General features: G+C 41.5%; 54 protein-coding genes and 2 pseudogenes (1 of these 56 only partly in view). 45 read left to right on the top strand and 11 right to left on the bottom strand.

The window, feature by feature from the left end:
• On the top strand, window positions 1-106 hold a 106-nt coding region (locus tag DXB54_RS12395; RefSeq protein ID WP_442872134.1), incomplete at its 5' end, for a hypothetical protein.
• A 3-nt stretch (window positions 107-109) separates the two neighbouring features.
• Window positions 110-754: a TetR/AcrR family transcriptional regulator gene (locus DXB54_RS07205; RefSeq protein WP_118694732.1), complete on the top strand. Its 645-nt coding sequence runs from the start codon at window positions 110-112 to the stop codon at window positions 752-754.
• 50 nt (window positions 755-804) lie between these two features.
• Here the strand turns inward: DXB54_RS07205 and DXB54_RS07210 are convergent, their stop codons facing one another.
• Together DXB54_RS07210 and DXB54_RS07215 are read right to left on the bottom strand one after the other, a co-directional pair.
• A complete protein-coding gene (locus DXB54_RS07210) occupies window positions 805-1,431 on the bottom strand; it encodes a response regulator transcription factor (RefSeq protein ID WP_118694733.1) in 627 nt (208 codons plus the stop codon).
• Between the two features lie 24 nt (window positions 1,432-1,455).
• A complete protein-coding gene (locus DXB54_RS07215) occupies window positions 1,456-2,610 on the bottom strand; it encodes a sensor histidine kinase (RefSeq protein WP_118694734.1) in 1,155 nt (384 codons plus the stop codon).
• A 321-nt stretch (window positions 2,611-2,931) separates the two neighbouring features.
• Between DXB54_RS07215 and DXB54_RS07220 the strand changes: the two genes are divergently transcribed.
• The 3 genes from DXB54_RS07220 (at window position 2,932) to DXB54_RS07230 (ending at window position 6,203) form a co-directional block, all read left to right on the top strand.
• A complete protein-coding gene (locus tag DXB54_RS07220) occupies window positions 2,932-3,870 on the top strand; it encodes an ABC transporter ATP-binding protein (RefSeq protein WP_118694735.1) in 939 nt (312 codons plus the stop codon).
• Window positions 3,871-3,937: 67 nt separating this feature from the next.
• On the top strand, window positions 3,938-5,071 hold the full coding sequence (locus DXB54_RS07225) for an ABC transporter permease (protein WP_118694736.1): 1,134 nt from the start codon (window positions 3,938-3,940) through the stop codon (window positions 5,069-5,071).
• Window positions 5,058-6,203: an ABC transporter permease gene (locus tag DXB54_RS07230; RefSeq protein ID WP_118694737.1), complete on the top strand. Its 1,146-nt coding sequence runs from the start codon at window positions 5,058-5,060 to the stop codon at window positions 6,201-6,203. Before DXB54_RS07225 ends, DXB54_RS07230 begins: the two co-directional genes overlap by 14 nt.
• Window positions 6,204-6,281: 78 nt before the next feature.
• On the opposite strand, the gene DXB54_RS07235 is transcribed toward DXB54_RS07230, so the two are convergent.
• Window positions 6,282-7,511 (bottom strand): argininosuccinate synthase, encoded by a 1,230-nt coding sequence (locus tag DXB54_RS07235; protein WP_118694738.1) that lies wholly within the window; start codon window positions 7,509-7,511, stop codon window positions 6,282-6,284.
• Window positions 7,512-8,023: 512 nt separating this feature from the next.
• On the opposite strand from DXB54_RS07235, the gene argC reads away from it, so the two are divergent.
• The 12 genes from argC (at window position 8,024) to holA (ending at window position 22,553) form a co-directional block, all read left to right on the top strand.
• Window positions 8,024-9,064 carry an N-acetyl-gamma-glutamyl-phosphate reductase gene (gene argC, locus DXB54_RS07240; RefSeq protein ID WP_118694739.1) on the top strand — a complete coding sequence of 347 codons (1,041 nt, stop codon included), beginning with the start codon at window positions 8,024-8,026 and terminating at the stop codon, window positions 9,062-9,064.
• A gap of 23 nt (window positions 9,065-9,087) precedes the next feature.
• The gene (argJ, locus tag DXB54_RS07245; RefSeq protein WP_118694740.1) at window positions 9,088-10,317 is read left to right on the top strand and encodes a bifunctional glutamate N-acetyltransferase/amino-acid acetyltransferase ArgJ; all 1,230 of its coding nucleotides are present in this window, start codon (window positions 9,088-9,090) and stop codon (window positions 10,315-10,317) included.
• A 35-nt stretch (window positions 10,318-10,352) separates the two neighbouring features.
• A complete protein-coding gene (gene argB, locus DXB54_RS07250; protein WP_021938258.1) occupies window positions 10,353-11,243 on the top strand; it encodes an acetylglutamate kinase in 891 nt (296 codons plus the stop codon).
• A 307-nt stretch (window positions 11,244-11,550) separates the two neighbouring features.
• The gene (locus DXB54_RS07255; RefSeq protein ID WP_118694741.1) at window positions 11,551-12,345 is read left to right on the top strand and encodes a helix-hairpin-helix domain-containing protein; all 795 of its coding nucleotides are present in this window, start codon (window positions 11,551-11,553) and stop codon (window positions 12,343-12,345) included.
• Between the two features lie 114 nt (window positions 12,346-12,459).
• The gene (locus DXB54_RS07260) at window positions 12,460-13,146 is read left to right on the top strand and encodes a response regulator transcription factor (RefSeq protein WP_021938256.1); all 687 of its coding nucleotides are present in this window, start codon (window positions 12,460-12,462) and stop codon (window positions 13,144-13,146) included.
• A gap of 18 nt (window positions 13,147-13,164) precedes the next feature.
• Window positions 13,165-14,655: a sensor histidine kinase gene (locus DXB54_RS07265; RefSeq protein ID WP_243104776.1), complete on the top strand. Its 1,491-nt coding sequence runs from the start codon at window positions 13,165-13,167 to the stop codon at window positions 14,653-14,655.
• Window positions 14,656-14,657: 2 nt separating this feature from the next.
• A complete protein-coding gene (locus tag DXB54_RS07270) occupies window positions 14,658-15,656 on the top strand; it encodes a GerMN domain-containing protein (RefSeq protein WP_118694742.1) in 999 nt (332 codons plus the stop codon).
• A gap of 109 nt (window positions 15,657-15,765) precedes the next feature.
• On the top strand, window positions 15,766-18,276 hold the full coding sequence (locus tag DXB54_RS07275; protein ID WP_118694743.1) for a DNA internalization-related competence protein ComEC/Rec2: 2,511 nt from the start codon (window positions 15,766-15,768) through the stop codon (window positions 18,274-18,276).
• Window positions 18,277-18,408: 132 nt separating this feature from the next.
• Complete coding sequence (locus DXB54_RS07280) at window positions 18,409-18,888, top strand: CinA family protein (protein WP_118694744.1); 480 nt, start codon at window positions 18,409-18,411, stop codon at window positions 18,886-18,888.
• A 169-nt stretch (window positions 18,889-19,057) separates the two neighbouring features.
• Window positions 19,058-19,801 carry a prolipoprotein diacylglyceryl transferase gene (lgt, locus tag DXB54_RS07285; RefSeq protein WP_118694745.1) on the top strand — a complete coding sequence of 248 codons (744 nt, stop codon included), beginning with the start codon at window positions 19,058-19,060 and terminating at the stop codon, window positions 19,799-19,801.
• Window positions 19,802-19,804: 3 nt separating this feature from the next.
• The gene (locus tag DXB54_RS07290; RefSeq protein ID WP_118694746.1) at window positions 19,805-21,373 is read left to right on the top strand and encodes a GGDEF domain-containing phosphodiesterase; all 1,569 of its coding nucleotides are present in this window, start codon (window positions 19,805-19,807) and stop codon (window positions 21,371-21,373) included.
• 148 nt (window positions 21,374-21,521) lie between these two features.
• Window positions 21,522-22,553, top strand: coding sequence for a DNA polymerase III subunit delta (holA, locus tag DXB54_RS07295; RefSeq protein ID WP_118694747.1), 1,032 nt, complete (start codon window positions 21,522-21,524; stop codon window positions 22,551-22,553).
• 196 nt (window positions 22,554-22,749) lie between these two features.
• On the opposite strand, the gene rpsT is transcribed toward holA, so the two are convergent.
• On the bottom strand, window positions 22,750-23,013 hold the full coding sequence (gene rpsT, locus DXB54_RS07300) for a 30S ribosomal protein S20 (RefSeq protein WP_021938248.1): 264 nt from the start codon (window positions 23,011-23,013) through the stop codon (window positions 22,750-22,752).
• A 316-nt stretch (window positions 23,014-23,329) separates the two neighbouring features.
• Between rpsT and DXB54_RS07305 the strand changes: the two genes are divergently transcribed.
• The 3 genes from DXB54_RS07305 to DXB54_RS07315 all read left to right on the top strand — a co-directional run bounded on the left by DXB54_RS07305 (window position 23,330) and on the right by DXB54_RS07315 (window position 26,952).
• Window positions 23,330-23,980 (top strand): hypothetical protein, encoded by a 651-nt coding sequence (locus DXB54_RS07305; protein ID WP_118694748.1) that lies wholly within the window; start codon window positions 23,330-23,332, stop codon window positions 23,978-23,980.
• A gap of 21 nt (window positions 23,981-24,001) precedes the next feature.
• Window positions 24,002-26,467 (top strand): 1,4-alpha-glucan branching protein GlgB, encoded by a 2,466-nt coding sequence (gene glgB / locus DXB54_RS07310; RefSeq protein WP_243104777.1) that lies wholly within the window; start codon window positions 24,002-24,004, stop codon window positions 26,465-26,467.
• 284 nt (window positions 26,468-26,751) lie between these two features.
• The gene (locus DXB54_RS07315) at window positions 26,752-26,952 is read left to right on the top strand and encodes a cold-shock protein (RefSeq protein ID WP_021938245.1); all 201 of its coding nucleotides are present in this window, start codon (window positions 26,752-26,754) and stop codon (window positions 26,950-26,952) included.
• 213 nt (window positions 26,953-27,165) lie between these two features.
• Here DXB54_RS07315 and DXB54_RS07320 read toward each other — a convergent pair whose 3' ends face one another.
• Genes DXB54_RS07320 through DXB54_RS07335 form a run of 4 tightly spaced genes read right to left on the bottom strand, consistent with a single transcriptional unit; the run spans window position 27,166 to window position 30,175 of the window.
• The gene (locus DXB54_RS07320) at window positions 27,166-28,101 is read right to left on the bottom strand and encodes a thiamine pyrophosphate-dependent enzyme (protein WP_021938244.1); all 936 of its coding nucleotides are present in this window, start codon (window positions 28,099-28,101) and stop codon (window positions 27,166-27,168) included.
• Window positions 28,102-28,114: 13 nt separating this feature from the next.
• Complete coding sequence (gene porA / locus DXB54_RS07325) at window positions 28,115-29,296, bottom strand: pyruvate ferredoxin oxidoreductase (protein ID WP_118694749.1); 1,182 nt, start codon at window positions 29,294-29,296, stop codon at window positions 28,115-28,117.
• Window position 29,297: 1 nt separating this feature from the next.
• Window positions 29,298-29,600: a 4Fe-4S binding protein gene (locus tag DXB54_RS07330; RefSeq protein WP_021938242.1), complete on the bottom strand. Its 303-nt coding sequence runs from the start codon at window positions 29,598-29,600 to the stop codon at window positions 29,298-29,300.
• Window positions 29,600-30,175, bottom strand: a complete 576-nt coding sequence (locus DXB54_RS07335) for a 2-oxoacid:acceptor oxidoreductase family protein (RefSeq protein ID WP_021938241.1) — start codon at window positions 30,173-30,175, stop codon at window positions 29,600-29,602. Before DXB54_RS07335 ends, DXB54_RS07330 begins: the two co-directional genes overlap by 1 nt.
• Before the next feature lie 349 nt (window positions 30,176-30,524).
• Here DXB54_RS07335 and DXB54_RS07340 point away from each other — a divergent pair, with 349 nt between their 5' ends.
• From DXB54_RS07340 to DXB54_RS07350, 3 genes are all read left to right on the top strand, one after another.
• Window positions 30,525-31,790, top strand: coding sequence for a transglutaminase domain-containing protein (locus DXB54_RS07340; RefSeq protein WP_118694750.1), 1,266 nt, complete (start codon window positions 30,525-30,527; stop codon window positions 31,788-31,790).
• Between the two features lie 148 nt (window positions 31,791-31,938).
• On the top strand, window positions 31,939-34,224 hold the full coding sequence (locus DXB54_RS07345) for a hydratase (RefSeq protein ID WP_021938239.1): 2,286 nt from the start codon (window positions 31,939-31,941) through the stop codon (window positions 34,222-34,224).
• 284 nt (window positions 34,225-34,508) lie between these two features.
• A complete protein-coding gene (locus DXB54_RS07350; RefSeq protein WP_118694751.1) occupies window positions 34,509-36,164 on the top strand; it encodes a hypothetical protein in 1,656 nt (551 codons plus the stop codon).
• Between the two features lie 208 nt (window positions 36,165-36,372).
• On the opposite strand, the gene DXB54_RS07355 is transcribed toward DXB54_RS07350, so the two are convergent.
• Complete coding sequence (locus tag DXB54_RS07355) at window positions 36,373-37,308, bottom strand: SPFH domain-containing protein (RefSeq protein ID WP_021938237.1); 936 nt, start codon at window positions 37,306-37,308, stop codon at window positions 36,373-36,375.
• A gap of 62 nt (window positions 37,309-37,370) precedes the next feature.
• Window positions 37,371-37,808, bottom strand: a complete 438-nt coding sequence (locus DXB54_RS07360) for an NfeD family protein (RefSeq protein ID WP_021938236.1) — start codon at window positions 37,806-37,808, stop codon at window positions 37,371-37,373.
• A 372-nt stretch (window positions 37,809-38,180) separates the two neighbouring features.
• Here DXB54_RS07360 and DXB54_RS07365 point away from each other — a divergent pair, with 372 nt between their 5' ends.
• Window positions 38,181-39,608 (top strand): AI-2E family transporter, encoded by a 1,428-nt coding sequence (locus DXB54_RS07365; RefSeq protein WP_118694752.1) that lies wholly within the window; start codon window positions 38,181-38,183, stop codon window positions 39,606-39,608.
• A gap of 157 nt (window positions 39,609-39,765) precedes the next feature.
• On the opposite strand, the gene DXB54_RS07370 is transcribed toward DXB54_RS07365, so the two are convergent.
• Window positions 39,766-39,951, bottom strand: coding sequence for a DUF4250 domain-containing protein (locus DXB54_RS07370; RefSeq protein ID WP_021938234.1), 186 nt, complete (start codon window positions 39,949-39,951; stop codon window positions 39,766-39,768).
• 256 nt (window positions 39,952-40,207) lie between these two features.
• Between DXB54_RS07370 and DXB54_RS07375 the strand changes: the two genes are divergently transcribed.
• From DXB54_RS07375 to DXB54_RS07480, 21 genes and pseudogenes are all read left to right on the top strand, one after another.
• Window positions 40,208-41,854: a putative polysaccharide biosynthesis protein gene (locus DXB54_RS07375; RefSeq protein WP_118694753.1), complete on the top strand. Its 1,647-nt coding sequence runs from the start codon at window positions 40,208-40,210 to the stop codon at window positions 41,852-41,854.
• 235 nt (window positions 41,855-42,089) lie between these two features.
• A complete protein-coding gene (locus tag DXB54_RS07380; RefSeq protein ID WP_118694754.1) occupies window positions 42,090-43,766 on the top strand; it encodes a serine/threonine protein kinase in 1,677 nt (558 codons plus the stop codon).
• Window positions 43,767-43,787: 21 nt separating this feature from the next.
• On the top strand, window positions 43,788-45,566 hold the full coding sequence (locus DXB54_RS07385; protein WP_118694755.1) for a hypothetical protein: 1,779 nt from the start codon (window positions 43,788-43,790) through the stop codon (window positions 45,564-45,566).
• Between the two features lie 214 nt (window positions 45,567-45,780).
• A complete protein-coding gene (locus DXB54_RS07390) occupies window positions 45,781-46,110 on the top strand; it encodes a hypothetical protein (RefSeq protein WP_021938230.1) in 330 nt (109 codons plus the stop codon).
• Between the two features lie 19 nt (window positions 46,111-46,129).
• On the top strand, window positions 46,130-47,128 hold the full coding sequence (locus tag DXB54_RS07395; RefSeq protein WP_118694756.1) for a hypothetical protein: 999 nt from the start codon (window positions 46,130-46,132) through the stop codon (window positions 47,126-47,128).
• Window positions 47,129-47,140: 12 nt separating this feature from the next.
• Window positions 47,141-47,716, top strand: coding sequence for an FHA domain-containing protein (locus DXB54_RS07400; protein ID WP_118694757.1), 576 nt, complete (start codon window positions 47,141-47,143; stop codon window positions 47,714-47,716).
• Between the two features lie 370 nt (window positions 47,717-48,086).
• Window positions 48,087-48,401, top strand: a complete 315-nt coding sequence (locus tag DXB54_RS07410; protein ID WP_243104778.1) for a hypothetical protein — start codon at window positions 48,087-48,089, stop codon at window positions 48,399-48,401.
• A gap of 12 nt (window positions 48,402-48,413) precedes the next feature.
• Complete coding sequence (locus tag DXB54_RS07415; RefSeq protein WP_118694758.1) at window positions 48,414-48,674, top strand: uroporphyrin-III methyltransferase; 261 nt, start codon at window positions 48,414-48,416, stop codon at window positions 48,672-48,674.
• 26 nt (window positions 48,675-48,700) lie between these two features.
• Window positions 48,701-49,180, top strand: coding sequence for a hypothetical protein (locus DXB54_RS07420; RefSeq protein WP_243104779.1), 480 nt, complete (start codon window positions 48,701-48,703; stop codon window positions 49,178-49,180).
• 30 nt (window positions 49,181-49,210) lie between these two features.
• On the top strand, window positions 49,211-49,555 hold the full coding sequence (locus tag DXB54_RS07425; RefSeq protein WP_118694759.1) for an HIRAN domain-containing protein: 345 nt from the start codon (window positions 49,211-49,213) through the stop codon (window positions 49,553-49,555).
• Between the two features lie 124 nt (window positions 49,556-49,679).
• Window positions 49,680-50,273 carry a class I SAM-dependent methyltransferase gene (locus tag DXB54_RS07430; protein ID WP_118694760.1) on the top strand — a complete coding sequence of 198 codons (594 nt, stop codon included), beginning with the start codon at window positions 49,680-49,682 and terminating at the stop codon, window positions 50,271-50,273.
• A pseudogene (locus DXB54_RS12335) lies at window positions 50,243-51,251 on the top strand (DEAD/DEAH box helicase family protein); the annotation flags it as partial. The gene DXB54_RS07430 and the pseudogene DXB54_RS12335, both read left to right, overlap by 31 nt.
• 277 nt (window positions 51,252-51,528) lie before the next feature.
• Complete coding sequence (locus tag DXB54_RS07440) at window positions 51,529-51,840, top strand: SymE family type I addiction module toxin (protein WP_158578206.1); 312 nt, start codon at window positions 51,529-51,531, stop codon at window positions 51,838-51,840.
• Window positions 51,841-51,989: 149 nt separating this feature from the next.
• Window positions 51,990-52,775 carry a ParA family protein gene (locus DXB54_RS07445; RefSeq protein ID WP_118694762.1) on the top strand — a complete coding sequence of 262 codons (786 nt, stop codon included), beginning with the start codon at window positions 51,990-51,992 and terminating at the stop codon, window positions 52,773-52,775.
• On the top strand, window positions 52,765-53,115 hold the full coding sequence (locus DXB54_RS07450) for a ParB N-terminal domain-containing protein (protein WP_118694763.1): 351 nt from the start codon (window positions 52,765-52,767) through the stop codon (window positions 53,113-53,115). Before DXB54_RS07445 ends, DXB54_RS07450 begins: the two co-directional genes overlap by 11 nt.
• Window positions 53,116-53,126: 11 nt before the next feature.
• Window positions 53,127-53,621, top strand: coding sequence for a Hachiman antiphage defense system protein HamA (locus DXB54_RS07455; RefSeq protein ID WP_118694764.1), 495 nt, complete (start codon window positions 53,127-53,129; stop codon window positions 53,619-53,621).
• A 113-nt stretch (window positions 53,622-53,734) separates the two neighbouring features.
• Window positions 53,735-54,019, top strand: coding sequence for a DUF4368 domain-containing protein (locus tag DXB54_RS07460; protein WP_158578207.1), 285 nt, complete (start codon window positions 53,735-53,737; stop codon window positions 54,017-54,019).
• Between the two features lie 123 nt (window positions 54,020-54,142).
• Window positions 54,143-54,367 carry a helix-turn-helix domain-containing protein gene (locus tag DXB54_RS07465; protein WP_118694766.1) on the top strand — a complete coding sequence of 75 codons (225 nt, stop codon included), beginning with the start codon at window positions 54,143-54,145 and terminating at the stop codon, window positions 54,365-54,367.
• 2 nt (window positions 54,368-54,369) lie between these two features.
• Window positions 54,370-55,893: a HEPN domain-containing protein gene (locus tag DXB54_RS07470; protein ID WP_118694767.1), complete on the top strand. Its 1,524-nt coding sequence runs from the start codon at window positions 54,370-54,372 to the stop codon at window positions 55,891-55,893.
• Window positions 55,894-55,955: 62 nt separating this feature from the next.
• Window positions 55,956-57,429, top strand: a pseudogene (locus DXB54_RS12400) (DEAD/DEAH box helicase); the annotation flags it as partial.
• A 32-nt stretch (window positions 57,430-57,461) separates the two neighbouring features.
• On the top strand, window positions 57,462-57,671 hold the 5' portion of the coding sequence (locus DXB54_RS07480) for a pyridoxamine 5'-phosphate oxidase family protein (RefSeq protein WP_118694768.1). The gene runs 183 nt beyond the window's last position; 210 of the gene's 393 nt are visible here — the first part of the coding sequence; the start codon lies at window positions 57,462-57,464; its stop codon lies beyond the right edge, outside the window.

The following is a 57,671-nucleotide window of genomic DNA, read 5'->3' on the forward strand; positions in this document are numbered from 1 at the left end:
TTATGTTAAGAATGGAAGGGTTGACTTCAAGTACACAGGTAATGTAACATATAAGGGTTCTGTATACTATGTGAAGAACGGAGTAATGCAAAAGAAGGTAAGTTAAGAAGTGAGTAAGTCAGAGCATCAGCTTGCAAAGGAGCACGCACGTAATAAGAAGATCATTGATACAGCCTTTAAGGTATTTGTTGAGAAGAAGATCGAAGCAGTAAGCATGGGAGAGATAGCCCAGGCGGCAGGTATAGGCAGGGCGACATTGTTCCGCTGTTATGCCGGCAAGACAGAGCTGGTTATCGCAGTCTGTGCTGCCAAGTGGAAGGAATATCTGGATGAACTGGACGAGAGAAGACCAATATCATCAGTAGGAGATATACCTGCCATCGGACGATTTATATTTACACTGGACAGTTATATCGACATGTACAGAAACCACAAGGAGCTTCTGGTGTACAATGATAACTTTAATTATTACGTCACTCACGAGGGTGTTTCTGATGACGAATTGAAGGAATTCCGTGCCTCGCTTATTTCGGCAGATACGAGATTTGATATGATGTATGAGAAGGCAAAGGAAGATAAAACCTTTCGCACAGATATACCCCAGGATGAATTTATGCGTGTGACAGTGCATACAATGATGGCGGCATGTACTCATTATGCAGGAGGCTTCATATGGGGAGCAGAATGGAATAAAGATTACACCCCGGAGCTTCTGCTGCTTAAAGAAATGATATTGAATTATGTAAAATGTTAAAAAGATACCCTCAGGAAGTCGGAGGAAGCCCTGACAACCTGAGGGTATTTTTATAAATTCTTATAATAAAAGCATGCAAGCTGTGTCCTGTCACGAAGCTCCAGCTTGTCAAGGATATTGCTTATATAATTTCTTATGGTACCTTCACCAAGAAAGAGCTTCTCTGCGATCTCCCGGTTGTTAAGTCCGTCCGCAATAAGGGTGATGATCTCATACTCCTTGTCAGACAGACCGAAGTCGGCAGGGGAGTGGTGTTTTTTTCCATTATCTGACATAAGGGCGGGTATCCTTGTCATTACCTCACCACCGAATACTGTCTGCCCATTGTATACGGCATTAATGGCAGGGGCAATGCTTTCAAAATCCTGTTTTAGTATGTAGCCCTTAGCTCCCATCTGTATTGCCTTTACGATGTATTCGTCATCAGAGAAGGTGGTTAAAAGCAGTATCTTTGCCGCAGGAAATTCCTTCATGATAAGCTTGCCGGCCTCAAGTCCTGTCATGCCCTCCATCCTTATATCCATAAGAAGAACGTCAGGCTTATATTCTCTGTACAGCTCTATGGCTTCCTGCCCACTTTTTCCCACCGCCGATATATTTATGTCAGTGGTGGCTTCAAGAATTGTCTTTATGGACAGTGACACCAACTGGTCATCATCTACGATCAATATATTCATATAATGTTTCAGATCCTTTCACATTTACTTTGCCACCGTAATAAGAAGCTTAAAACCATTGTCGGTGGATATCTTAAGGGTGCCCTTCATGGCATTTACCCTGTCGGTTATATTGGCAAGTCCTATACCGGTATTGTTTATCTTAATGTCAGTTCCGTTATCCTTTACAATAAGCTGATAGAAGCCCGGATGTTCCCGGAGAAGTATGTCCAGGGTATCTCCGTTGCTGTGCTTTACGGCATTACTCACAGCCTCCTTGGTTATGGCTATGAATGAATACTTTATATCCTTTGGGATGGTGTTGCTCATGTCGTAGTCCACATGTATATCAAGGGCTGAGATCCCTTCTGTAAGCTGTCTTATGGAGCTTTCAAGATCTATGGATTCGTCATGGAGATCGTGGACACTTTTTCTTATATTTGTCATGGCGTCACCCAGGGAGCCGTGGAGATCCTCCAGAGGCTTCTTAAGGACAGGCTCCGTATTTATCGCCTTTATGGCTCCAAGCTGCAGGATGGAGCGGGTCAGGGTGTGTCCCACATTGTCGTGTATCTCTCTTGCAATCCGGTTTCGCTCTTTAAGGGTTGCCATGTATATCATGTTATTCTGATTTTCCATGAGCATACGATCGTGCTCCTTCTGTATCATGTCCTTCTCCGTCTGGTCGTCGTGAAGTACCTTAAGCTCTTCCTTAAGCTGCAGGTTCTGTCTGTCCCCATGCTCCAGATGGACAGCCAGTGCCACAAGAAGGGCTACCGCCACCGGGGTAAATATTGATGGAGCAGTACCGGCAGCCTGAGATATGCCTGTGAATATATCTGCAAATGAATATACATATACAACTCCTGCCATCACCATAGGAACCTTAAGTCTGTATCTTATACAATCGTATAGCATCACCGGCAGGAAGAGGACCACACAGGAAAGCTTAATAGCTGATAGAAATATCAGGGAGATAATAAGACTGCACCACATTTTATACCTGTGTCTGTTTTTCATATCAAGGTCGGTAATGGGATCTTTTTTTGTCAGAATATCCTCCAGTATGACGTAGGAGATATTTGCCCCGATAATACCTAAGAGACAGGAAGCAACCATAGGAAGGTCATAGCTTTCCCGGCATAACACCGGCAGAAATCCGGATATATAAAGAAATAATTTAGACCAGATAATCCCCATAATGCTCCTCCTGTTTATAGTCTTCCCCCGAGTCCTCCTAAGCCTGGCTGTAATTGATATATTCCTGTTGATAAGTATACAGGCAGCCTCAAGGAAAAGCAATAATGACAAATGTCACATAATTTAATGACCTTACTCACTATGAGAAGACAGAGAAAAATTGTAATATATAAATATAAGATAAGCACTACACGTCATCACTTTGTGAGCCGTGTCAACAGCAGGATGTGTCAAGTTTTCTATGAAAACTTGACATGTAGCGTCAGCCCTCGCCGTAGGCGATTTATTATGGGCTGATGTTCAATTAAGGAGGGATTGAAAATGGAATATGCCATAGAGGTAAATAATCTGGTGAAGCGGTATAAGGATATGCTGGCACTGGATCATTTTAATATGAGTGTTAAAGAGGGAGAGGTATTCGGTCTTCTGGGACCGAATGGATCAGGAAAGACCACCACCATAAATTGTATCCTTTCTCTGCTTTCATATGATAAGGGCGACATTAAGGTGTTCGGAAAGAAGATGACTTCCGGAAGCTATGACCTTAAGCGGGACATAGGAGTGGTAATGCAGAATGTGGCGGTATTTGACGAGCTTAACGTATATGATAATATAGATTACTTCTGCGGACTGTACATAAAGGACAAGAAACTTCGTGCCGGATATGTGGAGGAAGCAATGGAATTTGTTGATATAGCAGACTACAGGAAGTTTGTTCCAAAGAAGCTGTCGGGAGGTCTGTTAAGAAGACTTAACATAGCCTGCGGGATTGCCCACAAGCCAAAGCTCATTTTCTTCGATGAGCCGACTGTGGCAGTTGATCCCCAGAGCAGAAACAATATCCTTGAGGGGATAAAGAAGCTTAACAGGGAAGGGGCAACTATAGTTTATACGTCTCATTACATGGAGGAGGTGGAGCAGCTCTGCGACCGTATCCTCATTATGGATAAGGGCAAGAGTGTGGCTCTGGGAACCAAGGAAGAGCTTAAGCGGATGATCAAGAATACGGAGACCATTACAGTTGAGATCGCTGACGTTACAGAGGAGCTTCTTACTTCCATAAAGGCTGTCCCTCATGTGTATGACGTTGTAATGAGGGATGAAAGCGTCAAGGTTTATTTCTCCGGCGGAAGCCATAATATCATAAGACTTATGGAGCTTCTTAAGGACAGGGACATAACCTACGGAAGAGTATATACAGAGCTTCCAACCTTAAATGATGTATTCCTTGAGATTACCGGAAAGGAACTTAGGGACTAGGAGGTGCTCATGCATCGAAGGTGCATATTAAAATGGTGCACTTTATATCTTAAGGAGGGAAACGAATATGTTTTTTCACAATTTTAAATATTGCATAAAAACAATAATAAACGGAAAGGTGACGCTCTTCTGGACCCTGATATTCCCCATAGCCCTGGCAACCTTCATGTATATGGCCATGGGCAATCTTATGGAGAAGGGTGAGATGTTTAAGGACGTGAAGGTGGCTCTGGTGGAACAGGAGACGGACAATTCGTTAATGCTTAATACCTTATTCTCATCCATAAAGGGAGAGAATGGTGAGGCACTTATTGAGCCGGAAGTAATGGATGAGCAGGAGGCACAGGACGCTTTAAACAATGATGAGGTGTGTGCGGTCATATATTCCGGGGACTGTCATATGGATACAAGAGATGAGAACTACAAAACATCAACGGTCAAGAATATATTGGATCAGTATCTACAGAACAGCTATATGTATAAGAAGATTGCAGAGGATGATCCGGATAAGCTGTCGGAGATCATGGGATCTATGTTATGGGATACTGTATTCTATACAGAGGAGGCAACCACCGACGGCTCCCAGGATCAGTACAATAATTATTTCTTTGCTATATTTGCCATGAGTTGTCTCTTCGCCTCATTTTCATCCCTGTATACAACTCACAACATCCAGGGAAATGTAAGTGCCCTGGGAATGAGGAGAAACATATCAGCCACCGGAAAGCTGATGATAGTATGTGCGGAATATGCGGCAATGCTGTTCATACATTTTGTTGTTGAGCTTATAACCCTTCTGTATATGACCTTTCTTGGAGTGGACTTTGGACACAAATATCCGGCGATCATCCTTACACTGTTTGTAGGCTGCATGATAGGCCTTGCCATGGGCGTCATAATCGGAAGCATAAGAAATATCGGTGTCGGTGGTAAGATAGGTATAGCAGTGGGAGTGTCCATGGCACTTTCTGTTATGGCAGATCTGTGTGTGTCGGGACTTAAGAACATGATAGAAATGAAGTGCCCGGTGATCAACAGGATAAACCCGGCGGCACTTATCACAGACTGCTTCTATACGTTAAATGTATATGATAACTACAACAGATTTACAAAGGATATAGTGACCCTTGTAATAGAGTCGGTGCTCCTTGTGGCTGTGAGTATCCTGATAGTAAGGAGGAATAAATATGCAAGTGTTTAAGTCTTATTTTAAGATACTCCGAAGATATGTAGGCCAGGTGTTAATGTGGCTTGGAATATTCATAGGAATGATGATGATCATATTGAATGTCAGCACTGAGGAGGAAACGGAGTACACGGATAAGCAGTGTTTATTTGCATATTCGGATCATGATGGAAGCAGCATATCAAAGGAACTGACGGATTACCTGAGTGAGCACCATGAAAGGGTGGCTGGCATTGATGAGGATAAGGAGTCTGTTCAGGATGCCCTTTACAACAGGAACATACACTGTTATCTGGTGATACCGGAGGGCTTTGGTGAGGCAGTTAAGGCGGGAAATGCCGATGGGATGTTAAAGCTCATGACAATCCCAGGAACTGACACCGCAAGCTTATTTGAGGGAGACATGAACGGCTTTATGCAGAAGCTTTCTACTCTGATGGCGGCAGGCTATGATGAGGGGGAGGCAGCAGATATCATAGGAGACTCCCTTAAGGAACATGCGGAGGTGAAGCTTAAGGGGAATAAAAGTTATTTCTCCAAGCAGGAGCGGCTTTATTCCTATATACCGTGGATACTGCTTATGCAGCTTGTGAATGTTATAACGCCGATACTTATGATCTATAACAAAAAGGAGCTTAGAAACAGGATCCAGTGTTCATCATACAAATATGTGAATATCAATAAGGAGCTGCTTCTTGCGGTTATCATTACAGGACTTGGGGGCTGTGTGCCGTATGTTATGATGGATGGAATAATGCTCCGGGACAATCTGCTTACTGTCCAGAGTTGTCTTTACATGGCCAATATGCTTGTGTACATGTTAGTGGCAGTGAATATTGCCTTCCTGTTCAGTAAGGTGGCGGCAAATGACCAGGTGGTTTCAATGCTCTCCAACATAGTAGGTCTTGGAATGGCATTTTTATCCGGCGTATTTGTGCCTATGCAGTATCTTGGAGCAGGAGTCATAAAGGTAGCACATTTTCTTCCTGCATATTGGTATGTGATCGCCTGCGAGAACATATATAAGAACGGCAGTGGAAAGCTTGGTGTGACACTACAGGCAATGGGAGTCCAGGTATTATTTGCCGTGGCGATCTTCATGATGACCCTGGTAGTGGGAAAGAACAAAAAGAGTATACAGAACTGAAAAAGGGGGCTATACAATCTGTGATGACTGTGTGTCATCAAGACTGTATAGCCCCTGTATTTTATCTGCGAAAAAATATTATTTCTCTTCCTTCTTCTCACGCTCGGCCTTAAGCATTGCACGAACCTTCATTGAAAGACCAAAGAGGTTGATGAAGCCTGAAGCGTCCTTGTGATCATAAAGATCACCGGTTGTGAATGAAGCAAGGCTCTCTGAGTAAAGTGAGTATGGAGAGGTTGTTCCCTGCTTGATGATGTTACCCTTGTAGAGCTTCATCTTAACTGTACCTGTAACAGTCTTGTCTGTCTCATCAACAAATGCTGAAAGGCTTTCACGGAGTGGTGTGAACCATTTTCCTTCATACACAAGATCTGCAAATCTTGTTGAAACGATCTTCTTGAATGCAAGAGTCTCACGGTCAAGGCAGATCTCCTCAAGCTGCTTGTGAGCTTCCATAAGGATTGTTCCGCCGGGAGTCTCGTAAACACCTCTTGACTTCATACCGACAACACGGTTCTCAACAATATCAATGATACCAATACCATGCTTGCCTCCGAGAGCGTTAAGCTCTCTGATGATGTCAGAGGTCTTCATCTTCTTGCCGTTTATTGCAACAGGCATACCTGCTTCGAACTCAAGCTCAACATCCTCAGCCTCATCTGGAGCGTTCTGTGGGGTTACGCTTAATACAAGAAGGTCATCATAGTTAGGAGCACATGCAGGGTTCTCAAGCTCAAGACCCTCATGGCTTATATGCCAGATGTTTCTGTCACGGCTGTATGAATGGCTTGCGTCAAATGGAAGATCAATGCCATGAGCCTTACAGAATGCGATCTCATCATCTCTTGACTGAAGTGTCCACTTTGGATCACGCCATACAGCGATAACCTTGATGTCCGGTGCAAGGGCTTTAATAGAAAGCTCGAAACGGAGCTGGTCATTTCCCTTACCTGTAGCACCGTGGCAGATAGCAACAGCACCCTCTTCACGGGCTATACGAACAAGCTCCTTAGCAATAAGAGGTCTTGCAAATGATGTGCCGAGAAGATACTTGTTCTCGTAAACTGCGTCAGCCTTAACAGTAGGCATTATGTAATTATCACATAATTCATCAACAACATCACAGATATATAACTTAGAAGCACCTGATTCCTTTGCTCTCTTATCAAGACCGTCAAGCTCGCTTTCCTGACCTACATCTATACATGCACAGATAACTTCGTAGTCATAGAAATCCTTTAACCAAGGTATGATAGTAGTGGTATCAAGACCACCTGAATAAGCAAGGACAACTTTTTCTTTTGCCATTTTATAAATCCTCCTGAATAAAAATTCTCTTTTTGTCTAATATACAACTACTATGAATAATATGCAAGCCTAAAAAAGAAAATATACAAAAAAATATACATGAAAATATTATAATATGCATTGAGAAAAAACTGGAAACCCACTTGCAAACACTTAGAAAATGCCACGAAATAGCCACGTTTGCAGAAGAATAGCGGCAATAGAAAATATAATCGAAAAACATCTTGCATATTATGCATGAAGAATGTATAATTATAAACCAAGCGAAGCACGGGATAAGAAGTTTGTATAACTGAATACAACCGCAGGCTCGTATCTTGTTTGTATGTATGGCAATAAGACAGAGTATATACCATCGTATACGAAGCAAAAAATTTGACTATGTGGATAAATAAGAGTAGTATGTAATCTGTATGCATACTGATAAATCGATGGCATACAAGGACGTATTTGCAGTGTTAGAATGATTTTGTAAATTTCACATAAGAAATAGGAATGGAAGGACACAAGGTATGATTAAAGCAGGTATCATAGGTTCTACAGGATATGCAGGACAGGAAATCGTAAGAATACTTCTGGGACATAAGGACGCAGAGATAGTCTGGTATGGCTCAAGAAGTTATATTGATAAGAAGTATTATGAGGTATACGGCAACATGTTCCAGATCGTAGATGACAAGTGCATGGACGATAATATGGAAGAGCTTGCAGAGAAGGTTGATGTAATATTCACCGCTACACCACAGGGACTCTGTGCCTCACTGGTGAATGAGAAGATACTTAGCAAGGTTAAGATCATTGATCTTAGTGCTGACTTCAGGATAAAGGATGTTGCTACATATGAGAAGTGGTACAAGATAGAACACAAGAGCCCTGAGTTCATAGATGAAGCTGTGTATGGTCTCTGTGAGATCAACAGGGATAAGGTTAAGAACTGTCGTCTCCTGGCAAATCCGGGCTGCTACACCACATGCTCGATCCTTACCTTATATCCGTTAGTTAAGGAAGGGCTTATCGATCCTAATTCAATTATAATAGATGCTAAGTCAGGAACCTCTGGGGCAGGAAGAAGTGCCAAGCTTGCAAATCTCTTCTGCGAGGTAAATGAAAGCATAAAGGCATACGGCGTTACAACCCACAGACACACCCCTGAGATCGAGGAGCAGCTTGGTTACGCCTGTGGCGAGAAGATACTTATAAACTTCACACCGCACCTTGTTCCAATGAACAGAGGTATCCTTGTAACAGCTTACGGCAACCTAAAGGAGAAGGTAACATACGAGCAGGTAAAGGCAGTTTACGACAAGTACTATGCTGCCGAGAGATTTGTGAGAGTCCTTGATAAGGATGTATGCCCTGAGACCAGATGGGTAGAGGGAAGCAATTACGTTGATGTGAACTTCAAGATAGATGAAAGAACCAACAGGATAGTGGCAATGGGAGCCCTTGACAACATAGTAAAGGGTGCCGCCGGCCAGGCAGTCCAGAACATGAACCTTATGTTTGGACTCCCTGAGGAAGAGGGGCTCATGATGGCTCCTATATTCCCATAAAGAAATAAAAATCGGAGAAAGACATGGAGATAATCTCAGGTGGAGTAACAGCACCGAAGGGATTTCGTGCAGGCGGCGTACATGCAGGTGTAAGAAAGAACAAGCTCAAGAAGGATATGGCACTGCTGGTCAGTGACGTTCCGGCAGTTACGGTTGGAACCTACACCTTAAATGTAGTGAAAGCGGCTCCTGTTATGTGGGATCGCAGTTTGACCGACGGGAAGAAGAAATGTCAGGCACTGGTGGTAAACAGCGGCGTGGCAAATACCTGTACCGGCGATGCGGGATATCATGACGTGGTGGAAACGGCGGAATACCTTGGAAGAAAACTAAATATAGACAGAGAAAGCATTGCGGTAGCCTCCACAGGAGTAATAGGTCTCAGACTTCCGATGGATACCATCAGGCATGGCATAGATATGTTGGTCAAGGATTACGACTATGACATAGCCCACGGTACCGATGCCAGTCATGCCATAATGACCACTGATCTCTATAATAAGGAGATAGCGGTTAAGATAAAGATAAAGGGCAGGGACATAACCATCGGTGGAATGTGCAAGGGCTCAGGAATGATAAATCCCAACCTTGGCACGGTACTGAGCTTTATCACAACAGATCTCAATGTGGAATATGATCTTCTTCACAGGCTTCTTAAGGAGGATGTGGACGAGACCTACAACATGGTATCTGTGGACGGAGATATGTCTACAAATGATACGGTAATGATATTTGCAAATGGAATGGCGGGAAATCCGGTGCTTACAGAAGCTGATACCGAGGACGTTAAGGTATTTGCAGAGGCATTAAAATATATAAACACATACTTTGCCAAGGCTATAGCGGCAGACGGTGAGGGAGCCACCAGGATGTTCCAGGTGGACGTGGTAAATGCACCTAACCTCATAAATGCCAGAAAGCTTGCAAAGGCTATTGTGTGTTCAAACCTTATAAAGTGTGCCATATACGGCTCAGATGCTAACTGGGGCAGATTTATAAGTGCCATGGGACAGAGTGGGGCACATTTTGATCCCTACAGGACAGACCTCCATATTGCCAGCAGTGTGGGAGAGCTGTTGATAGTTGAAAATGGTATGGCAACGGAATATGATGAGGAATACGCAACCAGGATCCTTTCGGAGAAGAGTGTTACCTGCACTGTTGACCTGAAGCTTGGAAAGGCTGAGGCAACTGCCTGGGGCTGTGATCTCACATATGATTACATCAAGATAAATGCAGAATACAGAAAGTAGATTGTTACATAGTGGAAAGCGAGGAGTAAGATAAAATGGTAAAAGGCGATTATTCAGTAGAACAGATCATTTCAAAGGCACAGACCCTTATAGAGGCACTTCCTTTTATACAGAAGTTCCAGGGCAAGACAGTGGTTGTAAAGTATGGTGGAAGTGCAATGCTTGATGAGAAGCTTAAATACAATGTTATCAAGGACGTTGCCCTCTTAAAGCTTGTGGGCATGAAGCCTGTCATCGTTCATGGCGGCGGCAAGGAGATCAGCAAGTGGGTAGAGAAGGTTGGCAAGGAGGCTGAGTTCATAAACGGTCTTCGTGTTACCGACGCAGAGACCATGGAGATCGCAGAGATGGTTCTCTCAAAGGTAAATAAGAGCCTTGTAAGCCTTATGCAGCAGGTTGGTCTTAAGGCAGTTGGTATAAGCGGCAAGGACGGCGGACTCTTAAAGGTTAAGAAGCGTTTCCCCGGCGGCAAGGATATAGGTTATGTAGGTGAGGTCACAGAGGTTGACACAGAGATCCTCAACACCCTGATTGAGCATGACTTCATTCCTGTTGTAGCCCCTATCGGTGTAAGTGATGAATTTGAAGATTATAACATAAATGCAGATGACGCAGCGTGTGCGGTTGCAACAGCCTTAAATGCAGAGAAGCTGGTATTCCTTACAGATATCGAGGGAGTATTCATCGATCCTACAGACAAGTCAACTCTTATTTCGGAGATGAACCTGGACGAGGCCAGAGAGCTTATTGACAATGGTGTAGTTGGCGGCGGTATGCTTCCAAAGCTTAACAACTGTATTGCGGCAATGGATAACGGCGTAGCAAGAGTCCATATCCTTGACGGACGTCTTGAACACTGCCTGCTTCTTGAGTTCTTTACTGAGAAGGGTATTGGTACTGCTATTCTTAAGACACCGTTGTTTTAATTACATGGCAGATTACAGTTCATAATAGTTTAATAGAGTGGGGCAAGGGTTAAGCTTGACCATGCCGTACGGAAAAATAAGGAATATATAGTATTAGTGACCCCTTTCACTATGGTCACTGCAGACTATATATTCCTTTTATTTTTCTGATTTACATGAAAGAAATATTTTATTAATAGTTTGAAAATAATATTGTAAAAAAGTTGAAACTTGGTTAAAATTATAGTGTGTGCGTTTAGCGTCCTGATATTGCAATGAAATGGGTTCATTACCCAATGGGTGTATGCAATGACAGGAGGTAGACTATTTGAATAAAATTAATAAGCAGGTATTTGTAAGGGCATTTCTTGTATGGATGTTGATATTCATGGGAGCTGTCTCACTTTCGGGATGTGGGGAAACCATTTCCTACAATTCCGGTGACAGCAGTGAGACTACCGGGACAGAAGCTGTTTCGGGAAGTGGCGGTTCGAAGGACGATTCCGGTGAAGAGGACATATCAGGTGATAGTTCAAAGGATGTACAGGATGAAGCTGCTGCAGTAGATGGTGGCTCAGAAGGAAGATCCGGTAATGGATCAACAGATGGTCATGGTGATGGTGTTACATCTGACGGCGCGTTGTGTGTATTTGTCTGCGGAGCAGTTAAGACCGAGGGCTTGTATTATATTCCGGCAGGCAGCAGATACAACGACGCACTTATTGCGGCAGGGGGATTTGCCGAGGACGCCGATACATCAGGAATAAATCTTGCAGCATTTGTAACGGATGGTGAGAAGATTTATTTTCCCCATGAGGGCGAAGTGGTTCCCGGAGATGGTGGCTATCCCTCAACCGGGGGTGGACTGAGTGCCGGAAGCGAAGGAACGTCTGCCGGTGGGAACAGCGGTGGCTCCGGGAATGGGTCAGATAGCAGAGTGAATATAAATACCGCGTCAGAAGAGGAACTGACAGCTATTTCCGGTATCGGGCAGAAGAAAGCCCGGGCGATAGTGGAATACAGAAGCCAAAACGGAGCATTCAGTTCAATAGATGAGATTAAGAATGTAAATGGCATAGGTGATGCCCTTTACGAGAAGATAAAAGACAGTATTTGCATATAGAAGAAACAACAGGGTACATGCAGCAGACTGACAGGATTTTGTGCCGGAGGATGGTGAAGGCAGAAGGTTTTGGACAGGCCTGGCAGGAATCCGAATCTGGGAGGAAAGTTAATAATGAAGAGAGTTCTTGTGGTAGATGATGAGAAATTAATAGTTAAGGGACTGAAATTTAGTCTTGAGCAGGATGATATGGAGGTTGACGTTGCCTACGATGGTGGCGAGGCCTTTGAGAAGATAAAGAATAATAATTACGATATTGTATTGTTGGACATCATGCTTCCTGTTTATACAGGAATAGAGGTGTGTCAGCTTGTCAGGGAATTTTCCAATGTACCTATTATCATGCTTACAGCAAAGGGTGATGATATGGACAAGATCATGGGTCTGGAGTATGGGGCTGATGATTACATTACCAAGCCATTTAATATCCTTGAGGTTAAGGCAAGAATCAAGGCAATATTAAGAAGAAGCGGAAGAAAGACAGAGCCTGTTAAGCCTGCCAATATCATGGAGATCAACGGCATGAAAGTTGAGATTGACAGCAGAAGAGTGTTTGTCCAGGGGGCTGAGCTTAATCTTACCGCTAAGGAATTTGACCTGCTGGAGCTTCTTATGGCACATCCTAACAAGGTTTATTCCAGAAATGAACTCCTTGATACCATATGGGGCAGCACATATCCGGGAGACGCAAGAACAGTGGATGTACATGTCAGGAGATTGAGAGAGAAGATAGAGAAAAATCCGGGTGAGCCTGTGTATATTCATACCAAATGGGGAGTAGGATATTTCTTTAAAGGTTAATTGTGAGTGATGGCAGTTATGGAGAATAAGGCAGTAAGTACGGAAACAGAAAAAGCAGAACAGCAGCCGCAGACAGGGGGGCAGTCCCAGAAGGAGGGAAGCTTCAGATTAAGCCAAAAGCTTACCATTACCTTTCTGATACTGTTACTGGTGTGTACATTTGTATTTGCAGCTCTGGTGGTTACATGCCTGTACACAAAGAGAAGATTAAGGGACGATCTGGAGCATAGGCTGGCTAAAGGGGCTGAGCAGCTTGATGAAATGCTCATTGGAGGAAGCCTCCGGGAGATGGATTACTATTATTGCAATGATGATATTTCTACTCTTGCCAGTGCATTTGCAGGCAGGATAATAGTGCTTGATGATAATTACAGAGTTGCTGTGGATACATACCACAAGCTGGACGGACGCATATTGCTGGATTCGGATATCTATAAGGTTATGACCGGCAAATTGGATAAATATGCGGAGTATTCAGATCAATATGTGCATTATGTAAGTCCGGTTACCTCGGGGGATAATAATATTTCAGGTGTTGCGGTGATCGTTGCCGCTACAGACAGCATAGATACGCTGCTTAGATATCAGAGAAAGCTTTCGTATGTAATCCTTGTGCTGATAGGATTATTTACAGTGATCCTGGCATTTCTTATTGCGAGACTTTCCGTCTGTGATATCATGAAGCTCAGAAAACATGTGGAGAACATGAAGGACGGTTTCCTCAGCCACATTGACATAAAAGGTGGTTTTAGGGAGACGTGTATACTGACAAATGACATAAATAAAGTATTTGCACAGGCACAGGTTCTTGAGGAATCCCGCCAGGAATTTGTTTCAAACGTATCCCATGAATTAAAAACGCCAATAACATCAATGAAGGTCCTGTCTGAGTCACTTCTTATGCAGGAGAATGTGCCTGCGGACATGTACCGTGAATTTATGAAGGATATTGTGTCTGAGATAGACCGCGAGAGCCAGATAATCACAGATCTTCTTACCCTTGTTAAGACAGAGAAGGATTCGGGCAATCTGAACTTTGAGAGAACAGATATAAATGAACTGATGGATGTTATACTAAAGAGACTTAATCCTTTGGCAAGAAAGAGGAATATAGATATATCCTATGAAAGCTTCCGTGATGTTGAAGCAGATATAGATAAGGTGAAGTTTACGCTTGCCATATCCAATCTTATTGAAAACGGAATTAAGTACAACATAGAAGGTGGTTCCATCAGAGTATCCCTTAATGCGGATTACAACAATCTGTACATTAAAGTGGCAGATACCGGTGTTGGAATACCTGATGACTGCGTAGATCATATATTTGAGAGATTTTACAGAGTCGATAAGGCGAGAAGCCGTGATACGGGAGGAACCGGTCTTGGTCTGTCTATTTCAAAAAATATAATAACGCTTCATAGAGGCACCATTAATGTATATAGTGAGCCCGGTAAGGGAACCACATTTACGGTGAGAGTTCCTATGAACAGGGAAAAGGATGGTGAATAGACATGGGGCTTTTTAAGAAAAACAGTAAACTGGTCTTTATTATTTTGCTGGCAGGTCTTTTTCTTTCATCGTGTGGAAAAGGTGCTGATGATGAGAAGAATACAATAGTCATGGATAATAACAGCGAGGCAAGTACTGTAATCGTGGATGATAATGAAGGAGACGGCGAAGCAGCAAATGCCCTTAAGACCATGACTGTAAGCTATGTTGACCATGACTGGACAGACTTAAGCAACGCAGAAATTAATGTGGATCCCCTTGCCTCAACTGAGAGCATGATTGATGCAGTTATGAATGCCATCATAACCGAACCGGAGGATGCCGCGAAGGCTGTCCCGGTGGCCCAGGGAATGGAGTATCAGCGATATAGCTTTGATGGTGAGGGAACGGTGACGGTTATCTTCAATATCGATAGTTCAAGGACAGACGCATATACCCTTAATCTTTCAAAAAAGGCATTTACCTTGAGCCTGTGCAGGATAGAGGGAGTGAATTCCGTCACCTTTGAAATGCACAATATCGTTACCGGTGATGATGCCATATATCATGGCTACAATGAAAATTCATTTGCAAATATAGACGATGCTAATCTTGAGGCAGAATACAATGTAATGGTGTACTACGGAACCCTGGACGGAGCAGGACTGGTGGGACGGGAGATAAATGTAGATCTGTCTGATGCAATATCTGTAGAGAAGCAGATCATAGAAGCACTGAAGGTAAGTTCCGGTGATGATACTGAACCGACGCTTCCGTCGGACACATATATTGTAAGTCTCAGTGTAAATGATGGTGTGTGCTATATTGAGTTTAGCCGGGAGTTTTTGAGCAATGCTGTTGCCAAAACGGATATTGCCATGTACTCGGTAATTAATTCACTGACATCTCTTTCGTATATAGACAATGTTAACATCATGGTAGAAGGTGTCACAGACAATAATATCAGCGAGAAGGTACAGCTTGCCGTAACCTACGGACCGGATTATACACTGTGCCGATAAGCTGATGAGAAATCGAAAGGTAATTAAAAACTGCAAAGCCGGTAATTAACAGGCTTTCAGTAGAAAGGAATAGAAAATAAAAAGACCAATATTCTTTGTTGCATTATGCATGTTGCTTGGAGAGGCCGCGGTAATCACAGAGAATTATTTTTGGTGCGTGATAATATTATTAACAACCATACTCTGGATAGTAAGAAATAAGAATATCCAGAGTATGGTTGCTTTATTTTTCATGTTCATTTTTTTTGTAATGGGCGTGTTGAACATTATGAGTACCGGAAAAAAGGAAAAGCTCTGTACGGAAATCGGAGATCGTGAGCTGCCCTGTACAGTTTCCGGTAAGATAAAGGAAATAAAAACGGACGGTCTCAGCGATACTTACTATATTATGGCGGATAGTATAGTAAGCTCTGAATTTGCCTATAAAGGGAAAATCGGAATTGTTATATATACTTCTGCAGGGAAGGAACGGAAGAACAATCCCGGCAATACAGATCATATTTATTTAGATTATATTAATGGAGATTATATCTGTATGTCGGGGACTGTAAGCGTTCCTGATTCCGCTACAAATCCGGGAACTTTTGATCAATACATATATCTGAGAAATAAGGGATATTATCTTTGTATTTCAAATGGGACTATAGAAAGCGGAAACCACAGACCATACAGCATTGAAGGCTTTCTTTACGGAATAAAGAACAGGTGCACAAAAATAATAGATAATTCATTTGACTCCGAGTCTGCCGGCATAGTAAAGGCAATGCTCGTTGCAGACAAATCCACATTGGACAAAAATATAAAAAAGCTCTATAGCGAAAATGGAATTGCTCATATCATGGCCATATCGGGTGTTCATGTTGCTATTATTGGCATGACTTTGTATGGCTTTTTGAGAAAATTAAGGATTGGCAGGCTTATATCAGGAACATTTTCAATTGCTATAATAATCCTATATGGAATTATGACAGGTATGTCGTCTTCTACGGAACGGGCGGTGATAATGCTTATATTATCCATAGCTGCCGAGTATTTCGGAAGAAAGACCGACGCACCAACATCCATGGGATTTGCAATGATAATAATGGTCTTGGGAAATCCTTATGTAATATTGGATGCCGGATTTCAGCTTTCGTTTGCGGCAATAACAGGAGTGACAGTTGTTGCACCCCAATTGCGTAAATTGTTGGGGGTGTTTAAGCGGTTCATCAAAGCGGCGGATGAAAAGAAAAAACAAAAGCATAAAAAGATTATGAGCTTAAGGAAAATGATAATAAAATTAATTGATGCTCTCGTGGTGGGAATTGCGTCATTTATTACTACCACACCTGTTATCATTTACTATTACTATCAATTTCCGCCGTACTCGATCTTTATTAACCTGATAGTGATTCCGCTGGTGTCACTAATTGTAGGCGGAAGTATCCTGGTTGTATTGACCGGTTTGTTCTTTACGGGGGCTGCAGTTGTCATGACATATCCTGTCAGACTTATTCTTTTTGGCTATAAACATTTATGTATATTTGCCTCTGGACTTCCCGATGCTTCCGTGCTTGTGGGACACATAAGTATTGGAATGGTATTTGTATATTATCTCTCGGTTGTTTTGATATTTGCCATATTGCGGATGATCCGGATTGGAAAAACAGAGAGGGAAGGACCAATTTTGTATTTGATGCTGGCTGCAGTACTTTTTTTGACTGTGGTATATGAAGTGTATTCGTATGACAAATCTCTCAAGATTGTCTACATGGACGTAGGGCAGGGGGACGGAGTGCTGCTTCGTACATCCGGTCATGGGGGAATACTTATTGATGGGGGCTCTTCCTCAAACAAAAGAGTCGGAGAGTATGTTATGGTACCTGTTTTGAAATATTATGGGGTTTCGGAGGTGGAATATGCGTTTGTCTCACATGGTGACGTAGATCATGTGTCCGGTCTGGAATATTTGTTAAATGAGGAACAGAGCGGCGTGCATGTGGTCAATCTGGTGCTGCCTGAGTACGGGGATCAAGATGCCCTCCAAGAATTGAAGTCAGAGGCAATAGCAAATAACGTGAACATAATATACATGAAGCCCGGTGATAACATTACATATAATCACCAACATGCTGAGACCATAAATATAGAATGTCTGTATCCGGATGAAGAAGCCGGACAGGGTGTCTTGAATACAAACAACCTGTCCATGATCTTGAAAACAACAATTACATGGGACGTAAGAGAAGCGGATATAGAAAATTTAAATAAATCAAGTGACTCAGATGCTTCTTTGAGTCTGTTGTTTGTGGGGGACGCAGGTATTGCTGCGGAAAAAAGACTTATTGAATTGTATGAAAAAAATAGTCTGGGGGGGATTTCCGATAGTATAGCCTGCGATATTCTGAAGGTGGGACATCATGGAAGCAGGAATAGCAGCGGCAGTGATTTCTTAAAAAGAGTGTCGGCAATGTATGGAATTATATCCTGTGGAAAAGACAATAGATATGGACATCCACATGCAGAGACGCTGGAGAGGTTGAAGATGGCAGATACAAAATATATGACAACAAAGGAGCACGGAGCAATCATATTATCTATAGAAAGAGGTGATTGGAGCTTGTCGGGATATATAGATTAAGCAGGTTTTTCTGCGTCAGGTGGAAGATTAAAGAAAAATGATATTTCACGTAATAAATCACGGGACATTTTAAAGAAAAAAGCTTATAATTGCACTGATATAAATTACGAAAAATGAAGGCCGGTGTACAAAATGAAACAGGAAGACAAAGACAGGATAATAAAAAAGCTGATTGAAACACATACAACTATTTCCACAATGGAGAGCTGTACCTCTGGTATGATAGCTTCCATGATAACGGATACCGAAGGGGCATCTGGTATATTTCCGGGGGGATATGTTACTTACCTGAATGAGACTAAAGTACTTATTGGGGTGAACGAGAAGATTATAAAAAAATATGGAGTATATTCAAGTGAATGTGCCGCTGAAATGGCGCGTACAGTTAAGGATAAGTTAAAGACGGACATTGCCATCGGGATAACCGGGACGACCGGTAATATAGATCCAAATAATCCGGATAGTGTTCAAGGACAAGTATATTTTTGTATTATTGCAGATGGCAGGGAAAATACATTTCGGTTTAGTTCAGATGTGGCTGGCATGACGAGACATAACATAAAGCAACTGTATGCAGACAGGGTGTTTATGGAACTGGAGAAACTTATTTGATATACAGAAGATGTGATATTGTCAGACACTGCCAAAGGTTCCCGCAGCAGTATATGTTGACAGAAATATCCAATAATATTTTTGCAAATACCACTGGGGATGTGTTACAATTAAAAGCGTATTGTGAATATTTGTTTGGAGCGGCTTAAGGCTGCGGAATGGAGTATATATGTTTAATGATATAAATATAGGACCGTTGACCCTTCACATGTACGGACTTATGATCGCTGTAGGGTTTCTTGCGGCATTATTCCTGTCAGAGTACTGGACTAAGAAGAAGGGGCTTGATCGGGATATTCTGTATGGAATACTGGTGTGTGCCATAGTCGGCGGAATAGTTGGCTGTAAGCTTTTGTATTATATAGTAGAGCTTCCGCAGATAATAAAGGATCCGTCTATACTCTTGGATTTCAAGAATGGTTTCGTGGTATACGGAGGTATAATCGGCGGAGTGCTTGCCAGCATGCTATATATCAAGAAGATAAAGAAAACCGCATTTTTACCATATCTTGATATAGTAATGCCGGGAGTTGCCGTTGGACAGGGATTCGGACGTATAGGATGTTTCTTTGCAGGCTGCTGTTACGGTGCAAGAACAGAGTCGGCATTTTCCATTGTATTTAAACATTCGGATTATGCACCGAATAATGTAAAGCTTATACCTACACAGCTCATATCTTCAGCGGGAGATTTTGTGATAGCTGCTGTTTTGTATTTCTACTTAAGCAGGAAACATGCAGATGGAAGAGTAGGTGCACTCTATTTTATATTGTATGGAATCGGAAGATTTGCCATAGAATTTTTAAGGGATGATTACAGGGGAAGTATTGGAGTATTTTCAACATCCCAGATTATTTCACTTGCAGTTGTTGTACTTGGAGCGGTGTTGTTTGTGAGGACTGGAAAGAGGTAGGACATGAGTGTAGTGACCAAAGAAAAAATATATGAAGTGATAAACGGATTGCCCGATGATGTGTCTGATCACAATCAGGTAAATAAGCATATCAGCATCGCAATAGAGGATGTGTGTAAAAAGCTTAATGTCGGATGTATGACAGTAAGCATTGAGTCTCCGGTGCACAATCCCCTGACCCAGGGAGAGCGGTTAAACTTTAATCTGGTTGAGTCGGAGGCTGGCTATGATGAAGAATGTGCTTACAGAAAGAAGTATGTGACACCTCAGAAGTGTGTTGTGACCATCACCTCATACCCTGTCAGAAATACAGTGTTTTCAGATGAGGAGATATCGGATATAGACGAGATCTCCAGGCTTATATTCTTTTACGGAACAAGAAGCAGAGCATACAGGTTTCTGGACAAGGCTATAAATTATGATACCCTTACAGGTGTTTTAAACCAGCATGGTATGGTCATGAACGTTATGAAGATGGGGGATAAGGATGCATTTAAAGACTACAATGCAGTTTTCTTTAACATAAGGAATTTCAAGTATATTAATAGCCGTGTAGGTTCAAGACGCGGTGATGAGGCACTTATAGCCTATGCAAATACCATAAAGACGCATCTTGCAGATCATGGAATGGTATGCCGCCTTGGCGGAGATAATTTCTTTGTTCTGGTAAAGAAGGAATTTGCATCGGATTTCATAAGCTTCCTTAAGCAGGTGACTATCACAGTGAATACCAGATACGAGAATGTAAATTTTGACGTGTCTGCCAGAATTGGAATGTATGAGATAGAGGACGGAGATTCATTTCCATCGGCTATCAACAAGGCATCCATCGCATACAGTGCAACGAGACGCAGCGGCGCAGATTCCTTTCACGTGTACAGATCAGAGATGATGAAGAGGGATACAGAGAACAAGAAGGTGTCCATGACCTTTAAGAAGGCTTTAGACGATGAGAATATTGTTGTTTACTATCAGCCTAAGGTAAATATACTTACAAATGAGATCGTCGGTGCAGAGGCTTTAGTAAGATGGAAGCGTGAGGGAAGAGTTGATTCTCCTTCCGTGTTCATTCCTATACTTGAAGCAGATGGAAATGTCAGGGAACTCGACATATATGTATTTGAAAAGGTATGTCAGAATATAAGAGAACAGATTGACGCAGGCATAGAGCCTGTAAAGGTTTCGGTCAATTTCTCAAGGGTTCATTTGTTCAATGAGGCACTTACAGAGAAGATTATTGGTATTGTTGAGAGATACAATGTGCCAAGACGGTATATTGAGATTGAAATAACAGAGTCTGCATATTACAGCGATACAGAGTCGCAGGATTACTTTATAAAGGTAATGCATGAAGCAGGCTTTACCGTGGCTATAGATGATTTTGGAACAGGACTTTCATCCCTCAGTATCCTTACAAATGGTAATATTGACGTGATAAAGCTTGATAAGTCCCTGGTTGATAACGTGGCGTCGGCAGAGGGCAAGGATGCAGTGCTCTTTAAATGTATCGTAAGGATGATCTACAGTATGGGAATAGATATGATTGCCGAAGGCGTGGAGACAAAGGAATAGCTTGAGTTCCTTAAGACAGAAAAGTGCAATAACGTTCAGGGATTTTTATATGACAGACCGCTGGAGTATAGAGTATTCAGGGGACGTCTTGTAAATTCCAGAACATATGCAGTATAAAGAACTTATATACAGCGTCAGAGGTTAGGATATGGCAGCTAAGAAAACAGAAAAAAAGAATCCGATGACCATAATCAACAGCCATATAAAGGCAGGGGAGTTCAAAAGAGTTTACCTGTTATTCGGAGATGAGACGTATCTTGTACAGCAGTACAAGGATAAACTGGTAAATGCTCTTACAGATGTGGAGGACACTTTAAACTTCTCAAAGTTTGTAGGAGAAGAATCAGATCCGGCGGAGATGATAAGCTTCTGCCAGACAATGCCGTTTTTCGCAGACAGAAGAGTGGTGCTGGTAAGCGGAAGCGGGTTATTTGCCAAGAGTAATGATTATCTTGCGGATAATATACCGGGGCTTCCGGATACCGCCGTTATGGTATTTGTGGAGAAGGATGTAGACAAGCGGAGCAGAACCTATAAGGCGGTGGACAGATACGGCGAGACACTGGAATTTGTCACACCTGATGAGAGAACGCTCACCATCTGGATAACAGCCCGGGTTAAGGCTGTATCGAAGGAGATAGAGCAGAGCGCGGTATTCAAGCTTATAGAGAATGCAGGGAGTGACATGAATGTCATAAGGAATGAACTGGATAAGCTTATTGCTTATTGTATGGATGTGCCGAGGATTACTCTTAAGGATGTAAATGAGATATGTATCTCAAACCCGGAGGATGATGTATTCCAGATGATCGAGTGCATAGCCAGAGGCCAGAAGTCGAAAGCAATACATCTGTACCACGGACTTCTTGACAGAAAGGAGCCGGCGTTAAAGATACTGTTCCTTATAGCAAGACAGTTTGATATCCTTCTTAAGATAAAGCTGTGTGTCAGAGAGGGAAAGACTGACGAGCAGACTGCAGAGATCACGGGAATACGTTCCTGGCTTGTGAAGAAGTACAGGGAGCAGAGCGACAGATATTCCTACGAGCAGCTTAGGACTATCGTTGACAAATGCCAGGAGATGGATTATAAATTCAAGACCGGTCAGATATCAGACACCATCGCGGTAGAATTGCTGATAGTAGAGATATCCGGCGGATATAAGATGTCAGATATGTAAAAAATACGAGGCATACAAAATAGGAAGCATGTGAAATAGGAAGCATGCGAAATAGGAAGCATGTGAAATAGGAAACATCTAAAACAGAAAATATATAAAATAAAAAATCGCCTTGGGTTGAGGCGATTTTTTAATGCTCATATGTGCAGCCAACATATGATATACAATATATAAAAATTAATAAAATGATTTAAGCTTAAGCCATCTTGCTTACAGCAGCGCTGAGACGAGCTACCTTACGAGCGGCATTGTTCTTGTGGTAGATACCCTTTGAAGCAGCCTTACCGATCTCTGATGTAGCAACCTTTAAGCTTGCCTGTGCAGCAGACTTATCACCTGAAGCGATGTCAGCCTCTACCTTCTTAATTACAGTCTTAATCTTAGACTTGATCATCTTATTTCTTAATGTCTTTGTTTCGATTACAGAAATTCTCTTCTTTGCTGATTTAATATTAGCCAAAACCTTTACCTCCATTCGTAATAATTATAATAATGGTTTTACATTAAAACCGGACACGGACAATTCAATGTAAACATACTATTCAATAATAGTAGAAAGGCATATGGTTGTCAAGGGTAAATTTAACTTTTTTCGTCAGGAAATAAGCGACTTTTAATAGGCGGCTGTTTATTTACATTACCCCTGTAAAATGGTAAAATAAACAGGTGTGGTGAGTTTTTTGCCAACAATATAAATTTACGAACAGGGTAATGGCAGCATGGCTGCCTGTTAATATAGAAAGATGAAATCAAGATACAGGATACACCAGATCATTATGGGTTTTGCCATAATGATAATGATATTGTCTGCGGCAGTAAGCGCTGCATTTATGTTCAGGGATGTTCCCTTTGACAAGTACACATCCAATGTGACCAGAGGTCAGTCAGACATAGTGAATGAAACCACAGGAGAGAAGCTTACGTCATACGAGGCGTGGCTGCAGTACAGCATAATGTCTGACAGCTTCAGTGCCAGAAACCGTGAGGGCTTCGACTCGGCAACCATCAAGCTGAGTGATTTCAACAGCAAAAGGATAGAGAAGCTCGACAGGGTATACAGGGCTTCAAGGGTGCTTATATTTGTGTCCGTGATTCTTCTGGTATTTGGTTTTCTGGTGGTACGGAGAAGAAGGATGTACGACTGTGTGGTCTGGGGCGGCCTCGCAGGAACCATGATTGGGATTATCTTTATATTGCTGGTATGGATCGGAAAGGGAGATTTCTTCGGCGGTATAAAGGCAATGGCATTTAAACATGATTATTCGGTCTTCTTCAACGGGGACGATTATCTGCGGGATATCCTTCCTGATAGGATGGGAATAAACATGTTTACAGCATTTGCCGTGGTATTGATAGTGGGATTTCTAGTTACTCTTATCGTAAGGATAGTGAGTATGAGAAAGTCAGAACCTCACAGATTCAGATAAATATTCAAAATGGAGGTATATATGAACAAGAAGGTAGAAGATTGGGTTAATTGGGTATTATATGATGAGCTTACCGCAGGGAAGATAAATGCACCAAAGCATCTTCTGGGTAATCATGATTACGGAGAGGGGCAGGTGATCACGGTATACCGTCCTCACGCAGAGAAGGTGGTCGTAACATCTGCGACAGGTAAGCGTGCAAAGGAGCTTGACAGGATCACAGATGCAGGCTTGTTCGGTGCGTATTTTCCAAAGAAACAGTACGATGGTACAAAGTATCGTGTGGAGACCACATATGAGGATGGTTCTGTAGTTAAATGTGCTGATGCGTATGCATTTCCTTCAATGATATCAGATTTTGATATATATCTTTTTGCAGAGGGCAAGCATTACGATATATATGAGAAGCTGGGAGCTCATCCTATGACTGTGGACGGTGTGAAGGGCACATATTTTGCGGTATGGGCACCTCATGCAAGACGTGTAAGCGTTGTAGGTGATTTCAACATGTGGGACGGAGCACTTAATCCTATGCAGATCACTCAAAACGGCGGTATATATGAGTTGTTCATTCCGGGAGTTATGCCGGGCGCTATCTACAAATACCAGATACTCACCAGATATGATGAGATCCTTTACAAGAGTGATCCATACGGCAATCAGTCACAGATGAGACCGGAGAACGCTTCTGTGGTAGCCGATCTTTCATACAAGTGGAATGATGACGCATGGATGAAGGAGAGAGGTACCTACAGCAGAACCGACAGAATGGCAAAGCCTATGTCTATATATGAAATGCACCTGGGTTCCTGGAAGAAGAAGGTTGAAGAGGCGGATGACGGCTTCTTCAGTTACAGAGAGCTGGCACCTCAGATCGCTTCATACATTAAGGAGATGGGTTATACCCATATAGAGCTTATGGGTATTGCAGAGTATCCGTTTGACGGCTCCTGGGGCTATCAGGTTACAAATTACTACGCACCTACCAGCAGATACGGCGCACCTGCCGATTTCATGTATTTCGTGGATTACATGCATAAGAACGGTATCAGCGTTATCCTTGACTGGGTACCTGCTCATTTCCCAAGAGACGCCCATGGCCTTGGACGTTTCGACGGTATGCCTTTGTATGAGCACCCGGATCCAAGAAGAGGAGAGCACCCTGACTGGGGAACATATATATTTGATTACGGCAGATGTGAGGTGGCTAACTTCCTTATTGCAAATGCTCTTTTCTGGGTTGAGAAGTTCCATATTGACGGTCTCCGTGTGGATGCCGTTGCTTCAATGCTCTACCTTGATTACGGTAAGCAGGATGGCCAGTGGCTTCCTAACAAGGACGGTGGAAATGAAAACTACGAGGCGATAGCACTGCTTCAGAACATAAACAGGATAATGGAAGAGAGAAATCCGGGAGCGTATCTTATAGCAGAGGAGTCAACTGCATGGGCAGGTGTTACTGCACCGGCTTCAATGAACGGTCTTGGCTTCCTGTTTAAGTGGAATATGGGCTGGATGAATGACTTCCTTGAGTACATGAAGATGGATCCGTACTTCAGACAGAACAACCAGAACATGCTTACCTTCAGTATATCCTATGCTTATGCGGAGAATTATGTGCTTGTGCTGTCCCATGATGAGGTGGTACACCTTAAGTGCTCAATGATAAATAAAATGCCGGGACTTGAAGGAGATAAATTTGCGAATCTCCGTGTGGCATACGGTTATATGTATGGACATCCGGGTAAGAAGCTTCTGTTCATGGGTCAGGAATTTGCCCAGCCTAGGGAGTGGAGTGAGGCCAGAAGCCTTGACTGGTTTGTACTTGACAATCCGCTTAACCAGGGTATACAGAGATATGTTAAGGCTCTTAATAAGCTCTATTCAGAAAATGACGCCTTATATGCAAATGACAGCAACCCTATGGGCTTTGAGTGGACAGATTGTGATCATCCTGATACAAGCATAATTTCATTTGTAAGAAGAGGTTCAACAGCTAAGAAGCAGCTTCTGTTCATCTGTAACTTCACACCGGTTGACAGACAGAACTACAAGATACCTGTTCCATGCTACACAAAGTACAAGGAGATACTTAACTCAGATGATATAAGCTTCGGGGGTTCAGGCAGACTTAATCCAAAGCCGATAATGGCAGAGGCCCTTAAGAACCAGAGAACAGATTATACCATTACTCTGGATGTGCCTCCACTTTCGACAGTTATACTTGAATATGACTACACCGACGCAAAGCCGGTAGTTAAGAAGACAGTGAAAAAGCCTGTGGCAGCAGCTAAAAGAAGAACTGTAACAGAGAAGAAAACCACAGGAACCAAAACCACAGGAACCAAAGCTGCAGGAACCAAAGCTGCAGGAACCAAAGCTGCAGGAACTAAAGCTGCGGCAGCAAAGGCTCCATCAACTACAGCTAAAGAAAAAACTGTGACGGAAAAGAAGACTGCTGCAACCGGAAAGCGCAGTACCAGATAAAACAGTAACGGCAGCTAAGAAAAACAAGTAAAAACACTGAAAACTGTTTTTAAAACATAAAATCACAAAAACACTGAAAAAACACAAAAAATATCTTGCATTATGGATAAATAGGAAATATAATGCATATATGGAATGCAAAGGGGCATAGAACATAGTGGTTCTGTGTCCTTTTGTTGTTTTCTGTTCGAATGTGTGTTGGGTTTTCTGTGAAGATTCGGCATGCAGCGTCATCCTAATGAGATTATTAGTGGGTTGATGTTAAATGTAAGGAGGTATATGTAATGAAAACAGGAACAGTAAAATGGTTTAATGCAAAGAAGGGCTATGGCTTCATCAGCGATGAGAACGGAACAGATATTTTCGTTCATTTCTCAGCACTTAACATGGATGGCTTCAAGGTTCTTGAAGAAGGCGACAAGGTTGAGTATGAAGTTATAGATGGCGAGAAGGGTCCACAGGCAGCAAACGTAACAAAGCTGTAAGGTCATTGGCTCTGCTCTATATATAGAGATTTACGAGAAATACCGGAAAAGTTAGCTGTTAGTTTGAAGCTGAAAAAATCCTGCAATATCACCTGATGATTGGAATTCCAATACATAACAGGTCTGATACGCAGGATTTTTATTTTATGATTACAGCAACCCTTGCTGTGGCAATTAAAATGATTGTTGTATCTTATTCATTACTTAATTCACTTAATTCTTAGAACATCTGAAGAGGAGCTCTTCCCATCTTCTGTCTACCTCTTCCTGATACTGAACAAGAAGGTTCTCGTTCTCAGGCTTGAAGAGGTGCTTGAATCTTCCCTGGGTTCTTAAGAAGTCCTCAATAGGGAGCTTTTTCTTAGGAGAGTAGGAGAGGATCCATTTGCCCTCAATAACCTCAAACAGTGGCCAGTAGCAGGTCTCAACAGCAAGCTTGCAGATATCCATGATCTTTTCTGTAGGATATCTCCAGCCTCTAGGACATGGAGCCATAACATTAAGGAAGGCAGCACCCGGTGTATAGATGGCTTTTTCTGACTTCTCGTAGAGATCACGCATATTTCCTATAAGGGTCGTCTGACCCACATATGGAATGTCATGGGCAGCCATAACCTGTGCAAGATCCTTACGGTTCTGCATTTTACCGTTTGACTGGGTACCTACAGGAGTTGTGGTTGTATCAGCATACATAGGAGTAGCTGATGAACGCTGGATACCAGTGTTCATGTATGCACCGTTGTCGTAGCATACATATACCATGTCGTGATTTCGTTCCATGGCACCTGACAGTGACTGGAGACCGATATCGTATGTACCGCCGTCGCCTCCAAAGGTTATGAATTTATAAGTATCGTCTATTTTGCCCTTCTTTTTAAGGACGTGATATGCAGTTTCAACACCTGAAAGGGTAGCACCTGCATTTTCAAATGCATTGTGGATGTAGCTGTCCTCATAGGCTGTGTAAGGATACATGAAGGTTGAAACCTCAAGACATCCTGTGGCATTACCTATAACAGCCTTATCACCCTCGTGAAGGGCACGGAGTACATTTCTTACTGTGATGGTACCGCCGCAGCCTGCACACATTCTATGACCTGGAGCAAGACGCTCAGGCTTATTCATTACTTCTTTAAAATTATATGCCATTTCATCTTACCTCCTATTTTCTAAGTCCTATATACCGATACTGTGGAAGCTTGGTTCCGTTCTCGATCATATCTTCAAGTTCAGCGTATACCTGCTTAGCTTCATCTACAGTGTAATCACGACCGCCCAGACCGTATATATAGCTGACAGCCTTTGTGGTAAGTCCTGCGTCGTAGAAATGCTCCTTAATCTCTGCTGAGAGAGGGCCGCCACCGGCTCTGAAGCCTTCTGATCTGTCTAATATGGCAACTGCTTTTGTGTGGGACAGTGCCTTGGCAATCTCATCGCCAGGGAATGGTCTGAATACACGAAGCTTAAGAAGACCAACCTTCTTGCCCTGATTTCTAAGTTCATCTATGGCATCCTTTGTGGTACCTGCTGCAGAACCTATCATGACAATGGCGTAATCAGCGTCCTCAAGTCTGTATTCCTCGAAGAAGCCGTACTGTCTTCCTGTCATCCGGGCAAATTCATCTGCCACATCAAGAATGACTTTTTTGGCATTCTTCATTGCCTCGTTCTGTGCCATCTTGGTCTCCATGTAGAATGGGGAAGTGGCATAAGGTCCCATAGCCATAGGCATTTTAGGATTTAAGAGATACTGCTCAGGCTCATATTCGCCTACGAACTTCTTGACCTGGTCTGTCTCAATAAGCTCAATATTCTCTACAGCATGGCTTGTGATGAATCCATCCTGGCATACCATGATAGGAAGTCTTACATCCTTATGTTCTGCGATTCTGTAAGCCTGGACGAAGTTATCATATACCTCCTGATTGTTCTCTGCATATATCTGGATCCATCCTGTATCCCTTGCACCCATACTGTCTGAGTGATCACAGTTGATATTGATAGGACCGGATAAGGCTCTGTTTACAAGTGCAAGAGCCAGAGGAAGTCTGTTGGAAGCTGCCACATAAAGCTCCTCCCACATAAGAGCCATACCACATGAGGATGTGGCTGTAAGAGTACGGCAGCCGGCAGCCTCTGCACCGATGGCAGCACTCATGGCACTGTGTTCACTCTCCACAGGAATAAATTCTGTATCGATCTCTCCGTTGGAGATAAAAGTAGAAACAAACTGAGGTATCTCAGTTGAAGGAGTGATAGGGAATGCAGGCATTACATCAGGGTTGATCTGCTTGATAGCATGTGCAACCGCCTCATTTCCGGATAAGCGTTCTCTGATACCCATATTATTTGCCCTCCTTCATTGTGATGGCACCGAACTTACACTGGTATGCACATATACCACAGCCCTTGCAGTGGTCAAGGTCAAATGCAAGCCTTTTGCCGCTTATTACAGGTATACAACTGTCAGGACACACAGGCGCACATAAAAGACAGTGTACACATTTGCTTTCATCTATAACAGGGGTTGCAGTTCTCCATTCACCGGTATTAAAAGCCTTTGAAGTTCCGCCGCCATATACCTGATTACCGGGAGTGATATCCTGATATCTGGTTTTTTCATGGATTTTGCTGATATCTGTTCTCATTATTTTGTTACCTCCGCAAATGCAAGCTCAAGTGCCTTCATGTTGCCTTCGATAACTTCAGGCTTCTTGGCGAATTTGTGCTTGTATGAAACTCTCATGTCTGCAAGAAAGGCATCCTTCTCCATGATACCGCTGACTGCAACGATGGCAGCAAGCATAGGAGAGTTAGGGAAGTTCTTTCCCAGAGTCTGCATGGAGATCTCCCTTGCATCAAGTGTATATACTTTACCCTTATATCCGTTAAGGTGAGGGCGTATCTCGTCGGCACTCTTTGGAGTATTTACAACGATAGCACCATCCTCCTTAAGACCGGCAGTAACATCAACAGATTCAATAAGTGATTCATCTACAACAACTACATACAGTGGAGTGTAGATATTAGAATGAACCCTGATAGGGTCGCTGCTTATTCTGTTATAAGCTGTGATTGGGGCACCCATACGCTCCGGACCATACTCAGGAAATCCCTGAACATATTTGCCTGTTTTAAAGGCAACGTCTGCAAGCAAAAGGGCTGCTGTCTTGGCACCTTGACCGCCACGGCCGTGCCATCTTATTTCGATTGTGTCCTTCACTTTCGCATCTCCTTGTGTAATACAAATATGACAAATATGACGAAAAAACATTGATAACCGCCATATAAACCCGATTATTGATAAAAAATCATAATCTATACAATTATATCATGTGTAAGAAATCTGTAAAGTGGGAAGTTTACAGGGAGACTTGGATATATTTCATATGAAAGAACAGTAATTCCTGCGATTAAGACAGGTAAGAATTCATAAATCATGATTTAATGGAGGAGGCACCCTGTAATTTGTATATTTTCCAGGGGGAATATATGTGATAAAATAGACGTGTATATTCGGAATTAAGGCAAATGTTAAATGAGCCGATATTAAATGGGAGGAGAAATTAAAAATGAAGCTGACAGGAAGGAAGAAAAAGAGCAAGAGCAGACTGGTCATAGAGATCATAGTCCTTGTTATAATCGCATACAACATTATACTTAGGGCTATTCCGGTATCATTTGGAGTTATTTCCAATGATGACGATGCAAATGATGCGGTGGTAAGAGGCGCACTGAGATACAGTAATTCATTTTCAATTAAGACTGAAAATGATCCGTATCTTGACTACCAGTGGATCCTTGATGGCATCATGGAGAAGAACATGTATGCCGGCGGTGAGTTCTATGCATTCAGTTATACCACAAGAGACAAGGGAGATTATTGCAACGTAAAGATAAATATAAGGCGCATGAGCAGAGTGAAGAGCATGCTTGTTAATTTAAGGACAACTCTCATTGCGAATAAGATCAAAGGCCTTTCCGATTATGAAAAGGTAAAGGCGGTCCATGACTATATTATATTACATAATGAGTACGATATAGCTGCCGGAGGATCCTTTAATGCACTGTATATCGGCGGTTCAAGCTGTAACGGCTATGCCCTTTCCTTCTACATGATAATGAAAAAAGCGGGAGTTCCCGTTACCTGTGAATATGGATATGGAAATGGTGGCGAACATCTGTGGAACAGGGTAAAGGTAGACGGTTACTGGTATAACATAGACCTTACCTGGGACGACCATGGCGGCAACCGGGTAGGCTATGAGTATTTCCTTAAGAGTGACGCGGATTTTGGTGATCATGAAACTGAAAATACCCGTGAGAACCAGGACGGACCGGACGCAACGGAGTCCCATCCGGTAACAGGAAAGTCGGCTGAGGAATACGCAGACATGTTCCCGAATTATAATCTCATAATGATAGTGATCATAGTGGTTATCATAGCAGGATCATTTGCACTGTATTTATGGCTTCTTGACAGAAAGATGAAGAGAGAAAAAATAGAAAAGCAGAAAATAGAAGAGTATGAGGAACAGTTAAGGCGGGAGAATATGCAGGAACGCTTGAAGAACATGTCCATAGGAGAAGATGTGTTTAGCAGCGGAGAGAAAGCCAATCTTTATGGTGATATATCAGGTGACTATGAAAATTTATCGAAAGTATCTGGGGCTGATGAAGATAATGCCCATAATAAGACAGTAGATGATGGTCAGAAGAATACAATGGGTGATGCGAGTTCTGAGGACGCTCAAAGTAATACGCGCTCCAGTGAAGCGGATTTAGGTAATAAGAATGAACCGCCTTCAACCGGCAGCAAGTTCAGGCTTAAAGATTAATTCCTGACGATAATTTTTGTTCACAAGTATATGATATTGTGATAAAATATATCAGGCCTTTCATGAAAATGGATAGGGGATATTACAAAACAGATTCAGATAACATCGGTCCCGTGCAGTCTGATGTTTGAGATTAGGAGGAACAGACATGATTAACTTATTTGAACATGGTGCTTATCTTTTAAACGGTAAGGAACTTGTGGAAGATAATGCAGACGCTGCAGCAATACTTTCATCCAAGCTCGGAAGTGCACCATCAAAGGAAGAAGCCTCAAAGAATACCATGGCATATGGAATCCTTGAGAAGCATAATACTTCAGGCAATATGGAGAACCTTAAGATAAAGTTTGATAAGATGACTTCCCACGATATAACATTTGTAGGAATCATCCAGACAGCAAGAGCGTCAGGACTTAAGGAATTTCCTATTCCATATGTACTTACAAACTGTCACAACTCACTTTGTGCGGTAGGTGGAACCATCAATGAGGATGACCACATGTTTGGACTTTCCTGTGCCAAGAAATTCGGTGGTGTATATGTACCACCTCATCAGGCAGTAATACATCAGTACGCAAGAGAAATGCTTGCAGAGTGCGGAGCAATGATACTTGGTTCTGATTCACATACACGTTATGGAGCCTTAGGTACAATGGCTATCGGTGAAGGCGGCGGAGAGCTGGCAAAGCAGCTTCTCTGTAAGACCTATGATGTTGCAAGACCGGGCGTAGTAGCTATTTACCTTGACGGCGAGGTTGCCAGGGGCGTAGGTCCTCAGGATGTGGCTCTTGCCATAATCGGTGCAACATTTGGCTGTGGTTATGTTAAGAATAAGGTAATGGAGTTTGTGGGACCTGGTGTTGATAAGCTTTCGGCAGACTTCCGTATCGGTATAGACGTAATGACAACAGAGACCACATGTCTGTCATCAATCTGGAAGACTGATGAGAAGATCAAGGAGTGGTACGATGTTCACTACAGACCGGAAGCATATAAGGAAATGAATCCCGGTGACGTGGCATATTACGATGGCGTTGTATATGTAGATCTTTCAAAGATCAAGCCAATGATCGCCATGCCATTCCATCCAAGTAATACATACACTATCGAGGACGTAAATGCCAATCTTGCAGATGTTCTTGCAGATGTTGAGAAGAGAGCACTTGTAAGCCTTGACGGTAAGGTCGATTACTCATTAAAGGATAAGGTAAGAAACGGTAAGCTTTATGTAGATCAGGGTATCATCGCAGGCTGTGCCGGTGGTGGCTTTGAGAATATCTGTGAGGCTGCCGATATAATAAGAGGAAAGAGCATAGGTGATGATGAGTTCACATTATCAGTATACCCTGCTTCAACTCCTATATATATGGAGCTTGCTAAGAATGGTGTTCTTGCAGACCTCATTGAGACAGGTGCCATTGTCAAGACTGCATTCTGTGGACCATGTTTCGGTGCAGGAGATACTCCGGCAAATAATGCATTTTCAATCAGACATTCAACACGTAACTTCCCTAACAGAGAGGGCTCAAAGATACAGAATGGTCAGATATCATCAGTTGCTCTTATGGACGCACGTTCTATTGCAGCAACAGCGGCAAATAAGGGATATCTTACACCTGCAACTGATCTTGATGTTGAGTACAAGGGACAGAAGTATTTCTTCGACAGAAATATCTACGACAGAAGAGTATATAACGGAGTAGGAAAGGCAGACCCAAGTGTAGAGATCAAGTTTGGTCCGAATATCAAGGACTGGCCTGAGATGGTTGCCCTTACAGACAATCTTGTCCTCAAGGTTGCGTCAGTTATACATGACCCTGTAACCACAACAGACGAGCTTATCCCATCAGGTGAGACTTCATCATACAGATCAAATCCTCTTGGACTTGCAGAGTTCACCCTTTCAAGAAAGGATCCTGAATATGTAGGCCGTGCAAAGGCAGTTCAGGCAGTAGAGAAGGTGAGAGAGTCCGGTGAGTGCATGGGTAAGGCTTATCCATGGATGAAGGATATCATGCACACTATCAAAGATAGATACCCTGATGTATGCGGATCAAATACAGGCGTAGGAAGCACAATATTCGCAGTTAAGCCGGGAGACGGTTCGGCCCGTGAGCAGGCTGCTTCATGCCAGAAGGTATTAGGCGGCTGGGCAAATATCGCCAAGGAGTACGCAACCAAGAGATATCGTTCAAACCTTATCAACTGGGGTATGCTTCCGTTTGTAATTGAGAAGGACTTTGATTTTGAAAATGATGACTGTATCTTCATTCCTGGCATTAGACAGGCAGTGATAAACAAGGATGAGGTTATCAAGGCATATGTGGTCAACAAGGATTTCGCAGAGCTTGAGCTTAAGCTTGGTTCTCTCACAGACGACGAGAGACAGATAATCGTTGACGGATGTCTCATCAACTACTACAAGCACAACTAAAACATAATATAAAAGATGATCTATCAGCCCATTTGGAATTTTGAAAATTGAATTTTAAATGGGCTGAAATTAGATTATTGTAATGATGTCGGAGACATCGTTACGCTGCAGCAACCCTTGCCGTAGGAAGCACCAAGTGTCGAAGACACATTTAGAATGGTGCTGACGACTTGCCGCCGAGTGTAAACGAGGGGGCGTTACCAAACAGGCAATTTCAATGGTTGCTGCTCCAATACCCAAGCGGGGCATAGGATTAAGAATATGATGTAAGAAGGGGGCGTAGAATGAAAGCGGTATGTAAAACCTGTGGCAAGAAATTTGATCCGGATAAGACGGATTTTCTCTGCCCGAAATGCGGTGCCTGGTATATAACAGGAAATCATTACGACATTGGAAATGAAAACAACCAGGGCACTATCTATGATTGTGATGACTGTGATCATGAGAACAAGATGGCGTCTAAAGAACCAAAGTGTCATGACACATTTTCAGGAGACGGCGGCCAGACCTGGGATAGTAACGGAAGTGACAGCACAGACCGGACATTCAACAGTTCTGCCAATAGTGGCACAGGTCAAACATGGGGCGGCAACGGAAGCAATGGCACCAGCCGGACTTGGAGCACCACCGGCGACAATGGCAGCAAAAAAGTCATCGTCGGTCCGAATGGAGACATGACCAAAGCGGCAAAGAAGATGATCGGACTGGCAGCTGTGATAATAATAATCGTCAGCATAGGAATTGTTGCGGTATCTGTTTTTATGGCAATGACCGGAGATTATGATGATGAGTATTATGATAACGAATATTACGATGACGGATATTACGGCGATGAAAACCATGACGATGGGTACTATGGCTCTGATGATGAAGATATAGTATCAGATGACCATATGGAAGGCGATGGATTTGGCAGTAACGATTACGTTGACTCTGATTACATTGATTCCGATTACTATGACTCCGTAAATGTATATGACAAGGGCAGTGATCTTAATGTTATGGACTATTCCTACGGAGAGGCTATAGCCGGACTTAATGGTGATATGGGCATCCTTTTGACCGTAGATGAGCCGGTGATTGTTGATTCAGGGAATCTTGATATCCCTGAAGGGTGTATACTTTACAGGGTTCATTATAGTTATATTTATCCAAGTGGATACAATTCTGATTCTGATTATGGTTATGGGGATTCTGTGGGTGTACCGGAGCTTTATATGTATACAAAGTCGGGAACCTTTCTCAAACCTCTTGATGCGGTGGAAAGACTTGAATTGTTTTCCTATGATCAGGACAAATATGTGGAGATTGGTGACAGTAGAAGTGGCATATATGCAGGAGATGGAAATTTGTTTTTTATTACCACAAATGTAGATTATGATTACCTTGTGGTGTACGATATGGTGGATGAAACGGAAACTGAAAATCAGACTGAAGAAATGATATGTCTGGTGGGCAGTCCTCTTCAGGAGATGGAGTGGCCAGGTATACCGGAGAATGCTTCCAATACATCAGGATTTATGTTTGATTTGTACAGTCTTCCATACATTGAGAAGATAGAGCCGGGTACTGTAGTGGATCTGCCTGTATACAAGGATTTTGACCTGACAGAGTATGCCGCTGACAATGATCTGCCGGATGTAGATGAGTATGACTGCTATGTGGTAGGAATGAATTGGGTGAACTATACAGACAGGACTCTGAGTTTCCCTTACATCACCGGTATAAATTTTGACTCCGGAGACGGTGTGAGTGTAAGCCAGATAAAGTACTACGAAAATGAAGATCAGTATATCCCACCTGCTTCCGTGGCTGCAAGATACTATCTGGTATTCATGCCGAAGGACGCAGAGCCAACGCTGACAGTAATCTTCTATAATAGTAAGGCGGACGATTTGAGTATAAGCTTAATGAATGAGCATACCTTCACTCTTAAGTAAAAAAGAAGAAGCAAAAGAAAATCCCGGGTGGCGGAGGACATACGAATATGTCATAACCGCTACACGGGATTTTTCAAATATACTTTTAAAATCAATTCAAACAGGATCAATAATATCAAATTACAAGTATAAATCATCGACATTAGGTCATTCATATCAAACGATTAATATCAATGCCTGTGTCGGTTTTATGATCGTTAGATCTCTGTTAGTTATCCTTCTTGGCAACCTCAACAAGTGATGAAGCAAGACCTGCGATTCCCTGTATTTCTGATGGAATGATGATCTTTGTTGACTTGCCGTCTGCAGCCTTGGCAAATGCTTCAAGACTCTTGATGGTAAGGACCTGATTAGAAGGTGACGATTCATTTAATGCTCTGATACCATCAGCGTTAGCCTGCTGTACTGCAAGTATAGCCTGGGCCTGACCTTCGGCTTCCTTAATAGTTGCTTCCTTCTTAGCTTCTGCACGAAGTATCTGTGATTCCTTCTCGGCCTCAGCCTCAAGGATAAGTGACTGCTTATTACCTTCTGCAATAAGGATCTTTGACTTCTTCTCACCTTCTGCACGGAGGATCTGCTCACGTCTTTCACGCTCTGCTTTCATCTGCTTCTCCATTGCATCCTGAATGGCAGCAGGTGGAATGATGTTCTTTAACTCAACACGGTTTACCTTTATTCCCCAAGGATCAGTAGCCTCGTCAAGAGTAGATCTCATTTTGGTGTTGATCGTCTCTCTCGATGTAAGCGTCTGGTCAAGCTCAAGATCACCGATGATGTTACGAAGAGTAGTAGCCGTAAGATTTTCTATAGCCATGATAGGATTTTCAACACCATAGCAGAAAAGCTTAGGGTCTGTGATCTGGAAGAATACGACTGTATCAATTCGCATTGTAACGTTATCCTTTGTGATAACCGGCTGTGGAGCGAAGTCAACAACCTGCTCCTTTAAGGTTACCCTTCTGGCAACCTTGTCGATAATAGGTGCTTTCATGTGAAGACCAACTGACCATGTACCATTATAGGTGCCAAGTCTTTCTATTACGTATGCATGTGCCTGTGGCACGATTTTGATTGTACTGAGAATGATTACTATTACTACAAATACGAGAATGGTTAGAATAACTCCGATAGCTCCGTCCATTTTAAATACCTCCTAAGTTTAAAACTAAATCTTTTTTTGTATAAATTACTAATGGGTTAAAATCAGTTTCCTTTTCTGACTATAGCCTTCACACCGGAAATGGCTGTGATTTCAACCTCAGTTCCCATTGGTATGGGTTCGTCATCAACTGAACGGGCCGTCCATTCCAGACCATTAATTTTTATCTGCCCCTTTGAATTTACGTTATCAATGTCGGCAGTGACCAGTGCTTTTTTGCCTATCAACCCGTCTATATTGGTTTTTGCCAGCTTTTTCTGGTTAAGGAATCTCCTGGCAAATGGTCTTGTTACTGCAAGCAGTACAAGCGATGTAATGGCGAATACAAGAATCTGGATAGTATAATCCACCTTGAACAGGGAAAGTATTCCTGCAATCAGTGCACCGCCGGCAAACCATATTGATGTAAGACCAAGAGTCATAATTTCTGCTATAGTACAGAATATAAATATTGCAGACCAGAAAATGAGTTGAGCTAACATAATAAACACCCCCTTTGTAAATGTCAGTTTATCTGCAATGCAGATTTAAAATTGCAACTCATGGCTATATTTTACTATGTAATATATATATGTACAATGATTTTTTGTGAAACGAAAAAATGCTTTAAAGGGTAAATACAGCACTTTAAAAATTCCGGCAGCCCAACACAGAAGCATTGTATCCTGTTAATATAAATTCTATGTAATGATCAGTTGAAAAAGGGATAAAGACATGTCATTTCTTAAAAATAAATAATATAAAATTGACAGTTCACTATTGCTATAAAAATAAAATAATATTATAATTCCTGTGTATACAGAGACGAAAATTAGAGAGAAACATAAAAGTATTTTAGTTGTGGGAGTGAAAAGATGTCAGAAGAAAGAAAAAAGAGGATATTCAGGGTGGCATTTACTGTTCTTGGAATCATAGTTGCTGCACTTGTTATTAACAAATTGCTGGATTCCTGGACGGGAGTAAAGGCGGTCGGAAGTAAGATCACCAGTGCTGCTGCACCTATAATAGTGGGTGCGGTTATTGCTTTTTTGATGAATCCTGTACTGGTGTTTTTTGACAGGTTGTTTCTTACTTTGTTTGAGGACAGACTCATAAAAACAAGAAAGAAAGCTAAGAAAGCTTCAAGGACATGTTCTGTAATAATTACTGTAATACTATTCCTGGGTATAATAGCTGGACTTCTGTGGATGGTTATCCCACAGTTATATGAGAGTATAAAATTACTTATCAGTAACATGGATACATACTATGACAACATAATGAAAAATATTGATATGTTGTACGCCAAGTTCAAAAAAACGAATATACCTGAGAGTGATCTTAAGAAGGTCGTAAATACCGTATATGGGAAGATGAATACCTGGATAAACAAAGATTTTCTTCCGAATCTTGATCAGATAGCACTTAAGCTTGGAACGGGACTTATGGGCGGTCTTAAGTTCGTGTACAACTTCTTCCTTGGAATAATTGCTTCTATATATATTATGTTCAACAAAGAATATCTTTCCACAAGAATGAAGAAGATCATTTATGCAACCTTCAGTGTTAAGAAAGCAAATCTTGTTATGGACGGCGTTGAGTGTACAAGCAGGATATTCAGCCAGTTTATCGGCGGCAAGATTCTGGATTCCATAATAATAGGACTTATAACATTTATTGTCACTACTATCGTGAAGATACCTTATGCACTTCTGGTCAGTGCCATAGTCGGAGTTACAAATGTAATTCCGTTCTTCGGTCCGATCATAGGTGCGGTACCTTGTGTGATCATAGTGCTGATTGCGGATCCTATCATGAGTGTCATCCTTCTGCTCATCATTCTTATAATCCAGCAGTTTGACGGAAATGTACTGGGACCTAAGATCTTAGGCGATGTTACGGGACTCTCAAGCTTCTGGGTACTCACATCGGTTGTTGTGGGTGGCGGATTATTTGGCTTTTATGGAATGCTGCTTGGTGTTCCTGTATTTGCCTGCTGTTACATGTACATAAACAGGGTGTGTACCGGTAAGCTTATGGAGAAGACAAATGTGTATAATACCGCAGACTTTGATAATCTTAAGAGAATCGATGAAGCTACCGGCAATGGAATATATATGACAGAGGATGAGCTTGATATAAGGTTTAAGAAGAAAACTCCTGAAGAAAAGGCAGCCATAAAGCTTGCTAAGGAAGAAAAGAAAAAGTCGTCTGTGGCAGGTAAGATCAAGAATCAGATCCACAAGATGGAAGCGCATCATGAGGCTAAGAAAGCCGTAGAGCATAAAGAAAAAGAAAATTAATAGAAAAGGTGGGGCTGTTTTATCAGACCCACCTCTTTTTCTGTAAGGATGTCTTTAACATCGTTACATCGCAGCAAGCCTTGCCGTAGGAAGTACCAAGTGCCGAAGACACATTTAGAATAGTTGCTGTTCCATTTAATTGATCATGCCGAATGATTTACACAAATTTGTTAAGGCTGCTGTCGTATTCATAATCTATCTTGGACAGTGCGGATGAGATATCCTCGGGCTTAACATTAAAATTTTCACAGAAGGCTTCCAGTGAAGGGAAGTCGTCCCTCAGCTTGGTATTTACAAAGCTTAGCAGTATCATAGGATCTTTGGGAAGGTCTTTATAGTTCATGTTTTTCTCCTTTATAACTTTATTTTATGGTATCATGCATAAATCAGATATGGCAGGAAATACATTAATAAAAATATACACTTGAAGTATTTTCATATATGTGTGATAATTCCAACTGCATGTGTTATGCTGATACATATAATATATTTTTCAATGTAGCATAATACATATATACCATTTAATTGGTCTGATGTTAAGGGGAAAGATGTGCTTCGGGGATTATTTCAGAATTAATTGTTGGCAGGAGACATGTGTAATGAGCGATAATACATCAAAAAATAAAGAGAGGCGGGCGTCAGGCTTTGCAGCCCAGGCGGCAATCCTTGCGGGAGCAGGAATTGTATCAAGGATAATCGGAGTACTGTATCGTTCCCCATTGTTCCATATAATAGGAGATGAAGGAAATGGTTATTATGGATCCGCGTATGCAATATATGCCATGATCCTTATGGTATCAACATATAGTATTCCTACGGCAGTTTCCAAGATCATATCCGGCAAGCTTGCCATGAAGGAATACAAGAGTGCAAGACAGGTATTTAAGTGCTCACTGGTTTATGTGGCTGTAGTGGGAGCCGTTGCGGCGGGACTCACATATATATTTGCACCGGTGCTTGTTAAAGAACAGCCCAATGCACTGCCTTGTATGAAATTATTTGCACCTACCATATTCCTTGCGGGATTTCTCGGAGTATACAGAGGATATCTTCAGGCGTACAACACCATGGTGCCCACCTCCATATCCCAGATTATAGAGCAGTTGGTAAATGCTGTTGTCAGCGTGGTAGCAGCGTATTTCTTTTCACTTCCATTCACAAAGGGAACCACAGAATACGCCATGCATGGCGCGCAGGGCTCAGCATTGGGAACCGGAATGGGAGTTGTGGCAGGTCTTATCTTTATTCTTATTGCTTATGGCAGCAGGAGAAAAGAGATAATGAAGACTGTGGAGATGGACACAAAGCATGAGGAGGAGTCATATACACGTCTGCTCAAACAGATATTCTTCATTGTTACACCTATAATAATCGCCTCATTTGTCTACAACATAACAACAACTGTAGATATGAAGATTTTCTACGGAATATTGAACACCAAGCATGTGGATACTGTTTACTCTGCAAATATGTACGGAATCTTCTCAGGTCAGTACACTGTGCTGATAAATCTTCCGGTATCTATTGCGTCGGCAGTAGGCACGGCACTTATACCAAGTATTTCTGCGGAATATACAAAGGGAGATAAGAAGAGTGCGGAAAAGGTATTCAATCAGTCCTTAAGTATGACAATGCTTGTGACTATACCTTGCGCAGTCGGTATGGCAGTGCTGGCAGAACCGGTGGTACAGCTGCTGTTTCGTGGGGCCACAAAGACTGCGTCCAGTGCTCTGACTGCAGGTGCAATAGCAGTGGTATTTTATGCAATGTCAACTGTGACCAACAGTGTTCTTCAGGGAATAGGTAAGGTTATGGCGCCGGTTATCAATTCAGCATTTGCACTGGTGATACACATAATAATCCTTGTGCCTATATTGTTTGCAACGGAGCTTAACATATATGCACTGGTCATCGGAACAGTGGTATATTCATTTATAATGTGTGTGTTAAACGGCATTTCAGTGAAGAAATCCATCGGAGCTACCATGGATGTGAAGAAGATATTCGTGGCACCTGCCATAGCTTCGCTGTTCATGGGAATTGCAGCCTGGGGCAGCTACCAGCTTATATACAGGATCGTACACATTAATTCGGTATCCCTGATCATTGCGGTGATCATTGCCATTGTATTCTACTTTATGTGCATACTTGGACTTGGAGTGTATAAGGAGGACGACCTCTTAAGACTTCCAAAGGGAAATCTTGTGGTTAAGCTTGCGAAGAAGCTCCATATGTTAAGAGACTAAGAATAGCGGGGAATAAAAAGAAGGACGAACGTCCTTCTTTTTATTTTGTTATGGTAACGAGAATGCTGCAGCATGGCTGCAGGTTTGAATTTGGCGACTGCTTATCAGCAGATAAAACTCACAAAGCGTGTTTTGTTGCTACCCAAATGCAGAAAAGCATAGTAAAATAAAGATTTAGGAAGACTTGCAATATAAACGGCTGATGAACGTATAAAGATAAAAGGAAATTAAACCTATGGAAGAATATTGGCTGGCTCCGGGAATCTGTATTGATGGCGGCAAATACCGCATTGAAAAGGTTCTTGGAGATGGTGGATTTGGAATTACATATCTTGGGTGCGACGAGAGGCTTGGAAGGAAGGTTGCTATCAAGGAATTTTACCTGAAGGGTTGCTGCTACAGGAGATCCGGAAGCCTTATGGTATACGCCAGTGATGAAAAGAAGACTGTGTTTGAAAAGGCGAAGGCACAGTTCATCAAGGAGGGCAGGGTATTGGCACTTCTTGGAGAACAGGCAGGCGTGGTGAATGTATATACATTTGCAGAGGAGAATAACACAGCTTATCTGGTGATGGAATATGTGGAGGGGCAGTCTCTTGACGAATATGTGAAAGCCGGAGGGGGAAAGCTTTCTGTTTCCCGTACTCTTGCCATAATGAAGCCTGTGATACATGCCCTGGCAGGGATTCATAAAAGAGGTGTCATACATCGTGATATAAGTCCGGATAACATTATGATAACTGCTGACAGGAAGGTTAAGCTAATTGATTTCGGAGCGGCAAGGCAGTATGGGGATTATAACGAGGACAAGGTTTTTAAGGGGGGCTACACGCCCCTTGAACAGGTATCTGCAAATGGCCAGGTGGGACCGTATTCAGACATATATTCCGTCTGTGCAACCATGTACACCTGTATATCAGGCAGGATGGTTACGCCTGCCCGGGAAAGACTTAGGCATGACGATCTGCAGACTTTTTCCAAGCTGGGGATTGATGTAAAACCATCTGTGGAGGCTGCCATAATGAAGGGGCTGGCATTGTATCCGGAGAACAGAGGGGCACAGAATGGAGAAGACCTGTATAAGCTTTTGTATGAAGAAGTGCCATCAAAGACACAGAAAGATACCGGGGTAGTAAATGCGGTAAATAAGATGATTGCTGATGTGAAGCAGGATCAGAAAAATGACCGGAAGAAAAAGAGGGTTGCCGGAATTGTAATTGCAGTTGGCTTGGTGGCACTGGTGGTTCTGTTTCTGGTAACCGGCGGATGGCATTTTCTGCATAGAACCCCCAATGATATTGAACATGAAAAGGATGGCAGTATTGAACAAATAAAAGACAGCGGCAGTGAAAATATAGATGACGGTGAGGATGCAGATAATGGTGAAACTGCATATGACAGTGAAATTGATGATAACGATGAAGGTATAGATGATGGTGAAGAAATAGGTGGTTATGAAAAAACTGAAGCCGGCGATGAGAAAGTGACTTCCGAAGCTATGGAACAATATGGTGAAGGAGTATATGCCCTCTATCAGGATGTTCATAATGTCAATGACATAGAATTTGTCAGGGACGAAAATCTTAAAGCGGCGGCAAAATGGGCAGCGGAAGCTGCTGTCAGTGAAGCGGAGGCTTCCGGGTACAGCAATGAAGCTGAACTGAATGCAATATTAAGAAAGGCAGGAAATGAAGCACTGCTGGAGTTTAAAGAATACAGTGCAGGCTGGTTGATATATACATTTGCAGAGAAGACAGATGTGCAGGTAGTAAAGGCGGCTCTTGACGGATATGTAGATAATATGAATGAGGAAAATGAGGGAGCACTGACTCTTGATAACTGTGAAAGTCTGGGAATCGGCGTTGCCCGGGCAGATGACGGAACATATTTTTTCGCGGTGTTCTACAGATAAATAACGGAAGGGAAGAAACGTATGGATTCAGCTATTAGCAGGCAGATAGAAAAATTCAAGATGGGAGATTTCAGCGGCTATCAGGAGTTCTATGATGAGACGGTGAGGACGGCCTATACAATGCTCCGCACCATCATCCCGGATGAGCAGATGGCACTGGCACAGATACCGGCTGTTTATGACAGTATGTATAAAAATGTAAATGAACTTGAACGTACGGAGCTTTTCTATGAGTGGATGGGAAAGCAGGTAAATGATGTGTCATTGCAGTGTGTTGATACAGATATTTCCGGTGATGGTAATGTAGATGATGGCAGTACAAATGATAAAAGTACATGTGATGAAGGTTCAGGAGAGGAAGCTTTCTTCGATTATGCGGCAGAGGATGAGGCTCTTACCATAACAGAAGAACAGGCAGGAGATGTAACATTTGCAGGGAGATTACAGCAGATAGTTGATGGACTTACACCTATGGAGAAGATAGTGTTCCAGAAATACTATTACTTTGGTGAGAGGACAGGAGACATTGCCGCGAAAACAGGATTGACGAATGCAGTCATAAAAAATATCCTGAAGAACACAAGGACGGCAATAGTTTCAGCTATTGAAGATACAGCTACTGAGGAAACAGGCGAACAAAAAAAATACAGCCTGAAAAATGTTCCGTGGCTGTGGATCATGTTCCGGAATAACGTGGCAGGAACAGTGGGGCTTCCTTATGTGGGACTGTCAGAGTTTATGATGGGGATAGGTGGCAGCTCAGGCGTGACTTCAGGCGCTGCAGGACAGACACCGGGTAGTGCCCCGGGAGGTGCTGCAGGACAGACACCGGGTAGTGCTCCGGGAGGTGCTGCAGGACAGGTGTCTTCCGGCATGGCAAAAAGTGCTCATGGGCTTGGCAGGATGATGGGAACCCTCGGAGGAAAGATCACGGTGGGAGTAATATCTGCTGCGGTGTTGGTGGCTATCGGCGTGGGTGTTCATCATGTCCTGACGGACAAAAATGACTCAGATAAAAACAGTGCAGGTAAAAATGGGGAAGACTATGTGGGTACGGTACTTCCGGAGGGTGATACCGGTGACACATCTGACCAGTGGGCTCAGGAGCAGCCGGAAGATATAGAAGAGGATGGTGCAAAGACCAGATTTGAGGGTATGCTTGATCAGGCCAGAGACACAGTAGAGAGATATCAGCAGACCGGTGAAACAGATGACTATTATATGGTATATAAGGATCCTAAGAAGGACTGTCTCTATGCAGTTTATGATGTGGACGGAGACGGCGAGGATGAGCTGTTGCTTGGCTGTTGGGATGAAGAGTCCCGCCAGGTGGAGCTTCGCAATATAATATATGAGGATACCACTACAGTCCATGAGGACATGACCTACTACTGCGGCGATACAAAGCTGGCAGTTTTCGTGAGACGGGAGGATGATTATGAGCTTGTTACATACAAGCATGATAGTGAGTATGACGATGACTCATATCTTAAGATATTACAGGATGGAACGTGGAGATATTATAATGTAGGCTACGTGGAAGCCACAGACATCACTATAGGAAATGAAACCGGAGGAAGCTTCGGAGAGGAGAATTATAAAAACTGCGATCATGATTTTCTTATAGATCATATTAACGATGACTATTTCAGTGGTTATTATACTGAGATCTCCGAGGCACAGTGGAATGAAAAGCAGCAGGAATATTCCTATACCGGGTTAGAGTGGAAGCCTTTATTTTCCGATGAAACAATATTGACGGATGATCCGGACATACCTGACAGTGACGGAAGATTTTAAGACACACACCTGTGTAAACTTCGCATGGAAGAAAATTTTATACAGGTGTAAACTTCACACGGAAGCAAAATTCATACAGTTGTAAACTTCTCACAGAAGCGAAATACCTGCAAGTGTAAACTTCACCTGAAAACACTTCTCTTTGGTTCTTGTATTATAAGTACATCAGCAGGAGCTGAAAATATTTTATATATGATCAGGAGGAGAAGAGAAGATGAAGAGAATTGAAATCGCGCAGTACATAGCAGTAGGAGCAACATGTTTGGTGGTGATATCATTTATACTGGCGAAGATCACAGGAGCAAACTTTTTTGTGTCGCTGATGGGACTTGGCGTTATGGGAGGAATGGTTTCCTATTTCTTCGGAGGCTTTGGAACAGCGGTGAGGATGTCAGGAAAGATAGCAAAATGGGGCTGGCTGATACTGCCATTTCCATATGATATCATGACAGGAATCGTAGCATTTATATTTTCTATCATGATATTTATATTTGTGCCGATCATACCTGTAAGAAAGGCATACAAAGAACAGATGATGGAGTAAATAACCCAAGAGGTCCGGTATGGATAAAAGTACAGAAACGAAATACATAAAAGAAGAAATTGAAAAATGTGAGGAACTTTCTGACCTTAAGGAAAGGATACTTCCAATGCTTAAGTCCCAGCAGGAGCTGTGGGCAGAGAAGATAAGGCAGGTCATAGAAGAGAGCGGCTGCAGCAAAACAGCATTTGCAAAGAAATGCAATGTGAGCCGGGTGGCAGTGGATAAATGGTGTAAAGGCGCGGTTCCGAGAAACCGAGAGACATTTTTGAGGATAGGCCTTGCAGCAGGCTATGAACTGGCAAGAATGAATCAGCTTCTTGCCAGATACGGCAGATATCCGGAGCTTTATTCCAAGAGCCTTGAGGACTGCGTGTGCATATATGTCATAAGCAGTCCCGGAGATGTTGATATGGTGGAGAGCTATGATTACATATTGGAGCGGATCAGGACCAATATGGTGGAGGACGAGATTATGCCTGTTCCTGATATATGTACGGCACAATTCGCGGAGAGACTGGCGCAGGTTCATGGTGAGGACGCATTGGCACAGTTTATCTATGATAACATTGCAGCTTTTTCCACAGCGTACCAGAAGTTCTATGCATATGTGAAGATGTATGTAACTATAAATTATCAGAGATACTCATCAAGCATTGCCAATCTGGCGGACGGACAGGGGTGGTCCTCATCCCTTAAGCAGTGCGTGTCTGCCATAAGACAGAACAAATGGTATCCCACCAGAAATAAGATACTGTCCCTGGGGCTGCACCTGAGTATGGATCGGGAGCAGATTGATGAAATGCTGACGCTGGCACACATGGAACCGCTGTGCGCCAAGAACCCCTTTGAGAGCGTGATTATCTTTATACTGGAGGATGCCAGTCTTAACAACATACTTGATACGGACTCGGAGGAATTTGACCCGGACGAACTGTGCAGGTATGCGAAGGAGGTCCTGAGCGGACTTGATCTTCCGGAGGTTGATACATTCATATCGGAGCTTAATATTGATATGTAAGGATATATTGGAATGAAAAATAATCTGATTGTAATTGAAAATGGTCAATTAAATACTTATTTGCTTGATACCAGAGTGAGCTGGGAGGTGGGCAGGCTGTCAAAGGATAATACACCTGACATTGCCATGCATGCCACAACTGTCAGCCGCAGGCAGGGCAAATTTCAGAATATGGATGGGATATGGTTCTACATGGATTACAATCCAACAAACAGAACCTTTAGGAATGGCAGGAAGCTTACCGGGGGGCTTAACGGAAGAGTGAGACCTGTGATGGTGTCTGACGGAGACTCATTTATGTTTGGTGGCGGTGATAAGCCGATGGTGTGTCCCGGAACCGTGTGGGCTTTTTTCTCTGAAAATTCCTACGATACTCCATGGCGTGCTGTGGCAACGGCGGGTTTTGATAAGCTGGTGGTCATGGATGATGAAGCTGGTGGCAGAAAGTATCAGTATGAGGATCTCCATCCGGGCAAGGTGCTTGCGTGTCAAAAGGGTATGGCGATCTATATGGGAGATATAACATATGTGACGGGAAAGATTAAGCTTATGGGAGCGAAACGGAGAGGGCAGAAGCTGAGCCAGTGAAAGCAGAGGTTGTATACTCTCCAATGGTTGCTGAACCACAGGAGTATCAGTATAATGCAGATGCATTTGAGCTAGAGGTGTGGATGAGGTGAAGCAGAAAGCGACACATAAGGAAGTATCAAAGGTAAGGGAAGATAAAGCCAGATAGTTGTGAGGACGTGGGAGAAATCCTGCGTCCTTTTCTTGTCGCCTGAAATGCGACACATAAGAAATGGTTCTTGTTATAATTATCATAGCACATGAAATAAGAATCGTTTGAACTCATAGCTGTCCTTTTTATTGGACACATGGTGTGCGTATAATGTAAGTACAAAGAACTTTGAAGAGAACTTTAAAACATGTAAAAATTGTTTGGAAGGAGCTGATTGATATGAAAAAAGAAGGATATAGCTGCCCGGGATTATTTGGCACAATGAATCATTATGATGCGAATGGCAATAAAATTGGAGAGAGCACACCGGGATTCTTTGGTGGTATGAATAACTATGATGCTAATGGACATAAAGTAGGACATAGCAGTCCCGGATTGTTCGGTACAATGAATCATTATGATAATAGTGGTCAAAAAGTAGGACACAGCAACCCTGGATTGTTTGGAAGTGTCAACACATATGATAATAATGGACATAAGACAAGCCATAGTGACAGAGGTTTGTTTGGCGGATTCAATCATTACGAAAATTAGGAGGATAGGGATATGTTAGGAAAAGATGGAAGATTATATGATTCGGATTTTGATTTTGATGGAGATGGAAAACTTAATGCTTATGAGTATTCTGTAATGGATGATGTGGTTTTCGGTCATGAGGATACGCATACAAGTGAGGAGGATGAACTGGAAGATGATTTATCCTTGGCAGGATTAGATGCAACAGAGCTTGAATATATGGATGCAGATGAGAGAAGAGAGGCATTGGAGGATGCCGGCTTAGATCCGTATGACTATGATTTTGACTGAGATTTTTTCAAAGGAGGCTGATTTGTATGAGAAAGAATTCATTTGGACAGGGACTGGCAGTATTTTTTGTGATAATAGTTATTCTGTTTGCGATAGGCTCAATAGGTGAAGCAAGGGAGCCTAAGTGCATTATGGCAGGCTGTAATAATAGACAGGCAAGTGGAAGCAGTTTTTGTTATCTGCATAAATCATATAAGAGAAGCAGTACATACCATAGCAGTTCATCATATAGCAATAAATCGTCCGGTGGTACTTCCAAGAGTAGTACAAGTAACTCTGGTTCTAGCGGTAGTTACAGTAATAAATCAAATTCAACGAACAAGTCATCATATAGCGGTGGCACCAAGAAAAGTACAAAGACAAAGAAGAGTACATATGATTCTTATGATGACGGCTATGACGATATATATATGGATGGAGATTATGACTATGACAGATATGACAGGGATAGCGATTATGCTGATGGTGTAGATGATGCGATTGATGAGTACGGAGAAGATTATTAAAGTTGGTAGAGTGTGCTGAAGGAGACTATTATGGAAGAACTTTATTTTACAATAGCAGGTTGCAGTCATTACTTTGGTAGTGATTTTATGGAAAAAGGAATGAAAGTCAAACTTGAAAAAGAGCCGGATAATGAGTACGACAAAGAAGCAATACAGGTAAAGATAAAAGGACTTGGAAAGATAGGATATGTGGCTAACAGTCCTTTTACTGTAAAGGGTGAAGCTATGAGTGCTGGCAGGCTGTATGACAGGATTGGAGATAAGGCAAAAGGAAAGGTTTTATTTGTGGTTGATGGTGGGGTTGTGTGCAGGATTACTGATACTGGCACAGATGATATAAAATTGTTTGATTCACAGCATAAAGAATTAATATGAAAATAAAATAGTCGAATTATTTTTGAAAAGCAATAATTGAGGATACTAATAATAAATGTTATACTAATTTCATGATTGAGTGACATAAAATCAGTAAATTATAAAAAGGAAATCCCAAATAGATATGAGTGAAAATAGAACTTTAGATTATTACAATAAAAATGCCAGCAGTTTTGCAGAAACAACGATTGATGTGGATTTCCAGGAGACACAGAAGCGTTTTCAGAAATTGTTGCCTATGCAGGGATATATCCTTGATTTTGGTTGTGGTTCTGGAAGAGATACAAAATATTTTTTGAACCAAAATTTTAAGGTCGATGCAATAGATGGTTCGGAAAAATTATGTCGAATTGCAAGTGACTATACGGGCATAAAAGTAAAAAAAAAATGTTTTTTGAAGAACTTGACGAAAAAAAAATACGATGGAATATGGGCATGTGCTTCAATACTACATCTCCCTCAAAATGAACTTCGAATGGTGTTTAGAAAAATGGTAAAGGCGCTAAAAAGAGATGGTATTATTTATACATCTTTTAAGTATGGCGATTTTGAAGGAGAGAGAAATGGACGCTATTTTACAGATTTTACAGAGGAGAAGTTTAATAAATTTGCTCATAATATAGAATGTGTTAAATTGAAGGAAGCGTGGATTACGCGTGATGTAAGACCCGGTCGTGGAGAGGAAAAATGGCTGAACTTAATACTGCAGAAGAATTAGATGATATTTATGAAATGGAATATTGTACGGATGCAATAACTGGAGGTCAAGATAAGAGGATGTATCTGTATTATCAGTTGATTAATGGTCTGAAACAGGCTGATAGTGTGGATATTGTTGTTTCTTTTCTGATGGAATCTGGTGTCAGAATGCTGCTCAGAGAACTTGAGAATGCATTTAAACGTGGAGCAAAAATCAGGATTCTTACAGGAAATTATCTTGGCATAACACAGCCCTCGGCATTGTATCTTATCAAGCATAAGCTTGGGGAACAGGTGGATTTACGTTTTTATAATGAAAAATCGTTCATTTCATCCGAAATCATACATGTTTCATTACAAAGAGTACAGTACGATATACATAGGGTCGTCAAATATTTCAAGGAGTGCATTGACATCTGGTATTGAATGGAATTATCGATTTAGCAGCAAAACAGATCCGCAAAACTATGAAAAATTTTACAATACATTTCTTGATTTATTTGAAAATCATTCCGTAGTAATAGATGATGATGAACTAAAAAGATATTCAAAAAACTGGCACCGCCCAGCTGTATCAAAAGATCTGGATAAGTATGATTTACAGGATAGTGAAACTTCAAATAATATAGTTTTATTTGAACCAAGAGGGGCACAGATAGGAGCTTTGTGTGCACTGGAAAATACCAGAGCAGAGGGGGCAAGAAGAGCCTTAGTTCAGGCTGCGACAGGTGTTGGAAAAACGTATCTTGCAGCATTTGATTCAAAGAAATATGAGAGAGTATTATTTGTGGCACATAGAGAAGAAATCTTAAAGCAGGCAGCAGAATCGTTTAAAAATGTGAGAAATTCAGAGAATTATGGATTTTTTGACGGAGAAAGTAAATGCACGGATAAATCGGTAATTTTTGCTTCGGTTGCAACGCTTGGAAGGAATGAATACCTGAATAATAAGTATTTTCCTTCGGATTATTTTAATTATGTTGTAATCGATGAGTATGCGATAATAGGTCTAAGTCAAGAAGCCGCTTAAAGCGATGGCTTTTCAGACTTAGTCCTATTTTTTCGACCAATTTATAGGCGGTTGAGATTAAGGACGGCGCCGAACTTAATTAAATAACCTACACAGATAAAGACAGAGGGAGTACCAGGCTTCCAGGACAACTGTTTTTATTGTTGCGTGCAAATGGATGGGACTTTACATTTTCGGATGTGGGTCCCTTTTTTTCGTGGTTCGTTCTGGAACCGCACATCAAATCATATCGGAGGTAATGCTTATGGCAGTCAGAAAAGAATATAGAGATCTCACTGTGGGTGATATCTACAGAAATGGTAAGAGCGTTCCAATGCTCAGGGTCAGCGGTTTATGGTTGGAGGAACTTGGTTTCAAGACCGGTGATTTTGTTAGAATCAAGTGTGAGGATGGTCAGTTGATCATCAGCTTGAATGAAGAAAAGGCTCAGGAGAAAGCGGCAGAAAAAGTTTTTATGGATGAAGAAATAAAAAAGTTGAGGAAGAGATATCAAAAGGAAAAAGAGGAAATCTGTGCCAGATATGTGGCTGAGGGAAAAGCGGGGTACGGTTCATGAGGAAAGATATTTTAACAAAGGTGACGTTTGTTGTTCTCATAGTGATTATTATTTTCTTTGTGATGTTTGGTAAAGAAATTATGGCAGCTATTAATGGTTTGATAGAGACTGAATCTTTAATGGATCAGCTACTCAGATAGGAGGCAATTATGGGAAAGATTTATATGACGGCTTGCATGAAAGGTGGTTGTGCAAAAACGGTCACAACTTATAATTTGGCGTATTCATTAAAAGAACTTGGCAAGAAAGTATTGTGTGTGGATTTTGATAGCCAGGCAAACTTAAGTACCTGTTTTGGCGTGGAGAATCCGGCAGCAGTTCCGGTAACAATCGGACATCTGATGATGGCTCAGATCGATGATGATGAATTACCTGGATTCAAAGAATATATACGGAGTAGAAATGGTGTGGATTTTATTTCATCTTCAATGATGTTGTCTGCTGTGGATGCAAAACTCCGACTTGAAATGGGTGCAGAGAAGATGCTTTCGGAGATATTAGAGCCACTTAGAGACAGATATGATGCAATTATCATTGATACTGCACCAACACTTGGAGCGCTGAATATCAATGCACTTGCGGCGGCAGATGAAGTGATTATCACTGTAAATCCACAGTTGCTTGCAATGATGGGATTACAGGATTTCATTAAGACAGTGAAAAAAATAAGAACCAGAGTAAATGACAGACTTTCTGTTGCTGGAATCTTGTTGACGATGTGTGATGCAAGAACAAATCTGTGTAAGGTTATTACAGAACAGGTTCGTGATACCTTTGAGGGACAGATACGAATCTTTGAAAGTTGGATTCCTAATACTGTTAAGGTTGGAGAGTCGGTTTATTATTCGGAGCCACTTATTGAGTATGCTCCGGAGTCTAATGCAACCAAGGCATATAAGAATTTGGCAAAGGAGTTGATCAATTATGAAGGCTAATGCAAATAAAAGAAAAATATTTGATGCGGTGGATCTGCTGACAGAGGATACTTCGGCGCAGACCACAGCGGTTAAGGCAGAGAATGGCATAGAGCAGATTGCAATTGATTCTATAAAAGCATTCCATAATCATCCGTTCCATTTATATGAGGGAGAACGCCTTAATGATATGGTGGAGAGTATTCGTGAGCATGGTATTCTGAATCCGGTTATTGTGCTTAAAACGGATAATGGATATGAAATGCTTTCCGGTCATAACAGAGCTAATGCTGCAAAGATTGCAGGACTTTCTGAAGTTCCGGCTATTATAAGGGTATTACGAATAGCGATATTGCAGTAGGTTCAAATGCAATGTTGAAATTTATGTGTGCTTATGGTAGCAATGTGGAAACGGTGTTAGGGGAAATTCTTCTTTATGTTTTTTTGGAGCAAGCATTGGATGCACCAAAGATAATGACCAAATTGGAGATAAATGAGCTGAATGGTGGATTTATCAGCAAAAGTGATGGTGTTCATTTGCTCAGAGAAGAGATTTCAGGTCAACCATTTCATCAACTGGTATTTGGGGCATCTGATATAACTGGACAACTTAAATTAGCAATTGACAGGGCTTTTGAAAAGATTATAGAAATCGAAAATAACTATGATGATGAACTTAAAATTGTGGACAGCACCTGTCAGTGGACAATTTATAATCCGGAAGCAACAAAATTTATGGTTGAATTGATGACACCTAATCGGAATGGTGATTATAAACCAGATATGGCATTTGGAGCATTTCTGGGATATGAAATAGTATGGTCTGTGGTAAGGCAGCTGCTTGATATGACAGATGTCTTTAAGTAGAAACTGGACAAGCAGAATAATGTCAGCAGACAGGACAAATCTGATTCTGGCTGAAAAACTTGCCAGGTTGCAGCAGGAAAAGGAAAAATGTGGATCAGTTTATGGCGGGTCAGTTGGATAAAGAAGTGTATCAGAGAAGAAGAGCAGATCTTGGTAGGTTAGCTGAAAAATTCGATGCTGATATAGCAGAACTGGAGCAGAAGCTTAAGGATGCAGAAACCATGAAGGATGACAATTTATCTCAGGCGCTTAGTGTTATGAAAAAGTATTCTGGAGCAGATGAACTGACGCAGGCAATGGTGCAGGAACTGATTGAGAAGGTTGTTGTCACGGATCCAGAGCATGTGGAGATTGTTTGGAAGTTCAAGGATGAGGTTAGGAATTTTATAGGGATTTAGGACAGGAGCCGGTTGGATGATAAGTCTGACTGGCTTCTTTTTGGATTGAAAAAATCACATTTTTGTTGTACTATAAATTATACGAAAAAGATAACCGATATAGTTCAATAGAGGTATGGATTGATGGTTAAAAACAATATTGAATTAGATGTAAAGACAAAGTGTATAGAGCAAGGGAAAACACAGGTGCAGATTGCAGAAGAGATAGATACCACAAAGGCCTATGTTAATCGTGTGATTAAGAAGAAAGATGGTGTGGTGAATAAAACTTTTGTGCAGATGATGGAAGCACTGGGGTATGATATAGAACTGACTTATGTAAAGCAGAAAAACCAGGAGGATGTGTAACGATGGAGCGTCATATATGCGTATGGCATAAGGAAAATAGCGATAACTCTGACGAAGTTGGAGAATTAATTATAGATGGAAATTTAGTTGAATTTTACAGCAGATTTCATGGAGAAGTATTTCCATCTACTTTTATTGGGAGAGATGGAGATCATGGATATAAAGTATTCGTGAATGGTTCCGCAAAACATAGTGAAAGAAAGTCTTTAGATTTTTCTAGTTCACATAGAGTTTTTTGTGTTTTAATGCAAAACTACCAATTTTCAAAAGGAATAGACATATCAGGTATCAAGGAGTTTTCTTTTGAAATACCTGAATTGATTAAATGGATTGGAACAAAGACCGTAGAATTTGCGGAATCAGATCTGGGAACATTAGGTGCTATAGAATTAGATATGAAACCAATTGTGTTAAAACAAGCGGATCCGCATATAGAAATAAGATTAGAATCAAAGTCATTTAATAACTCTATTCGTGGAAACGATAATGTATCACTTACAATTAATAGTGTTCCAAGGATATTTGTCGACTATGGGGAAGGACAAAATATTGAAAAATTAATGGATGATATTAATTGTTTAATGCAATTTTTTGGTTTGCTAATAGGAACTGTGAGCACAGTAGATGATATTCGATTAACTGTTGAAGGGCAAAAACTAAAAAGCTGGTTGTACATTAACAGAGACTTCTCATACAATCTACGGACACAGGATATATTGGATAAACCGAGAACATATTACTATGTATTGGCTGATAATTTGGAAAGATATTATGAATCTTGGAGATCTTTTTACTACGATGAAACGTATGAATTGTTAAGAAGAATTTATTTTGCTACAAATGGACGTAAGGAATTATTTGCGGAAGAAATCTTTGTTGAGTATATGAGGTTTCTTGATGGGTATCATACTCGTATTTGTGGAGATGAGGAAACTAAAAGAAAAATAAAAGAATCATTAAAAGAGTCTACAAATAAAATAAAAGAATTGCTGTTTAATGATGAGGGAAAAGCTTTATTTGAGAAAGCTATGGTTAAAGCTGATCCGGACTGGAAATGTAATTCAACTCATATTAAAGAAATAGCTGGATGGATTGCTGCAGGATATCTTGGAAAGACACAATTATCATATCGTCTTCAAGAACTTGATAAAATGTTCTATTCAATTATTGCCTTAAATGCAGCTGATGTCGAAAAGAATACTAGGAATTCGCAAAGATACGAAAATAAAACGAGTGAGGAATTAGTACAGAATTATTTTAAAGAATTGGGTGATACAAGAAACTTCTATTCGCACTATAAATTGGATAAGAGTGGTGTATTAGAGATTCAGCAAATATGTACTTCCATAACAGTGCTGAAATCGACAATAATTGCTATATTGTTGTCACATATGGGAATAGATAAGGAATTGATACGAAAAATCATTGAGTTTGATAATGAATTACATTGGCAGACTATGTGTCTGAGAAAAGAAGATGAAACTCCATTTCTGCATCCTAGTCAGATAGAAAAAAATGAAGAATAGGAGCATTCTTCTGCCATCTGAAAAATGGCAGAAAAATTGTTAGACCTATCTTGACATACGCTGATGAATTCCACCATGCAATTAATGACCAGTATCAAAGGATTGTAAATTATTTTAAACCACAGTTTTTGCTGGGGTTAACAGCAACTCCAGAGAGAATGGATGGTCGAAATATCTATGAAATCTGTGATTATAATGTGCCTTATGAGATTTCATTAAAAGAAGCCATCAATAAGGGCATGCTCGTACCATTTCATTATTATGGTATTTTTGATGATACTGATTATTCAAAAATACACATTGTAAGGGGAAGGTATGATGAAAAAGAATTGAATGAAACCTATATCGGAAATGTTCACAGATATGAGCTGATTTATAAATATTACTGCAAATATGGTTCCAGGCAGGCTCTTGGATTCTGTTGTTCCAAGGAGCATGCAAGAGAGATGGCGAAAGAATTTTCATCAAGAGGAATACCGTCAGTTGCTGTATTTAGTGATGCAAGTGGGGAATATACTGAGAAACGAAATGTAGCAATACAAAAATTGAAGAATGGCGAAATAAAAGTGATTTTTCTGTGGATATGTTTAATGAAGGCGTTGATATTACATCGGTTGATATGGTGATGTTCTTAAGACCTACAGAATCGCCAATAGTTTTCCTTCAGCAGCTTGGAAGAGGACTTAGAAAATATAGGGGTAAAGAGTTTTTGACAGTGCTTGATTTTATTGGTAATTATGGGAAAGCAGGCAGAGTGCGTTTTCTGCTCGAAGGAAAAACTGATGTGCAAAGAGAAGGAGTTCATCTATCAGATGCGTTGCAATTTCCAGATGATTGTCTGGTTGATTTTGATATGAAACTGATTGATCTTTTGCGGAAATGGATAGAAAGCATTTAAAACTTAAGGATCAGATAATCAATGAATATTTCAAGGTAAAAGAGCTGCTTGCGAAGCGTCCTACCAGACTGGATCTGTTTACATATATGGATGATAATATTTATGAAGCTGCAATTACACATTCCAAAGATAATCCGTTTAAAAGATATCTGGAGTTCCTCAATGATTTGGGAGAACTAAGTCAAATAGAAGAATTTTACAAAGGAATTGGAAGAGAATTTATCAGCCTGATTGAAAATACAAATATGTCAAAAGTATATAAGATGCCGGTGTTTATGGCATTTTATAATAACTCTAATGTGTTGATGGAAGTAACAGAAAAACAACTTCTTTCAAGCTGGAAAAAATTTTTCTCAACTGGAACAAACTGGAAAGATCTTGATAAAAATATGACATTACAGAAGTATAAAGATATTTCAGATAAGGAACATTTAAGGAAGATTCTCGCTATGCCAGTGCATTTCCTTTTGGAATCAGGGAAAGGTTTTTTTATTAAAGATGATGATGTGATATTAGGTTTAAGAGAAGAATTACGTCCGCTAATTGATAATTCTGTCATGATCCAGCAGATGAAAGACGTGATAGATTATAGGACAATGGATTATTACAAGAGAAGATATAGAGAGAAGCAGAATTAATTGTTAAGATAAAGACACAGGAGGATTACATCATGGAACGAGTAGTACAATTTTTAAAAGAAGCAGAGACATATTATCTGGCAACAGTGGAAGGCGACCAGCCAAGAGTTAGACCTTTTGGTACAGCACACATTTTTGAAGGAAAGCTGTATATTCAGACTGGAAAGGTAAAGGATGTTTCAAAGCAGATTCACGCAAACCCGAAGGTAGAAGTCTGTGCATTAAAAAATGGCGAGTGGCTT

Source organism: Coprococcus sp. OM04-5BH (genome assembly GCF_003482105.1).
In the GTDB taxonomy this organism is placed as follows: domain Bacteria; phylum Bacillota; class Clostridia; order Lachnospirales; family Lachnospiraceae; genus Coprococcus.

Bases quoted from the DNA above. Each gene is read 5' to 3' on its own strand.
- argC (WP_118694739.1), top strand. From the start codon at position 8,024: ATGATTAAAGCAGGTATCATAGGTTCTACAGGATATGCAGGACAGGAA.
- DXB54_RS07375 (WP_118694753.1), top strand. From the start codon at position 40,208: ATGAGCGATAATACATCAAAAAATAAAGAGAGGCGGGCGTCAGGCTTT.
- DXB54_RS07315 (WP_021938245.1), top strand. From the start codon at position 26,752: ATGAAAACAGGAACAGTAAAATGGTTTAATGCAAAGAAGGGCTATGGC.
- DXB54_RS07260 (WP_021938256.1), top strand. From the start codon at position 12,460: ATGAAGAGAGTTCTTGTGGTAGATGATGAGAAATTAATAGTTAAGGGA.
- DXB54_RS07425 (WP_118694759.1), top strand. From the start codon at position 49,211: ATGGAAGAACTTTATTTTACAATAGCAGGTTGCAGTCATTACTTTGGT.
- DXB54_RS07345 (WP_021938239.1), top strand. From the start codon at position 31,939: ATGATTAACTTATTTGAACATGGTGCTTATCTTTTAAACGGTAAGGAA.
- DXB54_RS07305 (WP_118694748.1), top strand. From the start codon at position 23,330: ATGGGTTTTGCCATAATGATAATGATATTGTCTGCGGCAGTAAGCGCT.
- DXB54_RS07235 (WP_118694738.1), bottom strand. From the start codon at position 7,511: ATGGCAAAAGAAAAAGTTGTCCTTGCTTATTCAGGTGGTCTTGATACC.
- DXB54_RS07340 (WP_118694750.1), top strand. From the start codon at position 30,525: ATGAAGCTGACAGGAAGGAAGAAAAAGAGCAAGAGCAGACTGGTCATA.
- argJ (WP_118694740.1), top strand. From the start codon at position 9,088: ATGGAGATAATCTCAGGTGGAGTAACAGCACCGAAGGGATTTCGTGCA.
- DXB54_RS07450 (WP_118694763.1), top strand. From the start codon at position 52,765: ATGAAGGCTAATGCAAATAAAAGAAAAATATTTGATGCGGTGGATCTG.
- DXB54_RS07290 (WP_118694746.1), top strand. From the start codon at position 19,805: ATGAGTGTAGTGACCAAAGAAAAAATATATGAAGTGATAAACGGATTG.
- DXB54_RS07385 (WP_118694755.1), top strand. From the start codon at position 43,788: ATGGATTCAGCTATTAGCAGGCAGATAGAAAAATTCAAGATGGGAGAT.
- DXB54_RS07215 (WP_118694734.1), bottom strand. From the start codon at position 2,610: ATGGGGATTATCTGGTCTAAATTATTTCTTTATATATCCGGATTTCTG.
- DXB54_RS07210 (WP_118694733.1), bottom strand. From the start codon at position 1,431: ATGAATATATTGATCGTAGATGATGACCAGTTGGTGTCACTGTCCATA.
- DXB54_RS07350 (WP_118694751.1), top strand. From the start codon at position 34,509: ATGAAAGCGGTATGTAAAACCTGTGGCAAGAAATTTGATCCGGATAAG.
- DXB54_RS07415 (WP_118694758.1), top strand. From the start codon at position 48,414: ATGTTAGGAAAAGATGGAAGATTATATGATTCGGATTTTGATTTTGAT.
- DXB54_RS07230 (WP_118694737.1), top strand. From the start codon at position 5,058: ATGCAAGTGTTTAAGTCTTATTTTAAGATACTCCGAAGATATGTAGGC.
- DXB54_RS07380 (WP_118694754.1), top strand. From the start codon at position 42,090: ATGGAAGAATATTGGCTGGCTCCGGGAATCTGTATTGATGGCGGCAAA.
- DXB54_RS07440 (WP_158578206.1), top strand. From the start codon at position 51,529: ATGGCAGTCAGAAAAGAATATAGAGATCTCACTGTGGGTGATATCTAC.
- DXB54_RS07330 (WP_021938242.1), bottom strand. From the start codon at position 29,600: ATGAGAACAGATATCAGCAAAATCCATGAAAAAACCAGATATCAGGAT.
- DXB54_RS07280 (WP_118694744.1), top strand. From the start codon at position 18,409: ATGAAACAGGAAGACAAAGACAGGATAATAAAAAAGCTGATTGAAACA.
- DXB54_RS07270 (WP_118694742.1), top strand. From the start codon at position 14,658: ATGGGGCTTTTTAAGAAAAACAGTAAACTGGTCTTTATTATTTTGCTG.
- DXB54_RS07420 (WP_243104779.1), top strand. From the start codon at position 48,701: ATGAGAAAGAATTCATTTGGACAGGGACTGGCAGTATTTTTTGTGATA.
- DXB54_RS07390 (WP_021938230.1), top strand. From the start codon at position 45,781: ATGAAGAGAATTGAAATCGCGCAGTACATAGCAGTAGGAGCAACATGT.
- DXB54_RS07430 (WP_118694760.1), top strand. From the start codon at position 49,680: ATGAGTGAAAATAGAACTTTAGATTATTACAATAAAAATGCCAGCAGT.
- DXB54_RS07465 (WP_118694766.1), top strand. From the start codon at position 54,143: ATGGTTAAAAACAATATTGAATTAGATGTAAAGACAAAGTGTATAGAG.
- glgB (WP_243104777.1), top strand. From the start codon at position 24,002: ATGAACAAGAAGGTAGAAGATTGGGTTAATTGGGTATTATATGATGAG.
- holA (WP_118694747.1), top strand. From the start codon at position 21,522: ATGGCAGCTAAGAAAACAGAAAAAAAGAATCCGATGACCATAATCAAC.
- DXB54_RS07275 (WP_118694743.1), top strand. From the start codon at position 15,766: ATGTTGCTTGGAGAGGCCGCGGTAATCACAGAGAATTATTTTTGGTGC.
- DXB54_RS07400 (WP_118694757.1), top strand. From the start codon at position 47,141: ATGAAAAATAATCTGATTGTAATTGAAAATGGTCAATTAAATACTTAT.
- DXB54_RS07320 (WP_021938244.1), bottom strand. From the start codon at position 28,101: ATGGCATATAATTTTAAAGAAGTAATGAATAAGCCTGAGCGTCTTGCT.
- DXB54_RS07445 (WP_118694762.1), top strand. From the start codon at position 51,990: ATGGGAAAGATTTATATGACGGCTTGCATGAAAGGTGGTTGTGCAAAA.
- DXB54_RS07395 (WP_118694756.1), top strand. From the start codon at position 46,130: ATGGATAAAAGTACAGAAACGAAATACATAAAAGAAGAAATTGAAAAA.
- DXB54_RS07225 (WP_118694736.1), top strand. From the start codon at position 3,938: ATGTTTTTTCACAATTTTAAATATTGCATAAAAACAATAATAAACGGA.
- DXB54_RS07365 (WP_118694752.1), top strand. From the start codon at position 38,181: ATGTCAGAAGAAAGAAAAAAGAGGATATTCAGGGTGGCATTTACTGTT.
- DXB54_RS07360 (WP_021938236.1), bottom strand. From the start codon at position 37,808: ATGTTAGCTCAACTCATTTTCTGGTCTGCAATATTTATATTCTGTACT.
- DXB54_RS07370 (WP_021938234.1), bottom strand. From the start codon at position 39,951: ATGAACTATAAAGACCTTCCCAAAGATCCTATGATACTGCTAAGCTTT.
- DXB54_RS07220 (WP_118694735.1), top strand. From the start codon at position 2,932: ATGGAATATGCCATAGAGGTAAATAATCTGGTGAAGCGGTATAAGGAT.
- DXB54_RS07410 (WP_243104778.1), top strand. From the start codon at position 48,087: ATGAAAAAAGAAGGATATAGCTGCCCGGGATTATTTGGCACAATGAAT.
- DXB54_RS07470 (WP_118694767.1), top strand. From the start codon at position 54,370: ATGGAGCGTCATATATGCGTATGGCATAAGGAAAATAGCGATAACTCT.
- DXB54_RS07355 (WP_021938237.1), bottom strand. From the start codon at position 37,308: ATGGACGGAGCTATCGGAGTTATTCTAACCATTCTCGTATTTGTAGTA.
- argB (WP_021938258.1), top strand. From the start codon at position 10,353: ATGGTAAAAGGCGATTATTCAGTAGAACAGATCATTTCAAAGGCACAG.
- lgt (WP_118694745.1), top strand. From the start codon at position 19,058: ATGTTTAATGATATAAATATAGGACCGTTGACCCTTCACATGTACGGA.
- DXB54_RS07265 (WP_243104776.1), top strand. From the start codon at position 13,165: ATGGAGAATAAGGCAGTAAGTACGGAAACAGAAAAAGCAGAACAGCAG.
- DXB54_RS07455 (WP_118694764.1), top strand. From the start codon at position 53,127: ATGTTGAAATTTATGTGTGCTTATGGTAGCAATGTGGAAACGGTGTTA.
- porA (WP_118694749.1), bottom strand. From the start codon at position 29,296: ATGGGTATCAGAGAACGCTTATCCGGAAATGAGGCGGTTGCACATGCT.